Here is a 55,956-nt window from a genome sequence, read left to right on the forward strand (position 1 = left end):
ATACTCTTCAAATTTCTCATAGAAGCAGGCCTCATAGACAGGAACATCGAGTTTTTTACCATAACCCACCAATTTGATAGATTGGAAACCGCATGCAGCCAACAAAGAACAAAGTAAAATTGAAATCAGTGTTTTCATATCACCCTAGGTACATAACGCCTCGCTTAACCGGCGCAAAATAGCAGGCTAAAATTAGCGACGAAGGAGCGCAAGCCTGCTGTTTTGCGTCCTTGGTTGAAGCGTTTGTTAGGGAGCGACACCTTGTAACTCTTTACTGCATTGATAGCTTTTTAATTCAGATGCTAATGTAAGCATCTTTTTGTTAAATTTAGTACTGTAATCGAGTGCTTGTAGTTCAAGAGCTTTATGATTAGTACAAAGCTCAGAGTCTGCTCCAACCCAAAGAACCTCCCAATGAGTATCAAAAAATAGACATTTTGATATTTGAATTTTTTCAAAGCCAGGACGACTTGGGACAAAACCATTGGCAACAGCAAAAAAATAGACCTTATTTTGTTTAAACTCTTCCAATGCATGCTGCTCTGCTAATTTAGGATCGTAGTTCTTATTTTTTACCTCAAAATCACAATTTGCAGATGCGACAAAAGAAACTAAGAATAAAAGAACTGAGTTAAAAAATTTCACTGAGTCGCCCCAAGCTCCCTAACAGCTTATTCTCTCCCAAAGTGCCTGTTTAAATACCGACAAAAGGGGCTATATTACGTGTCCCAATATTCACACAAGAAAAGTCTATTGTAAACATGAGTTTATAATGTCCAATTTTATTCACCTGTGAAAATTGGACAAAACGCGCTTTAATAATGTTATTGGATAAAATTAAATAACTGTATAAATACACAGTATAATTTTTAATTCCATAAAAAAGGGCCTATTAAGGCCCTTAACTATTCATTTTATGTTTTAAAGATTTTCTTTAAACAACTTATAAATACGGCGGTACTCGTCTAACCAACCTGTTGGCTGTCTAAAGCCATGTGGTTCAACTGGGTAAATTGCTGTTTCAAAATTTTCTTTTTCAAGTTCAATGAAACGTTGAACGAGTCGGACTACATCTTGGAAGAAAACATTATCATCAACCATTGGCGCGTTAATAAGTAATGGTTTTTCTAAACCTTCAGCAAAGTAGATTGGTGAACTACGACGATACGCAATCGGGTCAACATCTGGGTGGTTAAGAATGTTAGACGTGTATGGTGTATTGTAGTAAGCCCAATCAGACACTGGTCGAAGTGCAGCACCCGCTTGGAATAAATCTGGCTTTGTAAGTAGCGCCATAAATGTCATAAAGCCACCATAAGAGCCACCATAGGTACCCACTGCGCCAGTATCAACATTCACATTGTCAGCCATCCATTTTACACCGTCTTCTAAATCCTGAATTTCAGGTGTACCCATCTGACGGTAAATAGCTGTACGCCAATCTCGACCGTAGCCCTTAGATGCTCTATAGTCCATATCCATTACTACATAGCCTTCGCTCGCCAACAGTGAATGGAACATAAATTCACGGAAGTAGCCTGACCAGCCCATGTGTGAGTTTTGTAAGTAACCTGCACCGTGGTTGAAGATAACTGCCTTACGCATTTTGCCAGTTTCACCTTCTACATAGTCAGCTGGGTAATACACTTTTGCATAAATTGGTTGATCTGTATGGCTTGAAGGTACAGCAACAACTTTTGGTGCGATTAATTTCTTATTTAAGAACTCGTCAGAAACGGTATTTGTTAAACGTGTAACTTGTGCGTTTGGCTTCGCGTCTGCAACATATAGTTCATTTGGCATCATGATTTTTGAGTGATTAAGCAATAGTTTTTGCTCATCTTGGCTCAATTCGTAATCTGTCATACCATCTAAATCAGTCAACGCAACTTTTTCAGAGGTTTGCGTGTTAACACGATAAACTTCGTAAATACCCGGATGCTTAACATTCGCTTTAAAGTAAATTTGCGAATCATCTTTACTTAACGTTAAGTTGGATACTACGAATTGGCCTTTAGTAAGTTGCTTCGCTTTACCGTTTACAGGTTTAGAGTAAATATGGCTATAACCTGTTTCTTCAGATAAGTAATACAACGTATCTGAATTATTCATCCAACCAAAATCATTATATGTGTAGTTCACCCATGCATCGTCGTGTAAACGATGTTGAGGTTTGAACTGACTGTTTTTAAAGTCAACTGTAGCGATCCAACGGTCTTTGTTGTCCCATGCTTCAAGCATTACCGCCACTTCAGATCCTGACGTGTTCCATTGAACCGCACTTTGATCCCAACCCCAGTCCATCATTAAGTTGATATGACGAGGTTCACGTTTTGATTCGTAAGTTCTACCCTCAGCTTTTGCATTCTCTGCCTTTTCAGCTGCTAAAACATCTTCATCAAAACCAGGTAGAGTCTCATAGCTTAAAGTTGTTTGTGCTTTAGTAGCGATGTCAATGAAGATAACATCTGAACTAGATGGTTTTGAATCAGCCACACGGCGACGAGCAGGTACCGCTTCTATGTCACCATTCTGTGACACATAGTTAGGCATAATATCTGTATCAGCACGCCATGGTTTTTGCTTAGTAACGACCACAATTAGCTTATCACCTTCTGGAGACAAGCTTGCTTCAACCAAACGATTACCTTTACCTAAATAAAATTGATTAGATGCAAGTGTGTCATTTTCAGCATTCAATTGTGCTTTACGTTGCTCTTTATCTAACGCGTTTTTATGCGTTAACTTTACAAAATCAATCAGCTTATGTTGTTCTTTTGCAACATAAGTTGTTGGCTCTTGAGTACCTTTTGGTTTATCTGCTAAATGTAGCTTAACAAGCTCTTTTGTAAGGCCTGTTTTGATATCAACGCTGAAGAAGCTATTTCCTGAGCGATAAGCTAATTCACCAGTATTTAGAAACTGTAAAGAACGTGCTCTATCAGAACTTTGTGTCAGCTGCTTGATTGCACCTGATTTAATGTTTTTAACAAACACATTGCCTTCAAATGTATAAGCTTGTGTTGCACCGTTTTTAGAATAAACCGCATTTTTAGCGCCAATTGTGTGAAGCTGGTTTAGAACAACTTGCGTAGGTGCTTTACCAGCTGTCACTGCAAATGTATCGCGTAATTCATTGCCAGCTTGCTTGCGGTTGAAAATCACAGTTTGACTATCAGCAGCCCAAAATGCACGTTCCGGTTGACGACCTAACCAATCTGGGTGCGCCATAGCTTGCTTTAATGAGATGTTCTCACCACCGAAATCTAAAGGTGTTGCAACAACAGGTGCAAAGTTAGAAGCTGGTTCAGCCTTTACAGCGTCAGTTGATGTGGTTGTTTGACAACCTGTTAGGAACAGGCTCGCTGCAACCGCAGCAGAAATTAGAGAGTGTTTGATCATAGTTATTCTTCAACTTGTTTAACTGATTTAATTTAAGCAAAAGTAATGTTGAAATACGAACAATTTAAGATAAAACAACAATAAATAAAGAAGTTTGTCGCTTAAAGAATTATTGCAAAATGAATACTTACGCACGTTTACAGAATAGTTAAGGTTTTAAACCTAAACTTACAGTTTATCTAGATTGAAAAGTGACTTGATTTATAGCTTTGTGCAGAAATAAAAAAGGCCAGCATAGGATGCTGGCCAAATACTCTCTGCGCTCACATAGTCGTTGATGAACAACGATTATGAAATGAGGCCTATCCGCGCCTCATTACCTAAGACTAGTCCATTTTTGAAAAGTTCCAAGGAAATTGCATTAATTAATCACTCCATCGATGATGAGTAGTAAGATCACTGAACTAACAATACCCCAAAGTAATGTTGCCATCACTAGAGGGCGCCACCCTGTTTGTTTTATCATAGTAAGAGAAACACTAGAGCCAACTAAAAATAAACAAGCATAAAGTACATGTTTAGCTCCTGCATAACCCAACTGCCAAAAAGATGAATATTCAGGAAAGTACGTGTTAATAAGTGCAGCAAATAAAAAGCCCACTATGAAAAGTGGAATACTCGCCTTTTCTTCACTTTTCCAAAATACGCCAGCTAATGCTGTATATGGAATGATCCACATTGCGCGAGTAAGCTTAATTGTTGTTGCAATACCGACTGCGATTGGGCCGTAAGTCGAGGCTGTTGCAACCACACTGCTTGTATCATGGATCGAAAGTGCTGCCCAAATCGCAAATTGTTCTTGGCTTAACTCAAAGTAATGCCCGATGGAAGGTAAAATCAGCAAAGCTAAGCCATTTAATAGAAATACTATGGCAAGTGACACGGCAATCTCGTGCTGTTTTGCTTTTATGACTGGCGCCATTGCTGCAATCGCGCTGCCCCCGCAAATGGCAGTACCAAAGGACAATAACAAACTGGTGTTTTTATTTACCTTAAAGAGCTGACCAAATATTTCACCGAGCCCTATTATGGCAGTAATACTCACAATGGTAAGAACAATTGAGCTTCGTCCTACTTCAAGTACATCATTAAAGTCGACATTAAATCCTAGTCCTATTACAGCTAACTTTAATAACCATTTGCTAGCTTGATTACTTAACGACAAATATGGGTTTGTAAAAATCAGTGTGAAAGCAAGACCGAGAAGAAGAGAGAATGCGGGACCTATAAATCCTGTCAGACAAAGTACAAATAACCCGATAAACGAAAATTGTTTAATAGACTGGCTAGTCACCTTGCAAATGCCTTATTTAGTTTTTTAATTCCAAAAAATTGAGTCAAAAAAGCCGAGTTAAACTCGGCTTTTTCATTACAGTGCTTTTAACTGCTCAGCAGTTGTCTGGACACCTGGGTAATCATGTTCCGGCAGAACTTTTGCCAAACCAGCAAGTTTATCGCCTAGTTCTGATAAGCTATCAGCAGAAACGTTAATATGACCCATCTTACGGCCTGGTTTTGCAGATTTGCCATACCAGTGGCTGGTTGTGTCAGCAATAGCCAATACGTCTGTTGGAATATTTGCTTGCCCTAGCACGTTGATCATCGCTGTTGGGCGATTCAAAACTGTTGAACCTAATGGTAGGCCAGTAACGGCGCGCATGTGGTTCTCAAATTGGCTAACATGACATCCCTGTTGAGTCCAATGACCCGAGTTATGTACACGTGGGGCAATTTCATTTACCAATAAAGTGCCATCTACATCGAAAAACTCAATAGCTAATACACCAATATAGTCTAATGCATTGGCGATAGCGTTAAACGCAGATTCAGCTTGCGCTTGAATTGCATTTTTCTCTTTACCCGCGATTGAAAGCGTTAATACCCCATTGGTATGTTGGTTTTCAGTCAGAGGGTAAATTGCAGTTTCACCATTTTTTGAACGAACACCTATGATGGATACTTCGCGATCAAATGGGATCATTTTCTCTGCGATAATTTGATGAGATACATCTTTTGCTAAAAATTCAGACATCTCAACCCAAATTTGCTCAACATCATCCAGAGATTTTACACGCCATTGACCTTTGCCGTCATAACCTGCTTGGCAAGTTTTGATTACCAAAGGCATTGCCAATTCATCAATCGAATCTAGCAAGTGCTGTTTTTCAGTGATAATTTTATAAGGCGCGCAGGCTACTTTTGCAGTATCTAGCAGCGCTTTTTCTTTCGCTCTATCACCGCCCGTTGCTATCGCTTCTGTGCCTGGATAAAACTTACCACTTTCATCACATAGTTTTAGAATATCTAAAGGAATATGCTCAAACTCAGCAGTAATAGCATCTGCTGAGTCAATGGCTTGTTGTAATGACTGATCAACTGTTAAAAAGGTAACAGGATCGATGACTTTTTCAGAGCCAACATCGTAAGCTGTAACATGAATGTCTAAGTTCTTCGATGACAAGCTCATCATTTGCGCAAGCTGCCCTGCGCCAAGGACTAAAACGTTCATATTACTCAGCAGGATTTGGGTTAGCTAAAATTGTTTCTGTTTGTTCTTTACGGAAAGCTTCAACTTTTGCAAAGATTTCTGGTTGTTGACAACCTAAAATCTGAGCAGCAAGTAAGCCCGCGTTAGCCGCACCCGCATCACCAATCGCTAATGTACCAACGGCTACGCCTTTTGGCATTTGGCAAATTGAAAGTAATGAATCAACACCGTTTAGTGTTTTTGATTTAACTGGTACACCCAGAACTGGTAAGCTTGTGAAAGCCGCAGCCATACCTGGAAGGTGTGCAGCGCCACCAGCACCAGCAATAATAATTTTGATACCACGATCAGCTGCGCTTGACGCGTAATCAGCTAGAAGTTGAGGTGTACGGTGAGCCGAAACTACTTTTGTTTCATAGTCGATGCCAAACTTGTCCAGCATGTCTGCTGCATGTTGCATAGTAGGCCAGTCTGATTTTGAGCCCATGATAATGCCAACCGTCATAATAAATCCTCAGAAGTTTTGAACGATAGAAAAACAAACTGCAGGCTCTTATTGGGGGTAAGCCTGCAGTTTCTATGTGGGTATTATACCTATCTAGTTAGGTAATACCATTGAAAAAGTACCATTGTAAAAAGCGGTTATTTCGCTGCTTCTTGTTGCGCTAAATACTCGTCATAAGTACCTTTAAAGTCGATAACTTTACCGTCTTTTATTTCCCAAATACGGGTTGCAAGTGATGATACAAACTGACGGTCATGAGAAACAAACAACAATGTACCTTCGTACTGCTCAAGTGCTAAGTTAAGCGATTCGATTGATTCCATGTCCATGTGGTTTGTAGGTTCATCCATCAACAAAATATTATGCTTGTGCATCATTAATTTGCCAAACAACATACGACCTTGCTCACCACCTGACAGGACTTTTACTGACTTTTTGATGTCATTTTGTGAGAACAGCATACGGCCTAAGAAACCACGAACCACTTGCTCGTCATCACCTTCTTGCTGCCATTGCTCCATCCACTGAAATACAGTTTGGTCTTTTTCGAACTCATCAGCATGGTCTTGTGCATAATAGCCAATATTTGAGTTTTCAGACCATTTAAACTCACCCGTCTTAGGTGCTAAACGCCCCGCTAAGGTGTGTAGTAACGTTGATTTACCCACGCCATTTTCACCAATGATAGCGATACGCTCACCTACTTCGACTAGACCTTCAAAGCCTGAGAATAAAGTGCTGTCATAACCCTGTGATACATTGGTAATTTCAAGTGCATTTCTGAAAAGCTGCTTGCTTTGTTCAAAACGAATAAACGGCGATTGACGAGATGACGCTTTAACTTCATCAAGTTGAATTTTGTCAATCTGTTTTGCACGAGATGTGGCTTGTTTTGCTTTTGAAGCATTTGCAGAGAAGCGAGATACGAATTGTTGAAGTTCTGCAATTTGCGCTTTCTTCTTGGCATTCTCATTTAAAAGTTTTTCGCGAGCTTGAGTCGCTGCAAACATATACTCGTCATAGTTACCCGGATAGACGCGTAATTCACCGTAGTCGATGTCAGCCATGTGCGTACAAACAGAGTTCAAGAAGTGACGGTCGTGCGAAATAATTAACATGGTGCAATCACGCTGGTTAAGTACTTCTTCTAACCATTTAATTGTATAAATGTCCAAGTTGTTGGTTGGTTCGTCTAGTAGCATGATGTCAGGATCAGCAAATAGTACCTGCGCCAAAAGCACTCGAAGTTTGAAACCCGGTGCAACTTCAGACATTAAACCATAGTGTTGCTCAGTACCAATGCCAACGCCTAGTAGTAACTCACCCGCTTTTGCTTCAGCTGAGTAGCCATCCATTTCTGCAAATTGTGTTTCAAGGTCAGCCACTTTCATACCATCTTCTTCACTCATTTCTGATAAAGAATAGATACGATCACGCTCTGCTTTAATTTCCCAAAGCTCTTTATGACCCATAATAACGGTATCAATTACAGTGTATTGCTCGTAAGCAAACTGATCCTGATTAAGTTTCGCTAAACGAATATTTGGAGCGACACTCACGTTACCTGCAGAAGGCTCAAGCTCAGAGCCTAAAATTTTCATGAATGTCGATTTACCACATCCATTGGCACCGATAAGACCGTAGCGATTTCCATCACCAAATTTAACAGAAATGTTTTCAAAAAGTGGTTTTGCACCAAACTGCATGGTGACATTAGATACGTTTAAAATAACGAGCTCCAAATAGCATATAAAATAAAACTAGCAGTATTTTAAACTAAAGGTTTTTTGAGAGCCACAGTTGATATTTTAGTTTAAAAGCTATTGTACAAAAACATTAAAAATGTAATTCCAGTCTTTTTCATATTTTCTAAGCTTTTCAATAATACTTGGAGTTATTTCAGTGCCAGCCGTTAAGATAACGGCTCCCTGCTTATTTAAAAGATCTTGTGTTAAATGCATGCCGCTTTCTAGACCATTCACTCCCAAACAAACATCAATATCGTGGTTTTCAAAGACCTTACCAGAAGAAAGCATATCGAAATAAGCTTTTAAAATTTCCGGATCATAAATTTCAGGAGCTAAGGGTCGCATTATTTGCATCGCCTGCTCCTGCTGCATTTTTTCACCGGTTACACGACCTACCAATAGTTTATCATAGTTATTTACAACAGCCAGAATACGACTAATAGTAGGAATATTGTCAGCTATTAAATGGTCTGGAATGCCTGTACCATTGAAGTGCTCATATTGATGCAATATACCTTTACAAATGTTCTCTAAATTAGGAAGCTTTTCTAAAATCTTTGCTCCCCTTACAGCATTTTGTTGTTTAGCAAGCAACTGCTCTTTTGATAAATCGTTCTCAGTGCATTTCACAAGCTCATCATCTAGAGATACCTTACCAACTTCATGCATTAACCCACACAAATAAGCTTGTGTAATCATTTGTTTATCTAGGTTTAAATTTTTTGCAAGTAAACGACAATGAGACGCAACGCGTTTTATATGACCATCATCACATCCAGTTGCGTTTTCAATTATCAGATTAATCATCTCAATCACGTCATTGAAGAGTTTACGTTGTTTTTGATTAACTTCCTTGAGTTTATCTGTAAGATTCGTTAACGATGAAGTTCTGGCATTCACTTTAGACTCCAGCTCTTCGTTATAATTTTGAAGTTGTTTGTTTTTATCTTCGAGCTCGCTTTGCAATCTAATAACAGATTGTTTTAGTTGATACTGCTCACAAGCATTATTAACAATATTTTTTAAGTCATCATTTCGCCAAGGCTTACTTACATAGTTTGAAATTTTACCTTCATTAATCGCAAGTGCTGTTGAGTCAATATCAGAATACCCTGTTAGCAATATTCGCGCTGTATTTGGGGAATGAATAAAAGCTTGAGAGAGTAATTCAGCACCAGTCATCAGAGGCATTTTCATATCTGAAACTATTACCGCAAACTCTCTTTCCTTAAGCAACTCAACAGCTTCAACTGGTTTGTCACTCACAGTCACCTCAAACTCTTTCCTAAATAGACGTTTCAATGCATTTAAAACTTGTTCTTCATCATCAACAACTAGAATTGGTAGCTTATCTGACATAAAAGACCTTTATTTTTTTACAATTAATTATAAAACATTGCGTTAAGTAAAAAGTGGCACTATTTTAAAAATATATCAACCTATTATAATCAATCATAGAGATTTATATGAAAGTCAGTGTTTTCAATTTGCTTCAAGCATTTTTAGAAACCCATCATGGTTCAAAAGCATGCGGCACCATGTTAAATACACTCGACTTTCCATCATCAATTATCCATTTATCTTCTACTTCATATAATAACGAAATATCCAACATCCTTACTAATTATAGGGAACCATTAAACACATCAACCATAGAGAAGCTTAGAACTTGTGGTAAATTTTTATTTTTAAAACTCAGGCCTATTACATCCAGTGGTGCAAGACGAATTAAACCATTTCATGTGTTTTTACACATTTTTAATAACTTAATTCGTTTTGAAATAAAGAAATTACACGCAGATTCGACACTACCTAAATCCGACTATAAACAACTAAATTCTCAGCTCCTAATTATGACTTATCATTTAGAATACTGGCTTTGTCATCTATCAGAAGAGCTTATATTTTGCTCGGCGAAAAATTTTGGTGAGGAGATATCTGTTTATCAACCCAAATGTTTGCACTACAGAGATAAAGCCTGTCATATTGAAGTAGGATTCTTATGAGTGAAGAAGCACAAAACAAAATAGAAGAGCTTGAACGAGCACTAAAAAGAGAGCAGGCTGCTAAAAAGCTCGCTGAAATCCAGCTCGAAAACTATACTCAGGAGCTTTTAGAGCAAGAAGTGTTAAACAATGAATCCCTAATGGAAGTTGAAATTCAGCAAACTCAGTTATCATTTCTTACCGGTTTACTTGCTGAAACTTGGAGTAAACCTACTCTTGACAAAATTGTGGAAAATTATCTTGAACGAACATGTTCATTTTTATCAAAACCTGATAACTTTTTTATTGAACTGGATAATGATGCCAGTTACACAAAGTTTCAATATTACACTCAGTCAAGAATTGAATCTGACACAGAAACACATTTAAAACAGTTAAAAACTTTTCTTACTCAACTAAACCTAGTTAAAATTTTCGAAATATTATCTCATGAGCAAGAAACACAACTCATAGATACCAATGACATAAGTAATGAGTCACAGGACTTTTATCAATTTTGCGTTATGGTGCCTTTATACACACTCGCGATCGAAGATAAAAAAACAGTGGGGGTTGAAGTTTTACTCTATCAAGACCAACAAGATATCAATATCACCAAACTACAAACCCTTGAATCATCAAGAAGTATGCTTTCAATCGCAATTGAAAGAAAAAGAGCTGAAGAAGAGCTGCAACAACAACTTATAAACCTTGAAGCAGCAAACCAAGTTTTAGAACAAACACAATTGCAACTGGTTGGACAAGAAAAGCTCGCTTCATTAGGTTACTTAGCCGCAGGTGTTGCCCATGAAATTAATAATCCAGTTAGCTTTGTATTGAGTAATCTCGAAAACATGGCTGACTATATTCAAGATATTAAGTCAGCTTTGCAGCCACTTACTGACGAACCTTCGAGTACTTCGCTGTCAACTCTAAATAAAAACTATGAAGAATATGAGTTGCCATTTTTGTTTGAAGACAGTGACGAAATTTTAAAATCATCAGTCGAAGGTCTAGAGCGAGTCAAAGCCATTGTGGCTGATCTGAGTACTTTTTCTCGTATGGACAACGATGAATTAGAACCTATCGATGTAACCAAAGTCATCAATAAATCTCTTAATATGGTAAGTAATGAATTCAAATATAAACATCATATCGAAATTGACCTGTTAGAAAGCGCCCCGATTTTAGGAATAGAAAGTAAATTACAACAAGTCTTTATAAATCTGTTTGTTAACGCAAAACAAGCCATGGATGAGGGCGGTACTTTGTATGTACGTTGCTATAGAGAGCGTTCAAAAATCATAGTGCGTGTAAAAGATGAAGGTAAAGGCATTCCTCAAGAAAACATAAAAGAAATATTCACACCGTTTTTCACAACTAAAGCACCAGGTGAAGGCACTGGTTTAGGCTTATCTATTTCATATAGTATTTTGCAGCAACATAATGCAAAGGTTGAAGTGTTAAGTGAGTCCGATAAGGGTACCGAATTTGTGCTCTCATTCTTTGAATTTTTCTAATCTAAAATCAAAAAAGAATTAATTAAATACCAACCTCGAAGTAAAAAGTGATATCTATTTAGGCATCACTTTTAAAATTTGAATTAAATACCTTTTATATACAGATATTTACAAGTTAATTGCAAAAAGTTCGGTCAGTGCTTTATATATTTTCAATTTTGCTTTGCTTTTTGCAAATGGTGCGACAGCAAGTAAAGGGGCATCAAGGCGTACTTTCAAGCTTTCCAGGTTGGCATCAAATTCTGACATGCTAGGGTCAATTTCATTTGCAACCCAACCTACACATTTCACCCCTTGAGCTTTGAGCACTTCAATTGTAAGAAGCGTGTGATTCAAACACCCTAACTTCATACCAACAACTAAAATAACAGGTATTTCTCGCGCTTTCACCCAGTCAGACAAATACTCATTATCATTAATTGGCAAGGACCAACCACCAGCGCCTTCTACAAGAGTGAACTCGGCACCGACGGATAGAATCTCTTTATAATGATGATTAAGTTCTATTTGTGTAATTACCTTGTTTGCACGTTTCGCTGCAATATGGGGCGCGATTGGCGGCTCGAAACAAATTGGATTTATCTGGTCGTATTTAGCATGTACGTTTGAAGACTCCATAATGTTTAAAGCGTCTTCATTGACCAGTTGGCCAAATGCTTCTTCTGCTCCGGCAGCAATAGGCTTAAAACCAATTGCTGAGCGCTTATGTTGGGTCAAAAACTTGAGTAATAAACATGTAACATGAGTTTTACCGACTTCAGTATCGGTACCTGTGATAAAAAAAGAATTCATTATTTTGTTAACTCCAAAATACCGACTTGGTAGCTAATAACGGCTTTACCATCTTGTAGTGGAAAAGCTGACAATAGATTTTTATAAGCCGCTTTCCCCAGTAAGCCCTGCTCTTTTTGACAGTCAGTTAAATGATTAGCGCCAATATTTTTCACCGACTTGATAGCATTGATTGGTTTGTCGTAGTGATCTTGAAGACAGTGCTGATTTGAGTACACCACTTTGAATCCCACTCTATTAGCTATATTTACTAACTGAGTTAGATTCAAAAAATCATTAATGTGTTGGTTGTCATCCACTGCTTTCCATGCCTGTGCTATTTCAGACAAAGAGCCATCTAAAACTGTCGATAATAGAACTTGAGAGCCTGCCTGACATACTGAATAAAGTGATTTAAATAAAGCTTCAGGTTCAGCGCTCCACTGAATTGCAAAATTTGAAAATACTGCATCGAATACGTTTTCTGTAAAAGGCAGTTTATCCATATCTGCACAAACACAATTCACATTATTCTCAGGATGTGTCTCAGCCAACATGCCCAAACTCAGATCCATCGCAACCAGACAGTCACTGTGATGTTTAAGTTTATGCTGATGCAGCAAAGGGCCTGCGCCAAGGTCAAGTATGACTTGACTGTGCTTATTTAATCTTGAGAATAACAACTCAGCAGCCAACTTTTGTACATGCGCGTGTTGCTTGTACTGCCCTGCGGCTTTTGAAAACTGCTTCGCCGTTGACAGTTTATCGGGTGTTGCAATCATATTGACACCTTTAAGGCTTTTACAAGCTTCTCAATATCATCATGAGTATGTGCAGCGGTAATTGTGGTCCTGAGTCGGGCAGTATTATGTGGCACTGTTGGTGGGCGAATAGCTGTTAGCCAAATCCCCTGCTCTTTAAGCTTAGCTTGCGTATTTAATGCATTTTCAGCGCTGCCTAACACAACCGGTTGTATCGCTGTCTCTGACGGCATTACGGGAATGTTTGCATCGGCACAAAGCTGCTTGAACAACGCAATATTATTAAACAAGTGCTGTCTCTGCTCACTCGCGTCAAGTACACGTAAAAACTGCTGCTCCGCAGCTTGAACCATGAGCGGTGACATAGACGTCGAGTAAATATAATCACGATTAAACTGAAGTAAAAAGTCGATGACTGACTTGCTTGCTAAAACAGCTGCGCCCTGACACGCCATTGCCTTACCAAATGTGATAACCAGAATTTCAGGCTTGCAACCTTGACCAACACTTCCTAAACCATGTTCGCCCAATACACCAAAGCTATGTGCATCATCTAACATAAGCCAAGCATTGTGTTGCTGTTTTAACTCTAGAAGCTGCTGAAGTGGCGCACTGTCTCCATCCATTGAAAACACGCCTTCGCTAATAATTAACTTATTTGTAGCTTTACTTTTTTCTAAACGCTGACGTAAATGCCCCATGTCATTATGGTTAAAACGGATATGCTTGGCATCAGACTGTAAAGCCCCATCAACTAAACTGGCGTGGTTAAGTTTGTCTTGGAAAATGGCAGAATCAAGCGCGGCTTTTGAGCTTGAGCTCTGTGAAAATAGAGCCTTAATAACACTGCTGTTTGCACTAAAACCTGTACTAAACAGTAAAGCGGACTCGTAGCCAAGGTGTTTGCACAGTAAGGTTTCAAAATCTTTATGGCACTGCTGGTATCCTGTAACTAGTGCCGATGAGCGGCTACCTGTTAGCCCACCTTGCAGCTCTAATTTAGACCCCAAACCAAGATAATCATTGCTGGCAAAGTTTAGATATTGCTTGCCATCTTTATTTGTTAAAAAGCGTGCATCGCTTGAATCAGCAATCACATGACGAGCACGCAACAAAGATTCTATTCGTCTTTGTTGCAGCGCTTCTTGTATAAATTCAAAAGCCATTCACTATGCTTCGTAAAATAGCTCTGACGTTGCTTTATCAGCAATTTTTGAACTTAAAGACGCTTCGTAAGCTTCATCAGAGTAGTCTTGACGCTTCTCTGGATTCATACCCAGTTTCTTAAGTAAGTTCATATCTGCATCGGCTTCTGGGTTTTCAGTAGTCAGTAACTTATCACCATAGAAAATTGAGTTAGCGCCTGCAAAGAAACACATTGATTGCATTTGTTCATTCATTGCTGTTCTACCAGCTGATAAACGTACGTAACTGTGTGGCATCATAATACGCGCAGTTGCGATGGTGCGAATAAATTCAAAATGGTCTAGATCTTCAACGTCTTCAAGTGGTGTGCCTTTTACTTTTACAAGCATATTAATTGGTACACTTTCAGGTTGTTTTGGTAAGTTTGCGAGTTGCATTAATAAACCATAACGGTCGCCCGCTTGTTCACCCATACCAACAATACCACCAGAGCACACTTTCATACCTGCATCTCGCACATTGTCTAACGTATCAAGTCTGTCTTGATAAGTACGTGTTGTGATAATTTGCTCATAATATTCAGGGGAGGTATCTAGGTTATGATTGTAATAATCAAGGCCTGCATTTCTAAGCTCATGTGCTTTTTCATTATCAAGCATGCCGAGTGTCATGCAGGTTTCTAAACCTAGCTCTTTTACTTCACGAACCATTTTTGCAATGTAAGGCATGTCTCTGTCTTTTGGATCAGACCATGCTGCGCCCATACAGAAACGTGTTGCGCCTTTTTCGCGCGCTAATTTCGCTTGTTCAACAACCTTTTCTACTTCCATTAAGCGTTCACGGTCTAAGTCTGTTTTATAATGCGCTGACTGTGGGCAATATTTACAGTCTTCAGGACAAGCACCCGTTTTAATTGAAAGTAAGGTCGAAATCTGGACTTCGTTTGGATTAAAGTTCTCACGGTGAATACTTGCCGCTTGAAATAGCAAGTCGTTAAACGGCATGTTAAATAGTGCTTTTACTTCTTCGTAAGTCCAATCGTGACGAACTGTAGCCATAATCTGATACTCTTTTTTATTCTTAGCCTGTCTATTAATTAGGCGTTTGATTTGACGGTGATTGGCTTAGTCTACTGAGTGTCGTAGTATTGTCAACGTCACAGCAAAGCTAAAGGTTTACAAGTGAGCAAAAATCACCCTATAGATATCAAATTCGATAAACAGCATATTTGGCACCCCTATACGTCTATAGGTGATCCGTTACCTGTGTATGGTGTTACACATACTGATAAGAACAAACTTTATCTTGATGATGGCACTGAACTCATCGATGGCATGGCCTCTTGGTGGAGTGCCATACATGGATACAATCACCCTAAAATAGTCGCATCAATACAACAACAAGCACAAACAATGTGCCATGTTATGTTTGGTGGGATCACACATGCTCCAGCGGTTGACCTATGTAAAAAGCTGGTTGCACTAAGCCCAGGGCCTTTACAAAAAGTGTTTTTAGCCGACAGCGGTTCTGTAAGCGTTGAAGTTGCAATAAAAATGGCATTGCAATACTGGATAAGTAAAGGTGAAACCAATAAAACAAAGCTCATGACCGCTAAAAAAGGCTATCATGGTGATACCTTCGCTGCGATGAGTGTTTGCGACCCAGTTAATTCAATGCACAGCATGTATCAGGGTTTCTTACCTGAACATATCTTTGTCGAACCACCAAAAGCTGGTTTTTACGATAACAAAAATGAAGCTGAACTTGCGTCGTTAGAACACGCGTTTGAACAATATAGTGATGAAGTTGCTGCTTTTATTATTGAACCCATAGTACAAAACGCTGGTGGCATGAACTTTTATCATCCGTCTTATCTCAAAAAGCTCAGAGCACTGTGTGATAAATATCATGTACTCCTCATTTTAGATGAAATTGCTACTGGCTTTGGCAGAACAGGAAAAATGTTTGCTTGTGAACACGCAAATATCAGCCCCGATATTATGTGTATTGGTAAAGGGTTGACTGGTGGTGCGATGACTCTTTCTGCGACATTGGCGACGGAAGAAATCGCTGTCGGGATCAGTCAAGGTGAAGCAGGCGTGTTAATGCACGGACCAACATTTATGGGGAATCCCCTTGCCTGCTCTGCGGCTAATGCAAGTTTAGAGCTGTTACATGAAAACGATTGGCTTTCACAAATTAATCGTATTGAGCAGACAATGAATACTCACTTATCTCAATGTTCAAAATTAGATGCTGTTGAAGATGTCAGAGTATTAGGTGGTATTGGTGTCGTTCAAGTCAATCGTTCTGTAGATGTCGCAAAAATTCAAAAGTACTTTATTAGAGAACATAAGGTTTGGATCAGACCATTTGGCAAGCTGATTTATATAATGCCACCTTATATCAGCTCAAATATCGACATAATGGTTTTATGCACTGCAATTTACCAAGCTATCACCACAGAAGAATACTAAAGCTTATATTCATAAACTTAGCGTTATTTGTTCGAACTGATACAAATAACGCTGAAACATAACTATTAATTTGTTAGACTACTGCGCTTTATGTAATTAGAAGTAGAGTAAACTAACATATGCAGCAAACCGTCCAATTGCAGCCAGCAGAAGCTTATGTACCACCTAAATTCAATGTTTATCAACATCGTCAGATAGATAAGATTGAACAACTGCATCAACTTCCTGAGCATTTACGCTTTGAGATGCGTGTTGTCGCCAATGTTTTTCCTTTTCGAGTTAATAATTATGTAATCGAAGAGCTAATTGATTGGGATAAAGTACCTAATGATCCGGTATTCCAATTAACTTTCCCACAGCGTGGCATGCTTGATGATGAGTCATATGAACAGATGGCTGCACTATTAAAGCGTGAGCATACGCCAGAAGAAGTTTTTGAATTAGCAACACAACTTCGTCAAAAGTTGAACCCGCACCCTGCCGGACAGATGGATAAGAATGTACCAACTTTTGAAGGCGAGCAAGTTGAAGGTATTCAACACAAATACAAAGAAACTGTGTTGTTCTTCCCTGCTCAAGGTCAATATTGTCACTCTTATTGTACTTTCTGTTTCCGTTGGGCGCAGTTTGTAGGTAAAGCAACGCGTTTTAACAATAACGATGAAGAGTTACTGCACAATTATCTTGCATCACACACTGAAGTAACCGATCTATTGATGACTGGTGGCGACCCTATGGTTATGCGAACTGTGAAGTTACGTAAGTACCTAGAAGCACTAAAAGAGCCGCGCTTTGATCACATCAAGACTATTCGTATTGGAACTAAGTCTTTAACATTCTGGCCATTCCGTTACGTTACTGATCCAGATGCGCAAGACCTATTAGCTTTATTAAAAGAGCTTGTAGATGCAGGCAAACATGTTTCAATTATGGCGCACGTTAACCATAAGCAAGAATTACGTACAGACATTAGCCGTGAAGCTATAAAACTTATCCGTAAAACTGGCGCGCAGATCCGTACTCAGGCTCCACTGTTAAACAACTTAAACGTTGATTCAGATATGTGGGCTGAGATGTGGAAAGAACAAACGCAAATGGGCATGATCCCTTACTATATGTTCATTGAACGTGATACTGGTGCTAAGCGCTACTTCGAATTACCACTGTACAAAACTTGGGAAATTTTCCGTGATGCTTACAAACAAGTTTCAGGTGTAAGTAGAACAGTACGTGGCCCTTCAATGAGTGCAGGCCCTGGTAAAGTTGAAGTGTCAGGTGTTACTGAAATTGCTGGTGAAAAAGTATTTGTACTTCGCTTTATTCAAGCGCGTAACCCTGAGTGGGTTCAACGCCCTTTCTTTGCAAAATACGATGAAGAAGCAACTTGGCTTGATGGACTTGTTCCAGCATTCGGTGAAGAAAAGTTCTTCTGGCAAGAAGAATACGAAGCAATGTAATTCAAATTAATATGAATTGCGTAGTCAACTACGCAATTCTTTTTCAACTGTCTACCCATCAATTCTTTACCACTTTTCTGAACAATAAACTATGATTTGAATAGTTAATTAGATTGGAGTTGTGATGTGTCAATATCATTAACCGATAAAGAAAAGGCGATTCTAAGAAGTGTTTCAATACCTCCCAGACCTGAAGCACTGATAAAATTCTCTGAAGAAACGAAAAAGTCTGAGCCGAATATTTCTCGTGTATCTGAAATTCTACAAAATGATGTTGGGATCTGCGCCGCGATACTTCAAGTTGTCAATTCAAGTGCTTTTCGACGAGCTAAAGAAATAGAATCAATCGATCAAGCTATTATGATCTTAGGCTTGAAACGATTAATACCTTTAGTTAAGGCAGTTGCTGTTAAAGCTGCGGTTGGTAAAGATCCAACTATGGCTAAATTTTGGGATCTGCAAAGCAACATAGCGCACATTGCCAGTATAGCAGCGATGAAAATCGATAAACCTAGTTTGTCTAATCATGCTTACATGCTTGCGCTTTTTCATGGCGTTGGTGTTGCAATCCTAAACCAACATTTTGGCGATTTTGTTGAAGTAATGTCTTATGCAGATAATAACAATTGGGATGACGCTGCTAAATTGCAATTTGAAAAATACCATACAAATCACGCGACTATCGGTGCCTTATTAGCGCAGCAATGGCGATTACCAAAGGTCATGATTAACATTATTTACTACCAACATGATACTGATGGCTTATTCCAATCCGAAGAGTTGGACAAGATTGGTTTAGATTTATTGTGTCTTCTTAAACTCTCAAGACATTGCGCTTTTTTAAAAGACAAACCAAGCGAAATAAATGATGAATGGCGGAACATCATGGATGACGTTTTAGATCACCTAGGTATGGAAGAAGAACATTTATTTAGAATTATTGAAGAAATTACAGATGAGATATGAGGGCTTCGTAGCCCTCAGTACATAAACACTATTTAAAGCCTTTGAGTATATTATCACACACAACTGGCGTGGGTCTGTGATTGTCATCAACAGCAACAAAGGTGAAACTACCCGAAATTGCTAAGTGTTTGTCATCTTTGTGCATACGCTCTAAGAAAATATTAACGTCCACTTTTAAACTAGTGTTACCAACATGAGAAACCGTTGCTACTAATTCAGCAAAAGTCCCGGCTGGAATTGCTTCTTTAAAATCCACTCTATCAGAAGAAATAGTAACCAAAGGCTTTCGACAAAAACGTGTTGCGGCAATAAAAGCAACTTCATCCATCCAAGCAAGTGCATCACCACCAAATAAAGTATTGTGGTGATTTGTGCGTCCAGGAAAGACAGTCTTAGTCACAGACGTGACTGACTCTTTAATACGTTGCTCAATCAAGGCTTGTTTTTCAATATCATTCATTTAAGTTACTACTTCGTATTTGCTAGTTTATCTGTCATTAATAAAGCTGGGTCTAAACGCTCATTGAACCAATTGAAACGCCAGTCTAAATGCGGGCCAGTTACACGGCCTGTGGCGCCTATATCAGCGAAATGATCACCGACATTTACTTTATCGCCCACATTTACGTGTATTTTATTTAGGTGAATATAAGTTGATGTGATCCCATGACCATGGTCGATGATCACAGTACCGCCACTATAATATAGTTCAGGATCTGCCATCACGACTTTACCCGCAAGTGGTGCCCAAACTGGCGTGCCCGTTTTATTGGCAATGTCTAAACCAAAGTGTGGGTTTCTAGGTTTGCCATTAAAGAAGCGCTGACTGCCATACACACCCGAAATACGACCTTTGGCTGGACGTAAAACTGTGTCTTTAAAATAAGTAAAGTTAGACTCACCAGCTCGCGCAGCTCGCACACGTTTTGCATCATCTTTTATACGAGCAAGTACAGAGTCAGGTGGTGAAACGTACTTCTTTTCGACACCCGTAATGCGATCGATTTTATATTCGCGCTTCGTGATCACAATATCTTGGGTATGCTGTTTACCTGCTTGGTCAACCCAAGTTAAAGTATGCTTTGTATCAGCATCTCGACCGAAGCCGAACACAAACTCTCCCTCTTTGGTTATTTTTAATGCTTTGCCATTAAAATATACCGAGTTAGGCTTGTCTAGCTTACCAATGATCATACCGCCTTGCGTTAAACTGCCTTTCAGTTCTAATGCCATTGAACTGACACTCGCGGTCAAACTAACTAAAGCGAACAACGCGGCTTTAATCATATGCAATGGCTCCTTTCCCTACGCCCTCAAAAGCTTTTACTTTTACAGCATTGTCAGGGTGCGTTTTTTTAATTTCTGTTGCTAAGTAATCAGCAATACACTCTACTGTTGTATCACAAGGTAAAAGATCACAACGTGCTTTACTGATTGCTAATTCGAAATAGCCCTGTGTAGAGGTGTATGCAAAGGCATAATCATTGTCAAAGGCTTTAATATGTTTTAGTTCTGAGTTGGCGATTAAGTCTTCTTCAGATCCAAGGTAAATATCTTCCCATTTACGTGACCATTCTTTTTGGAGACGAGGCATAGGAATATTATCGAGGCTAATACCAATCAATGAACGGTGACCATGAACGATTCGCTGACAATTTCCATCATGCTTCTTCAAGCCATGGCTGTAGTGGTAATAAAAGCTAGAAGTTTGTTCTGGACGAAGTTCAATATCGATGTCTTTTACGTTTTCAGGCATCTTAGGCATAATTTGCTGCTTCAAGAACTCAATCACAGATTCTTCATTCACTGTTTCAGCATCAATTAGGCATACAGCTTGTTCAGGTGCATACATCGCAATGTGATGTTCGTCACCGAATTGTGCATCAAGCTTTACTTGTTCGTTTTCAATACTGTATGTGCCATTTAAACGCTTAGGTATTGCAAGCTTATGATCGATTGTGTCATCGATAATGCGTTTAATCTGTTTTTTTACCAGTGCAAAATCTAAAACCATAGACTCATCATTCAAGTCTCCATGAAGGGTTAAGTCAGCAATCCAACTTTCACCTACCGGCCCTCTTTTATTACAAAAGTAAGAAAAATCAATAACAGTTAAAGCGTCTACGAATAAAATCATGTCGATCCAAAATGAACTAAGTTAACAAGAATCATTATAAAGAAATGTATTCTAAAAATCGCCCAAGTTAATGCATGTTGTCATATAAAAATGCTTAAATGATTAAAATATTAACAATAATCAACTGTTCAGAGTTGTTTGGCGTACATCTGTAAGCTAAAGTAGCCTGAATTTTTATTTTGAAGAAAAAGTATTAATACTATGGAACCAAAGAACAGCTACACAAAAGAAGAATTGATCCTATGTGGTCGTGGTGAAATGTTTGGTGAAGGCAACTGCCGTTTACCAAGTGACAACATGCTAATGATGGATCGTATTATTGAGATCAACGATAACGGTGGTGAATTTGGCAAAGGTCAAATTATTGCAGAGTTAGACATTGACCCTAGCCTTTGGTTCTTCGATTGTCATTTTAAAGGCGACCCTGTAATGCCTGGTTGCCTTGGTCTAGACGCAATGTGGCAGATCGTTGGCTTTTTCTTAGGTTGGTCAGGTGGCCCTGGTCTTGGTCGTGCACTAGGTGTTGGCGAAGTTAAATTCACGGGTCAAATCTTACCAACAGCTAAAAAAGTGACTTACCGTGTAGATATGAAGCGTGTAATTAAGCGTAAATTATTCATGGGTATGGCCGACGGTACAGTTGAAGTAGATGGTCGCGTTATCTACGAAGCAAAAGATCTTAAAGTAGGTCTTTTCCAAGATACGAGCGCGTTCTGATTAAATTTATAAGTACTTTGCTCTAACAACAAAGCCCTCAAAATTGAGGGCTTTGTTGTATTAAATTCTCTATATTAAGTTTTAAACATATTGCGGTCATCTACGGCTTCTCGCCACCCGCCTAACCACTCTGATCTAGATTCTAATTGTTGATATGGACAAAGTTCTTTTGAGCGTCCTGCTAAACCTGCTTTATATCCTTGGGAATGTGCTCTTTCTAATCGATCACGCTTTTGTCTCTTCATAGGTAAATCCTCACCTTTTGTTTATTAACACTGCAAAACATTGCAACATTTAATGAATAGTTAATAAAAAACGTAAAATTCAAATGTTACTAGCCCTTACGCTCAAATTAAAATGATGCATGTTTTTTAAAGCCTAATTTTGTAAATACTAGAACACGAAGACGGTTAAAGAAATGACTTTAACGCTTCATAAAAGCAGGATTGGCCAACCCTTGAACCTAATAAAACATATTCTTCATATAGCTGCAATATAATTTACATAATTAAAATTAGCCCAAGAGAAAATAGAATAATTTAAGCAAATAATAATTTTTTTTTAAAATTTAAATTTAATAAACCTAAATTTATGGATTGAACATTTAAAATTAATGAAAATTCACATTGTCATTTCACTGTAATTCTTCGACTAAATAAAGTGTCTATTTTTTAAGATCTTACAGGCACAAAAAAGGCCGCAATTAAGCGACCTTGATCGTATAAACAGTTATTGAAAGAAGTCTTAGTTAATAACTTCTAAACCGCCCATGTATTGACGTAATACATCTGGTACCACGATTGAACCGTCAGCTTGTTGGTAGTTTTCTAAAATTGCGACTAACGTACGGCCAACAGCTAAACCAGAACCATTTAATGTGTGAAGTAGCTCAGGCTTCTTCTCACCTTGACGGCGGAAGCGTGCTTGCATACGTCGAGCTTGGAAATCCCACATATTAGAGCAAGATGAAATTTCACGGTACGTGTCTTGCGCTGGTAACCATACTTCTAGATCGTATGTTTTTGTTGCACCAAAGCCCATATCACCAGTACATAAAACGACTTTTCTGTACGGCAGCTCTAATGCTTGTAAAATATATTCAGCGTGGCCAGTTAGCTCTTCAAGCGCTGCCATTGAATCTTCTGGTTTTACAAGTTGTACAAGTTCAACTTTATCAAACTGGTGTTGACGAATTAAACCACGAGTATCACGGCCGTAACTACCCGCTTCACTTCTGAAACAAGGCGTGTGCGCTGTCATTTTGATTGGTAGTTCTTTTTCATCAAAGATTTCATCACGTGCACAGTTTGTAAGCGGAACTTCAGCCGTTGGAATTAAGCTAAAACCTTCTTGCTCTTCACCATCGTCGCTGATTAAACCTTTAGTGTGGAATAAATCACCTGCAAACTTAGGTAACTGGCCTGTACCTAGTAAGCTGTCTTTGTTTACAAGGTAAGGCACGTACATTTCTGTATAGCCATGCTTATCAGCGTGTGTATCAAGCATGAATTGAACTAGTGCACGGTGCATACGCGCAACACCACCACGCATTACAGTGAAGCGAGAGCCAGTTAGTTTAACACCGGTTTCAAAGTCTAAACCCTTATGAAGCGCTTCACCTAGATCTACGTGATCTTTAACTTCGAAATCGTATTGCTTAGGTTCACCCCATTTGATGATTTCAACATTTTCACTTTCATCACTGCCAGCAGGCACATCTTCTGCTGGTAAATTAGGTAAAGTTAAAGCGATATTATTTAACTTAGCTAAAATTTCGTCTTGTTCGTTCTTAGCCGCTGTAAGTTGGTCGCCTAAATTAGCAACAGCGTCTAGTAGTGGCTGAATATCTTCGCCTTTTGCTTTAGCTTGACCAATTGCTTTGGAGCGGCTATTTCTTTCGCTTTGTAATTCTTGTGTTTTTGTTTGAAGCGCTTTGCGTTGCTCTTCTAAAGCATTAATCGCATCAACATCAAGCTCAAAGCCACGTTTAGCTAGTCGAGCTGCTGCTTCAGCAATATCCTGACGTAAATATTTTGAATCTAACATTTTGCTTTTAACCTTTTTGCATGACTAAGTTAAGGCCTAACCAAGCCATAAAAATACATAACACCACATTTAAGGTGATATTGAGAATCATCTTCACAATTTGCCCTTGTTGAAGTAGCAACAAAGAGTCCATTGAGAATGTAGAGAAAGTTGTTAATGCACCTAAGAAACCAATCACAATAAGTGACTTATAAGGGCTTACCGCGAGTACTTGTTTTTCAAGTAAGCCAAATACAACTCCCAATAATAATGAACCGATTATATTAACGGTCAAAGTGCCAAATGGGAATCCCCTACCCAGCAGTTTAAGCATTGTATCACTAATAAAAAACCTTAAACACGCGCCAAGTGCGCCGCCTAGTGCAATTGAGAGGTACATTTTAATCATTTGAATATCTTTTATTCACACTCATTTGATTTAATGACTTTAAATATTGAAGCTTATCTTTGATCTGCTTTTCTAAACCGCGTTCAGAGGGCACATAATATTGCCTGTCTTTGATTTCTTCAGGAAAGTAATTTTCGCCTGCTGCAAATGCCCCTTCTTCATTATGGGCATATCGATATTCATCACCATAACCTAGCTCTTTCATGAGCTTTGTCGGTGCATTGCGTAAGTGAACAGGCACTTGGTGGTCTGGGTCGGTTGCTGCATCTTGTTTGGCTTGATTAAATGCCATATAAACTGCGTTACTTTTTGCTGCACTGGCAAGATAAATTGTTGCCTGTGCAATAGCCCTTTCGCCTTCACTGGGCCCGACGCGTTGAAATATATCCCACGCATTTAATGCCACTTGCATTGCTCTTGGATCAGCATTCCCAATATCTTCGGTGGCGATGGCTAAAAGGCGCCTTGCAACATAGAGTGGGTCGCCACCACCGGCAAGAATTCTACAATACCAATAAAGCGCAGCATCCGGATCGCTACCCCTAACTGATTTATGAAACGCTGAGATCAGGTCGTAGAATAAGTCTCCCCCTTTGTCATATTTTGCAAAATGAGAAGGTAATAGCTGACTAAGTACATCAGAAGTAATAACCACTTTGCCATGTTGTTCGGATAGCTCAATAGCTTGCTCAAGTAAATTCAAGGCTTTTCTAGCATCACCACTACTGACCTGCGAGATTTGCATAAGTTGCGCATCGGATACCGTGATTTGCAGCTTTGAAAGTGTCTCATCTTTGGTAATAGCGCGTTTTAATACCTGAACAAGTTCTTCATCGGTTAAAGCCTTTAAGGTGTATACACGTGCCCGCGATAGAATCGCGTTATTTAAAGCGAAACTAGGGTTTTCAGTAGTGGCACCAATGAAAATAAAAGTACCATCTTCAATGTGAGGTAAAAAAGCATCTTGCTGAGACTTATTAAATCGATGGACTTCGTCAACAAACAATAAAGTCCTTTGTCCCATACTGAGGTTTTGTTTTGCTTCTAACACGGCTTCACGGATTTCTTTTACACCTGAAGTCACTGCAGATAAGTGCTGAATGCGCGCATTAGCGTGGTTAGCAATTATTTCAGCAATGGTGGTTTTACCGACGCCAGGCGGCCCCCAAACAATTAGACTATGTGCTCTGCCAGACAGTATGGCTTTATATAAGGGTTTATCAGCGGCTAATATATGAAATTGACCGATGTAGTCTTCTAACCGTGTTGGCCGCATTCTTGCGGCTAGTGGCTTTACATCGTTGCCAAAATCAAATCCTAAATTACTCACAAAAACTATTCACTTTGTGTTTGATCGTCAATTACAACATGTTCAGGAATGGTAAAATTAAATAGGCTACTGTCTAAAGTACCGTTCAATTTGATATCTGAAAATTTAAACTCTGTTAATTGACCTGATAAATCCACCACCAATATTTTTGAAAGTTGTTTGTCAGTATTAAACTGTAATTCTAACGACTCTACTTGCGAGTCTGTTGTCGACTTGGGGATGATTTTGTAATTATCTTTAGTCTTAGAAACCTGATACTTTTCCCATTGTGTTTTAGCATTTGTAGTTAATAAAACAAAAGGCGTTGTTTCGATCAGATTCAGGCTGGCCATAATGGTCACTTGCTCTGCAAATTCATCGTAATAATAAGCACGATGACCATCAGAAACCAACATAGTTGAGTCAGGCTCTTGTTGTTGCCAATGAATTTTTAAAGGCTGAGCTAACGCTAAGTTACCCGAGCCTGTTTGTAATACCTCACCTTGTTCATCAGTGACTTTTTGATTAAAGTTCGCTTTAAACGTCGTCATTTCAGATAGCTTAGCTTTAAGTTCAATTGCAGCATCTGCAAATGCGGCTTGTGACAAAAACAGCGAAGACAAACCGACTAAACTTGATAATAGTGTTTTTTTCATAATTTAATTTACTCCCCCTTTAGGGACTAATACTTCTCGAGCACCATTATGCCCTGGTGAACTTACGACACCTGACGCTTCCATTTGTTCAACCAAACGAGCTGCTCGGTTATAGCCAACGCGAAGCTTACGCTGCACACTCGAAACAGATACTTTGCCTGATTCAATAACAAAGCTAACGGCTTCGTCATAAAGTGGATCTGATTCATCGTCACCACCTTCTGATGTTTCACCCGGTAATAAAATATCTTCAGTGGCATCACCACATAAGATTTCTTCAATGTAATTCGGTTTACCGCGGGCTTTCCAGTCGTTTACAACAGCATGCACTTCGTGGTCATCAACAAACGCGCCGTGAACACGAATTGGTACGCTGGTACCTGGCGGTAAATACAACATGTCACCCATACCAAGTAAGTTTTCTGCACCTTGCTGATCTAAAATGGTACGAGAGTCAATTTTACTTGATACTTGGAAAGCCATTCGAGTTGGAATATTTGCTTTGATAAGACCTGTAATAACATCTACAGACGGTCTTTGTGTTGCAAGCACTAAGTGAATACCAGCAGCTCGTGCTTTTTGTGCTATTCGTGCAATCAACTCTTCAACTTTTTTGCCTACTATCATCATCATGTCGGCAAACTCGTCAATAACAACAACGATACTTGGCAGTTTATCGAGCTCTTCAGGCTCACTCGCCATACCATCTGTGTCTTTGAACAGCGGATCTAAAATAGGTTGGCCTGCCTCTTTGGCCGCAAGTACTTTTTGGTTGTAACCTTTTAAGTTACGAACACCAAGCGCTGACATGAGTTTATAACGGCGTTCCATCTCGCCAACACACCATCGCAGTGCATTTGACGCTTCTTTCATGTCTGTGACAACTTCACATAGTAGGTGCGGAATACCTTCATAAACAGACAGCTCAAGCATTTTCGGGTCTATCATGATCATACGCACATCTGCAGGTGGTGACTTGTAAAGTAAACTCAAAATCATCACGTTCACACCTACCGACTTACCTGAGCCTGTTGTACCAGCAACTAATAAATGCGGCATTTTGCCTAAATCAGCAACCACAGGCTGACCTGAAATATCTTTACCTAAAACCATGGTTAATGGTGATGGGTTTTCTTCAAATTTAGGTGCGTTAATCACTTCAGATAGGCGAACAATTTCTCTATGTTTATTTGGTAGTTCAAGACCAACATAGGTTTTACCTGGGATCACTTCCACAACACGAACACTGACTGCTGATAGTGAGCGAGCTAAGTCTTTTGCAAGGCCGGTGATTTTCGCAACTTTAATACCCGGTGCTAAATCGAGCTCAAATCGTGTTACCACAGGACCTGGGTACACCCCGACTACACTCGCTTGAATATTAAAATCCAGTAGCTTCACTTCTACAAGACGAGAAACAGCATCCAATTCTTCTTTTGATATAGGGTTTTTCTGTTTATCTGGTCTGTCTAATAAATCGAGTGAAGGAAGTGGATCCTTTGGTGGCTCAGCATTCAGTAATTCTTCAAACTTTTCTTTCGCTGTTGGCTCTGGCACGAAAACTGGTTTTTCTGAGTCAGTTTTAGGCTTAAGCGGTCTTGCTGGAGACTGAACTCTGGTTTCTGGCTCTTGAGCTAAAACAGGTGCATCGTCCAGCCCTTGTAAAGCGCTAGATGCATCAAAGTCGTCATCGTCGATCGCTGAGAAGTTGATTTCTTGCTCTAGAATGTCATCTAATTCATCAAATACATCCGCTCGAGAGTTATCGGTATTTGATTTATCAAAAGTAGGTTCACTTTTTATTGCTGTACTTTCTATTGCTGTACTTTCAGTGTGTTGATTTGTTTCTGAATCAATTTTCTTTGTAAATAGCCTGTCTTTTAATTTCGCAATTGGTTTTTGCTCTAGCGATTGTTGAGAAGTAATGTCAGATTGAGTATGTGTGACTTCAGTTTTGTCTGACATATCTTCAAGAGTTGTCATTTCATCTAATTGAACTGCAGTTTCTTGTCTAACGACAGGCTGTACTTGCTTGCTTGATTGGAAGTCTTGGAACTTGTTAAATAATAAACGGCAAGCTTGAATAAACTTTTCACCGATATAGTCAACAAACTCAACCCAAGATACCCCCGTCATTAAGGTTAAACCTGCAAAGAAAAAGCATAATAAAATAATTGAAGTGCCCGTGAATTTAAATGCCGGGATCATCGCATCACGAACGACGTCGCCAATAAATCCACCTGAAGACACATGATAGATATCATCAAAGTTGATGCTACTTATGGCACTTGCTGAAGATACAAACAAAACTAGACCAATTAGTCTTAGGGCTAGAGTGACATAATCAAGGTGAAATAACTTGTGTGGTTTCTTAAACAATAAATACCCAGCTAGTTGGATAGCTGCAGGCACTAAAAACGCCATCCAACCGAAACTGACTAGTAAAATATCAGCAACCCACGCACCTGCTGTGCCTGTGATATTTTTTACTTCAAGATATTCACCTGTTTGAGACCAAGCTGGATCTGATGGGTCAAAGCTTATCAAGGCACATAAAGTAAATAATGCCGTGAATGTGCTGACGATCAGGCCAGTTTCAAGTAGCCTCTGAATTCCATTAAGACGCATAAAGTGCGTTTACCCCTAGTTTGCCTTGGTTTAGATTTTTTATTGAGTGCAATTGATGCTTTTTTGGTAAATCTAAACTTTTGGATATTAAAATCTTTTTTATCTGAATAAGCGCTTAAGCACGCTTTTGTAATAACTATAACAATACCAAGAAATAACTAAGCTTCACAGGGTTTTATTACTTCTCCGAGCTCACCTTTTACCTCTTCCATAACAACATAAGTACGACTTTCACTTATATTTGGTAATTGCAGCAGTATGTCGCCCAAAACCCCCCGATACTCAGACATATCTGTTACACGAGTTTTAAGTAAAAAATCAAAATTACCAGACACTAAGTGACATTCAATTATTTCATCATGCTGCCTAACAGCCTGATTGAACTTATCGAATACGTCAGGGCTATTCTTATTTACTGTTACTTCTACATACACTAAGAGGCCTTGCCCTAACTTTGTTGGATCAACAACCGCTTTATATCCTTTTATATAGCCTTCTCGCTCCAACTTTTTCACACGCTCTAAACAAGGCGTTGCACTAAGTCCAATTCTCCTTGCTAACTCTACATTTGAAAGTCTGCCATCTTTCTGAAGTTCTACTAAAATGTTTCTGTCTATTCGATCTAACTGTTGGTACATGTGCTTTTCAGAGTTTTAATCTGCCATACGATGATTTTTAGAATTTACGTCTAGAAGATACACCAAAAAAGGTAGGACATACTAGCTAATGACCAATATAATAGTCGAAAATTTTATCCCGTTCTTATATGTGAGGCGATTATTATGCTTATCGGTGTACCTAAAGAAATAAAAAACCATGAATACCGTGTTGGTATGGTTCCAGCAAGTGTTCGTGAATTAATTAACCACGGCCACCAAGTTGTTGTTGAAACAAATGCTGGTATTGGCATTGGTTTTACTGACGAAGATTACATTGCAGTTGGTGCAGAAATCTTACCAACAGCTGCTGATGTTTTTGCAAAAGCAGACATGATTGTTAAAGTAAAAGAGCCTCAAGCAGTTGAGCGCGCTATGTTACGTGAAGGTCAAATCCTATTCACTTACCTTCACCTTGCACCAGATCTTCCACAAACTGAAGACCTTGTTAAGAGCAAGTCTATCTGTATCGCATACGAAACTGTTACTGACGCTCGTGGTGGCTTACCACTTCTAGCGCCTATGTCAGAAGTTGCTGGCCGTATGTCAATTCAAGCTGGCGCTCAGGCACTTGAAAAATCAAATGCAGGTCGTGGTATGCTTTTAGGTGGTGTACCTGGTGTTGAGCCTGCTAAAGTAGTTGTTATTGGTGCTGGTATGGTTGGTAACAATGCAGCGCAAATGGCTGTTGGCATGGGTGCTGATGTTGTTGTTCTTGACCGTAACGTTGACGTTCTTCGTCGTGTAGACGCACAATTCGGCAACCGTGTTAAAGCTGTATACTCTACTGCTGACGCACTTGAAAAGCACGTACTTGAAGCTGATCTTGTAATCGGTGGTGTACTTATCCCAGGCGCTGCAGCGCCAAAACTAGTAACTGCTGAACACATCAAGAACATGAAACCTGGTTCTGCAATCGTTGACGTTGCAATCGACCAAGGTGGTTGTATTGAAACTTCTAAAGCAACTACACACGCTGAACCAACATACATCGTTGATGACGTTGTTCACTATTGTGTTGCTAACATGCCTGGTGCTGTTCCACGAACTTCAACGTTTGCACTAAACAATGCAACGTTACCGTATATCATCAAGCTTGCAAACAAAGGCTATAAAGCTGCACTTCTTGAAGACGATCACTTCATGAATGGCTTAAACGTGATCAACGGTCAAATTACATGTAAAGAAGTTGCTGAAGGCTTCAACATGGAATTCGTAGATGCTCGTACTGCACTAGAAAATGCTTAATCTGTAAGTAGAATGAAAAAACCCGCTTTAAGCGGGTTTTTTTATTTTATTTAATTACAGAAGTTAAATCTAAATATTTAACCAAGTATTACCACTCAAACATATAGGCCATTTTACTGATTGTTCTTAAAGCGACGTTATGTGTATTTCGTTTAGCATACAAATGTTGCAAAGATTTATCTTTGATCTCACCCACCACCACTTCTTTAACTTGATAACCTAAGGCATGGGCTGCTTGTGCATAGGCGACAAATTCCCATTTCTTAATATTAGTGTTATCAACGATCACAAGTGGAATCCCCTCAGCCAGCGCATTGATATAACGAGCAAGATTCAAATTATGAAATTCTGATAGCTTGAATTTATCGAAATGATACTCACCTTGTTCATTGTAAAAATAGTCGTCTGTCGCACAAATCGCGTATCGTGTCTCGTCACCTGCGACGAGTTCGTCGACTAAGTTTTGTGCATAATGGCTTTTGCCTGAACCTGGGAGCCCTCTTAGAATAAAAACTTGCTTCATTGCCTCTCAACTAATTACTTATTTTTATCACTGAATATACGCCAATGATGCCATATTTATGCAAATTAGTCATGGTACTTATATGTAGAGTGTTATTTAGTGCAATTGACCTGAAAAGAGTTGTCATAAATGGTTTTTTTATTTGCTCATCACAGGTAAGATAATGCCCTCGTACCAAAGGGTACGACAGTTTAAATAATTATTAGAGTAACTAAATCATTGGAGTGAAGATGAGCCACATAGCGATAACGGAGCTACTTAAAGGCACCGTTGCGGTAGACAGCCAAGTAACAGTAAAAGGTTGGATCCGTACACGCCGCGATTCTAAAGCAGGTATTTCTTTCTTAGCCGTACACGACGGTTCTTGTTTTAACCCTATTCAAGCGGTTGTTCCGAATTCGCTCAATAATTATGATGAAGTTACCAATTTAACTGCTGGTTGTTCAGTTAGCGTAACGGGTAAACTGGTTGAGTCTCAGGGCCAAGGCCAAGCTTTCGAAATCCAAGCTGATACAGTTGAAGTTATCGGTTTAGTTGAAAACCCAGATACTTACCCTATGGCTGCAAAGCGCCATAGTATCGAATTCTTACGTGAACACGCGCACTTACGCCCTCGTACGAATGTAATTGGTGCTGTGACACGTGTTCGCAACTGTTTATCACAAGCCATTCACCGTTTCTTCCACGAACGTGGTTACATGTGGATCAGTACGCCAATCATCACAGCAAGTGACTGTGAAGGTGCGGGTGAAATGTTCCGTGTATCAACATTAGATATGCAGAATCTTCCGCTTACAGATAAAGGTGACATTGACTACTCGGAAGACTTCTTCGGTAAAGAAGCTTTCTTAACAGTATCTGGTCAGTTAAATGGTGAAACATACGCAAGTGCGATGTCAAAAATCTACACATTTGGTCCAACTTTCCGTGCTGAGAACTCAAATACGTCTCGACACCTTGCTGAGTTCTGGATGGTAGAGCCAGAAGTTGCATTTGCTGACTTAGAAGACATCGCGAGCCTTGCTGAAGATATGCTTAAGTATGTATTTAAAGCAGTACTTAATGAGCGTCGTGACGATATGGAATTTTTCGCACAACGTATCGAGAAAACAGCGATCTCTCGTTTAGAAGAGTTTGTTGAAAAAGATTTCGCACAAGTTGATTATACTGATGCAATCACAATCCTTGAGAGCTGTGGTAAGAAATTTGAGTTCCCAGTTGAATGGGGTGTAGATTTACAATCTGAGCACGAACGTTATCTTGCAGAAGAGCACTTTAAAGCACCTGTAGTAATTAAAAACTACCCTCGTGACATTAAAGCATTCTATATGCGCCAGAATGAAGATGGCAAAACAGTAGCTGCTATGGACGTAGTAGCACCTGGTATTGGTGAGATCATCGGTGGCTCTCAACGTGAAGAACGTTTAGATGTACTAGACGCACGTTTAGAAGAGATGGGTCTACACAAAGAAGACTACAGTTGGTACCGCGATTTACGTAAGTATGGCACAGTGCCTCACTCAGGCTTTGGTTTAGGCTTTGAGCGCTTGGTTGCTTATGTGACTGGTATGGGCAATGTGCGTGATGTTATCGCCTTCCCTCGTACTAAAGGTAATGCAAACTACTAATCTGCATTTGCTTGTAAAAAGCGCCAAATTGGCGCTTTTTTTGTTTGTTGCATAAAGATGAACCAAAATCTTATGCAAAAAAAATCCCCGTACAAAACGGGGATTTTTATAGCTGATTCAATTCACTGTTGTGACATTGAAATCAAGCAGTAAATTCTTAATTAAAGAACTTCTAATAGCTCAACATCAAAGATTAAAGTTGAGAAAGGTGCGATTGATGCACCAGCACCACGCTCACCGTATGCTAGGTCATGTGGGATATATAGACGGAATTTAGCACCTGGCGCCATTAGTTGAAGTGCTTCAGTCCAACCTTTGATAACACCATTTACTGGGAATTCAGCAGGTTGACCACGCTCAACAGAGCTGTCGAAAACAGTACCATTGATTAATGTACCGTGGTAATGAACACGTACAGTTGAATCTGCAGCTGGCTTATCACCTTCACCTGTTGCTAGAACTTCATATTGTAAGCCTGACTCAGTAACAGTTACTTCTGCACGCTTAGCGTTGTCTTCTAAGAAAGCCGTACCTTCAGCAGCTAAAACTTTAGCTTCTTCTTCGCGACGCTTTTGAATTTCTGCATTGATAGCTTCAAATGCTGCTTGAATTTCAGGGATTTCAACACGAAGTGCTTCACCAGCATACGCATCTTTCATACCTTCAAACACTGAGTGAAGGTTAAGACCATCGAAAGGGTTCGCTTTAAGCTGTTCGCCCATTTGAAGACCGATACCGTAGCTTGCTTTTTCTGCACCTGTATTAAATAAATCAGACATGTAAATTTTCGCTTTTTTAATTTAAAGAATGTTGCAGTGTAACACACTGCAGATTGAGATAAAGGTTACTCTGCTTGCTGCTTATCCATTAATTTCTTAAGCTCTATCACAACAAATGTTGCAAACGGTAAACTTAATACCAAGGCAAGTTTTAACTCTTTGCTGTAGTCGATAAGTTGCTCTGTGAAAAAATACCCAAAGCCAATAATACCAAAAGCACCAACTATCATTGCGCAGAATATTGGCCATACTTTTTCGTACTTAACAATTAAATGACCAACTAATAGATTAAACAGAAATGTGTAGAGAACGGTGTTAAGAAGATTCGGGTCTTGTTGTGCATCGATTGATAATTGCAATGCCATTTCCAAGCCACTGACATAGAAAAAACTAAAAATGATCCAAAGTGAAAAACGCTTTACCAAATCAAGTTTCATACTTCCTCCAAACGAAAAAAACCGCCTAAAGGCGGTTTTGGGAATGAGGTGGCGGAGAGATAGGGATTTGAACCCTAGATACGCTATTAACGTATGCCGGTTTTCAAGACCGGTGCTTTCAACCACTCAGCCATCTCTCCGTTGTTGGCGCGAATGATAGAGATTTTTACAAACCTTGTAAAGTACTATTTTAAAAAAAGAACCAATATTGAATTGTTTGATTACTAATAATACTGTTTTGGTCGTTTCGCTATGAATGCGCCCATTAAACTCACGCAAGTTAAGCTTATTAGTACAAATGCTGAATCAACAAATAATTTTGTGATCTCATCTAATGTATAATTTTGTGTGTATAAAAGTGGTGCAAATGAAATGCTTCCGACAAAAAGCAACACTTTAAAAGCTCTAGAGAATTCATAGCGTTTACTATAGTTCATCCACCAAGTAAGTACTAAAAGTAAAAATGATGCTGGAAGAAATAAATATTGAACATGTTCCGTGACATAAGATGAATAGTAAGAAAGAGCAGCCCCTATTGCGGACCACAATAACCAAACCCACCAATTCTCTTTTTCTTTTAAAAATAGATTGCCCATAAAGTGTCACATGATTTTATTATTATTAATATCTTTATAAGACTAACAAATATATTGGCTATAAAACAACCGTCTCGGGCAACAAAAAAGCGCTCAATTGAGCGCTTTCTTAATTATGATTTTAAAGCTTTTCGTTGCGCTTCTTTTTGCTGCTGTTTTGCTTGCTTGCGCTGTAGTAAAGCTTCTTGAGCTTCATGCCCTATATGGCCTTCTCCACGCTCTTGCGCCAATTTCATTTGTTTTTGACGCTCAGCGAAGCGTGCACGCTGCTCTTCGGTTACATTATCAATACAGTGATGACAAGAAACACCCTCTTCATATTCAGGCTTTTGTTTTTCTTCTTCGGTGATTGGCATACGACAAGCATGGCACTGATCGTATTGACCTTTTTGTAAGTCATGATCGACGGCTACACGGTTATCGAATACAAAACACTCACCTTCCCATAAAGACTCTTCTTTCGGTACTTCTTCAAGGTACTTAAGAATGCCGCCTTCTAAGTGGTAAACTTCATCAAATCCCTGCTCTTTCATATAAGCTGTCGATTTTTCACAACGAATGCCGCCTGTACAGAACATCGCTACTTTTTTATTTTTAGCAGGGTCTAAGTTTTTCTCTGCCCACTCAGGGAATTCACGGAAAGTCTTAGTGTTTGGGTCAATAGCATGTTTGAACGTACCGATTTCAATTTCGTAATCATTACGTGTATCAACAACCACAACTTCTGGGTCCGAAATAAGCGCGTTCCAATCTTGTGGCTTAACGTAAGAACCAACCACTTTTAACGGGTCGATACCTTCCACACCCATAGTCACGATTTCTTTTTTAAGTTTTACTTTTGTTCTATAGAACGGACACGTTTCGTCGTAAGACTCTTTAGAAACAATATTATCTAAACCTGGTTGCGTATCTAACCAAGCAAGTAATGTATCAATACCTTCACGTTTTGCAGCAACAGTACCGTTAATACCTTCAGCAGCAAGAAGCAAAGTACCACGTACTTCATTTGCTTCCATAACCTCTAAAAGAGGCTGACGAATTTCTTTGAAGTTTGGCAATGAAACGAATTTATAAAGTGCACATACAACATATTGAGCAGACATAATATTCCTAATTAGCTTTGAATAAGGCTATTAGTTCTTAAGCATGACTAATAGCTAACTACCGGATCGTAAATCCGGCGCCGGAGGCGGTATTGTACGGATTTAACAAAAAAATGCACTAATAAAGCTAAAATATCCCTGTGTTGCACAACTCTGTTTGATATAATTGCTGCTTAAACTTTATTTGGAGTAGTAACTTTGCAATTTACCGAATTAGGTATTGATAGCCGCTTGGCTCAACAACTTTCGCACCAAGGGATAGTTTCACCTACTGATATTCAGGCTCAGGCCGTTCCGACTGCAATCGCAGGTCACGATGTATTTGCACAATCTAAAACTGGCTCTGGTAAGACATTGGCTTTCTTACTGCCTGCAGTGCACCGAATAATGAAACAAAAAGCATTAAGTAAGCGCGATCCAAGAGCGCTTATCATTGCACCTACACGTGAGCTCGCGACACAAGTTTTTAATCAATGCCGACTGTTAATTGCAAGCACCAATATTTCTTTAGTGAAAATTCTTGGTGGTGAGAACTTTAACGACCAAGTGAAAGCACTTCGAAAAAACCCACACATTGTTGTGGCTACCCCAGGACGCTTGGCTGATCACCTTTCTCAAAACACCGTTCAACTAAACGGTTTAGAACTGCTTATTTTCGATGAAGCTGATCGCATGTTAGATTTAGGTTTCGAAGAACAATTAAACTTAATCAACCAATCAGCTGATCATCGTCTAAGGCAAACATTGCTATTTTCAGCAACTTTAGATCATGCTCAAGTTGAAGTCACTTCTCGTCAGCTCTTAAAAGCACCAAAACGCATCATTTTGAGTGATGCTCAGCAGAAACACGACGACATTGAGCAAGCGTTATATTTTGCTGATCACCTTGATCACAAAGAAGCACTTCTCAAACATTTAGTGACTGATGACTCTGTTGGTCAATGCATCATTTTTACAGCCACAAGAAACGACACTCAGCGCATTAGTGAACTACTTAAAGAATTGGATATCTCTGCAGTAGGTCTTGCGGGTGATTTAACGCAAGCTAAACGCTTAGATATTATGGACTCTTTTAGTCGCGGTTTATTTAAAGTATTAGTGACCACAGACGTTGCTTCGCGCGGTCTTGACTTGTTAAGCGTCACGCACGTTATTAACTTCGATCTTCCTAAACAAGCCGAAGAATATGTGCACCGAATTGGTCGTACTGGACGTGCTGGCTTTAAAGGTGTTGCAGTATCATTTGTTGGTCCTAAAGATTGGAAGAGTTATCTATCTATTAAGTCATATTTACACGAAATCCCTGATTTTAAAGTCATTGAAGGGTTAAAAGGTAAATTTAAAGGCCTTAGACCACCAAAACCGGCCAAAACAGCTAACCCTAAATCCAAAGAGACGGTAAAAAAGGTTAAGAAAAAACCATATAAAAAACCGATTAAGAAAAATAAAAAGCCTATCCCTGCGCCATTTGACGTAGATGGTGCAGCACCATTAAGACGTAAGCCAAAGCCAACTGAGGAATAATTATGTTAGGCGCAAAACAACATTTACAAATTACTGAGCTTTGTGCTGAAGGTGCTTATTTAGACGGCGGTCAACTAGGCGAAGTTTTTCTGAAAAAATCTGAAGTACCTGAGTATTTAGAAGAAGGTGATAGCGTTCAGGTTTTCATCTACCAAGATAATTTAGGTCACCCTACTGCTACGACTAAAGATGTGATTGCACAAGTGGGCGATTTCGCTTTATTACGTGTTAAAGAAATAAATAAGATTGGTGCTTTCTTAGATATTGGTATAGATAAAGATATTTTGTCTCCATACAATGAGCAAAAACCAAAAATGCGTGAAGGCTATAGTTATCTTGTCAAATTATATTTAGATAATGCAAGCAAACGTATTTGCGCTTCGAGTAACTTAAAGAAATTTTTAGATAAAGAAACACCGTCATATAAACCAAACGAAGAAGTCGATTTAATCGTCGCTTCTAAAACGGATATTGGCTTTAAAGTTATCATTAATGACAGCCACACAGGTGTAGTGTTTTTTAATACCGTTTTCAAAAGACTGTTTATTGGTCAGAAATTGAAAGGTTTTATCAAACAAGTTAGAGAAGATGGCAAAATAGATGTCGTACTTGAAAAGCAAGGCGTTCAAAAATTTATAGACCTAGGTGAGCAGATTTTGTCAGAACTTAAAAACTCAGAGGGCTTTATTCCTCTTGGCGATAAATCTGATCCTGAAGAAATTAAGAAACGTTTTGGTTCAAGTAAAGCAAACTTTAAAAAAGCCATCGGCGGTTTGTTTAAGCAAGGCTTGATTGATATCGAAGCTAAGTCTATTTCTTTGAAAGAAAAGTAAACTAAACTATTTAAGATAAAGGCAGCTTGCGCCGCCTTTTGTATTTCCGTCATTCAATTTAAGCATTAATTTCCAAATTAATGGCTTCTAACGCTTTAACAGGATCTTCAGCTTTTGTAATTGGTCTACCTATTACTAAATAATCACTACCCGCTTCGACCGCTTTCTTTGGCGTCATAATGCGCTTTTGGTCACCAACATCTGTGCCAATAGGACGAATACCTGGAGTCACTAATTTAAAATCAACCCCCAATTCAATTTTTAAGCTTTCAGCTTCTTGAGCTGAGCATACGACACCATCAAGGCCAGCTTCGTGTGCAAGCTTGGCAAGATATAAAACTTGTTCTTGGGGCGTTTTATCAACACCTAAACGTGATAACTGTGCCTGATCCATGCTTGTTAGAACAGTTACAGCAATCAGTAATGGACCATTTTCATATTTAACTAAGGCTTCTTTTGCCTTTTGCATCATTTCTAGGCCACCACTTGCATGTACATTAACCATCCACACACCTAGCTCAGCAGCGGCTGTTACAGCTTTAGCAACTGTATTAGGAATATCATGGAATTTTAGGTCTAAGAATACATCAAAACCTAAATCAACTAACTGTTTAACAAACTGAGGGCCGAAATAGGTGAACATTTCTTTACCGACTTTAAGGCGACACGTTTGAGGAGAAAGTTGCTTAACAAAGTCTAATGCTGCTTGTTCATTGTCGTAATCAAGCGCAATTAAGACCTTTTTAGAATCGTGTTGAGACATAATAATCCTAATCGAATAAAGTTAAATAAGCCTTAAAAACCATCTACGCCGTTATTTGGACGTATGGTCTCCCAGTGCTTACAAGAAGGACAAAGCCAATATAACTTATGGCTTGTAAAACCACAGTGTCGACACTGATACTCTGGTTTGGTATTGATGTATGACGTAACCAAATAATCTATTTCATGTAATACATCTTGTAGTTTGTGGTTCTTATTACTCAGTAATTTTAATAAGTAACTAAAACCTCTAATTGATGGCTCACGTTTTAAACTATCAGTTAGAAATTCTATCGCTTCATTTGCCTTATTTAATTCCAATAAAGATTGGCAATGTTTTATTTTTATCAGCATACCTCCTTTAGGCAGTAACTCACTGATTAATTGATAAAACTGAGACTGCAAGTTGAGTGCATTATAACTATGCTCAAGTTGTTCCATATAAATTGGCGCTGTATCAGTAAAGCTGCAAATGAGTTTTCGCCAATAATATATGCTCTTTACATAATCTTCATTGTTATAAGCATCTAAACCCAGTTCATACATAGCGCGAATTGTTTTATGATTTAGTGCAAACGTCTTTTCCATTAATTTTGGTGTTTGATTAGATAATGCGGTTTCGCAATAGAAGTTGGCGATTGCGGCGCAATGACTCTTTTTACTAAATAAGTCACTGTGGGCTTCAAACATATTCACGCCTTTTTGCCATTCGCTCATTTGTGAATATAAATTAATAATTGGCTCTAGCGCTTGCGTGTTATTCGACTTAACAAGGATAATTAAGTGCTCTTCAGCACTGTCTAATAAGCCAGCCATAATGTAATCTTGTGCAAGTTCAAGTCTGCAATCAGACATGATATGTTCATCTAAATTAGGCTGATTAAGAAGAAGTTCGTGAATTTTGATTGCTCTATCTATTTCGCCTCGTTTACGAAATAAACTAGCCAGAGTTAGGTAATGCTCGACAGAGTCGGCAGAGACTTCAAGTAGTTGAATGAGGTGTTCAAGACCCTGATCTTCTTCACGGTCTAGTAAGAATTTTAGCCCTTTGCTATATTCGGATGTTATTTTTCTGCTGTATTCATGGGCTTGATTTTTGGCACTATTCTTACCCATTACATAACCGTAAGCAGCAGCAACAGGAAGAAGTAAAAACAGCAGTTCTATCATTATTGAGTATTTATCTGATCAGCGTTTACTTTATCTTTTCTATTTAAATGGTAATTTTGCCATTTTAGTTTAGAAACTGAAGCAGTGCCGATTAAACAACCAATCAACAACCCAATAATAAAGGTGATTGCGAGAATAGTGGCAAGAGGTAAAGTGCTACTCGCTAATATATAGTTTACTTGCACTTCTGAAGGGTTTTGTGAACCTATTACAAAAGCTAAAACTATTAGAACTAACAACAATCCTTTTTTGGCGATCTTTACCAACTGCTACCCTACCCTTAACCTTCAATACTTGCGTTTACTCTGTCTCTAAGCTCTTTACCAGGCTTAAAGTGAGGTACGTGTTTACCATCTAATTCTACTGTTTCACCAGTTTTTGGGTTACGACCTGTACGAGGGGCACGGTAATGTAGCGAAAAACTACCAAATCCACGGATCTCAATTCGATCTGAATCTGCTAATGACCCTGCCATTTGTTCAAGAATCTCTTTAACGGCATTTTCAACGTCCTTCACAGGAATATGAATATGTTCTTCAGCTAACTGTTCTATCAATTCTGACTTTGTCATAATTTTTCCTCAAAATAAAAAGAAAGGGCAAAAGTGCCCTTTCTATCTGTACTCGAAATTAGTCTTTCTGAGCGTTTTTGAAAGCTGCAGCCATTGCATTTTCGAATGCTGGTTCTTCTTTCTTAAGCTTCTCAAGAACTTCTTTCTCTTCAGCTTCGAACATAGCTTTAACTGATAGGCTGATAGTACGGTTCTTACGATCAACACCTACGAATTTAGCTTCGATTTCGTCGCCTGCAGAAACAACAGTTGTTGCATCTTCAACACGCTCTTGAGCGATGTCAGCTACACGGATGTAACCTTCAACACCTTCGATAAGCTCAACAGTTGCACCTTTCGCGTCAACTTCAGTCACTTTACCTTTAACAATAGCACCTTTTTTGTTTGCGTCTAGGTAGTTATTGAAAGGATCTGCTTCAATTTGCTTAACGCCTAGTGAGATACGCTCACGCTCTGGGTCAACTTGAAGTACGATTGCAGTGATTTCATCGCCTTTCTTGTACTCACGTACTGCTTCTTCACCTGGAGTGTTCCAAGAGATATCAGATAGGTGTACAAGACCGTCGATGCCACCTTCAAGACCGATGAAGATACCGAAGTCAGTGATTGACTTGATCTTACCAGTAACTTGGTCGCCTTTGTTTTGAAGACGAGCAAATTCTTGCCATGGGTTAGCAATACACTGCTTAAGACCAAGAGAAATACGACGACGCTCTTCGTCGATTTCAAGAACCATAACTTCAACAGTGTCACCTAGTGAAACAACTTTTGAAGGGTGGATGTTTTTATTAGTCCAATCCATTTCTGAAACGTGAACTAGACCTTCAACACCTTCTTCGATTTCAACGAAACAACCGTAGTCAGTTAGGTTTGTTACACGGCCTGAAAGCTTAGCACCTTCAGGGTAACGACCAGCGATAGCTGCCCATGGATCTTCGCCAAGCTGCTTAAGACCTAGAGAAACACGTGTCTTCTCTTTGTCGAACTTAAGTACTTTAACTGCGATTTCGTCACCAACGTTAACGATTTCACTTGGGTGCTTAACGCGCTTCCAAGCCATGTCAGTGATGTGTAGAAGACCATCAACACCACCTAGGTCTACGAATGCACCGTAGTCAGTAAGGTTCTTAACGATACCTTTAACTTCTTGACCTTCAACAAGGTTAGCAAGCAGTTCATCACGCTCTTGTGAGTTTTCAGACTCGATAACTGCACGACGAGAAACAACAACGTTGTTACGCTTCTGGTCAAGCTTGATTACTTTAAACTCTAACTCTTTACCTTCAAGGTGAGTTGTGTCACGTACTGGACGAACATCAACAAGTGAACCAGGTAGGAACGCACGGATTGAATCAACTTCAACAGTGAAACCGCCTTTAACTTTACCATTGATGATGCCAGTAACAGTCTCTTGCTCTTCACATGCTTTTTCAAGACGGATCCAAGCTTCGTGACGCTTAGCTTTCTCACGAGAAAGGATAGTTTCACCGAAACCATCTTCGATAGCATCTAGTGCTACGTCTACTTCATCACCAACAGCAACTTCTAGTTCACCAGCAGCATTTTTGAATTGCTCAGCAGGGATTGCACTTTCAGATTTAAGGCCAGCGTCAACAAGAACGATGTTGTTCTCGATTGAGATAACAGTACCTTTTACGATTGAACCTTGTTCTGCTTCAAAACCCTTTAGGCTTTCTTCAAATAACTGCGCAAAATTTTCTGACATTATACGTCTCTAAATATTTAATAATCCAATTGGCAACCATGCCGCATGGGGTAGTTTAACAAGTACCGACATCCTATCAGTACATTAAAAAAATTAGGCGATTAGAGATTGACTTAATTTACCATCAAGTACGGCTTGCTCAAGTAGCTTCTGTACTTCGTTAAACACTTGCTCTGCGTTTAACGTGGTCGTATCGATGACAATAGCATCTTCGGCCGGTATTAACGGCGCTACTTTGCGATTCATATCTCTGTCGTCTCTTGCTTGAATATCAGCAAGAAGACCACTTAGTGTAACATTTAACCCACGACCATTCAACTCGTCGAAACGACGTTGTGCTCGTTCCTCAGCACTGGCTGTAAGGTAAACTTTAACTTCCGCATCAGGGAAAACAACGGTGCCCATGTCTCGACCATCCGCAATTAAACCCGCTTCGGTTCTAAATGCGCGCTGACGGCGTAGTAATGCTTCACGAACGCGTGGTAACGCAGCTACTTTTGATGCTGCAGCGCCCACTTCTTCATTACGAATAGTTAAGCTTACGTCTTCGCCTTCTAAAATCACTTTACATGATTTAGTTTCATGGTCGATTGGAAATTGCACATCTAGATTAGCAGCAAGAGGCACTAATGCTTCTTCATTTTCTAATTCTATGTGGTGATGAATTGCAGCGAGTGCTAAAACGCGATAAATCGCGCCACTATCTAGTACTTCCCAATTCAATTTTTCAGCTAATAAACGACAAACAGTTCCTTTACCTGAACCACTTGGACCGTCAACGGTGATAACTGGCATTGCAGCCTGCATTTAAACCTCCTGAAATGCTCACCAAAAAATTCCGCAGTATTATACATCAAGTTTTATGAATAGATCCTGTTTTAGCTGTAACTTTTTGTTAAATAATATAATTGAGGTACAGGGCTATAATGTTATAACCCTGCTTTTTCAAGATCTTGGGAGATTAATGAGTACTCAAAGATGCAAGTACATCGAAATAAGTTGGGAAGGTTTTAGCCGTACATTTGGGGTCATTAATGATCACTTCTTGGCCGCCTACTGCGACCATTGAAAAACACATGGCAATTCTGTGATCATCATAAGTATCAATATCAACTAAATTCAATATTTCTGGTGGTGTAACTTCAATAAAGTCATTACCTTCAACAACTTCAGCACCTAATTTTTTTAATTCAGTTGCCATTGCATGTAGTCGATCTGTTTCTTTTACACGCCAATTGTATATATCTCTAATAGCCGTTTTGCCTTTAGCGAACAGTGCCACTGTCGCTAATGTCATAGCAGCATCAGGAATTGCATTGGCATTGATATCAACGCCATTTAACTCGCCTTTACGTACAACAAGCTTTTCATCATACCAATCAATTTGTGCACCCACTTGCTCCATGACTTTTGCAAAACCAATATCGCCCTGCACACTTGCCTTGCCGACGCCATTGATTTCAATTTCACCACCATTGATGGCTGCAGCAGCAATAAAGTAAGACGCAGATGAGGCATCCCCTTCTACCATAATGCTCTTTGGTGACTGATAGCCTTGACCTGCTTTAACAACAAAATGCTGGTAATTGTCATTTTCTACATGCACACCAAATTTTGCCATCACACCAATTGTAATATCGATATAAGGCTTTGAAACTAGTTCACCTATAATCGAAATATTTAAATCACCATCGAATAAAGGTGCAGCCATTAAAATCGCGGTCAAAAATTGACTTGAAATACTGCCATCAATTTCTACATGTCCGCCTACTAGCTTTTTACCAATGATTTTTAATGGTGGATAATCTTTATTTTTAAGGTAAATAATATCTGCATCAATAGAATCTAATGCATCAACTAAGTGGCCTATCGGGCGCTCTTCCATTCTAGGCTCGCCAATAAGCTCATAACTGCCTTCAATAGCTGCTAAAACAGCTGTCAAAGGACGATATGCAGTACCAGCATTGCCTAAAAATAGCGGTTCATTTGGCGTTTTAAATTTGCCTGAAACACCATGAACAGTTGCGATAGTCTTGTCTTCGTTAAGCTCCACCTTAACACCTAACTGACCTAGCGCTTTTAGCATGTGTCTTATGTCATCACTATCAAGCAAGTTAGTGACTTGCGTCACACCATCAGCAAGTGCTGCGAGCAGCAAGATTCGGTTCGATAGGCTTTTAGAGCCAGGTAAGGTAACTGAACCACTTACCTTTTTAATTGGCTTTAAGGTAAGTTGTTCCATTAACTATTTTCCTGTGCAAATTTATCCATAAACTCGACTAAAGCTTCAATACCTTCTAGTGGCATTGCGTTATAAATACTTGCACGCATACCGCCAACGAATCTATGTCCTTCAAGCGCTAGCAATCCTGCGTTTTCAGCTTCAGCTAAGAACTTATCGTTTAAAGCATCATCTTTTAACCAGAATGGGACATTCATGAGTGAGCGGCAGTGTGTAGCAACTTTATTAGAATAGAAGTCTGAGCTATCAATATAGTCATATAGAATCGCTGCTTTTTTCTTATTATGCGCCTCCATTGCTTTAACCCCACCGATTGACTCTAGGTATTGAAATACTTCATTTGCTAAATACCAAGCAAAAGTAGGCGGCGTGTTATACATACTGCCTTGTTTTGCTTCAATCGCATAATCAAGGATAGCTGGACGAGGTAACCCTTCTCGCTCTAACAAGGTTTTACGCACGATAACAATACATAAGCCTGAAGGTCCGATATTTTTCTGAGCACCAGCATAAATTAAATCAAAATCATCTACATTGATTTCACGTGACAAGATCATTGAAGACATATCTGCCACGATAGGTGCATCATGCTCTGGTACATCGTATATCTCAATACCATCTATTGTTTCGTTAGGACAATAATGAATAAAGGACGCTTTTTCAGGTAATTTCCACTGTGCAACTGGCTGAATATCGAATTGGCCATCTACATCAGTGCGAATGTTAATACCTTCTGCTTGAGTAAATTTAGCACCTTCTTTAGTTGCACCGCTTGACCAAATACCATTCTCAACATAAACCCCAGGAGTATCATCTAAGTGAAGATTTAAAGGCACAGCAGCGAATTGGCCACGACCACCACCATGCATAAATAAAACTTCAAATTCATCTGAAATATTCATTAAACGACGAAGGCTTGCTTCGCACTCTTTCACCATTTCTAGATAAGGCTGAGCTCTGTGGCTCACTTCCATGACAGAAACACCTAGGTTCTGCCAATTTAAAAATTCTTGTTGTGCTTTTTTCATTACTTCTGGTGGCAACATTGCCGGACCAGCACAAAAGTTATATACCGTCATTTCCTCATTCCTAAACTGTATATTTGTGAACGCATTGAGTTATCGTTATAAATAACTTCACGCTTTTTAGAGTTAAAAAAAGCGGCCGAAGCCGCTTTTTAAGATTTATTCACTTGGAGTATCTTCACTACTCTCTTGTGTACCTTCTGGGTTATCTTGCACTACTGCTTCTGAACCGTCTTCAGGTAATTCATCAACTTCGATTTCCTCGATACGTTGTAAACCAACTACTTGTTCTTCGTCAATAGTTCTTATCAAAATAACACCTTGAGTGTTACGGCCGACAGTAGAGACTTCGTTAACACGGGTACGTACAAGCGTGCCGCGATTTGAGATAATCATGATTTCATGGTTATCTTCAACTTGCACCGCACCGACTACGTTACCGTTACGCTCCGATACCTTAATTGATACAACACCTTGTGTTGCACGGCTCTTCGCTGGGTAATCTTCTAGTGGTGTACGTTTGCCATAACCATTTTCAGTAACGGTCAAGATTGCACCGTCATTCTTAGGCACTATCAATGATACAACTTTAACACCGTCAGGCATCTTAATACCGCGAACACCGGTTGCTGTTCGGCCCATAGGACGTAAAGCAAGCATTTCTTCGCCAGTCTCAGGATCGATCTTAACTTCACCTGTTTCTGAATCACGAAGCTTTTCGTTGAATCGAACTACCTTACCGTGATCTGTGAATAGCATGATATCGTTGCTACCATCTGTGATGTCTGCACCGATTAGGCTATCACCTTCATTAAGGTTGATTGCAATAATACCGCTTGCACGTTGACGACTATAAGCTGTTAAAGGTGTCTTCTTAACAGTACCGTTTGCTGTTGCCATCAATACATACTTGTCATCTTCATATTCACGAACCGGTAAAATGGTTGTGATGCGCTCATCAGCTTCAAGTGGTAATAAATTAACGATTGGCTTACCGCGTGCCTGACGTGACGCAAGTGGTAATTGGTACACTTTCAACCAGTACATTCGGCCTGCTGTTGAGAAACACAAAATGGTGTCATGTGTATTTGCAACTAAAAGACGTTCTATAAAGTCTTCATCTTTCATCTTAGTTGCAGCTTTACCTTTACCACCACGACGCTGCGCTTCGTAATCAGATAGTGGCTGATACTTTACGTAGCCTTCGTGAGAAAGTGTCACAACAACATCTTCTTCGTTGATCAGATCTTCAAGGCTAATATCGTGAGCTGCTGCACTGATCTCAGTACGACGCTCATCACCATATTGCTCTTTTATTTCAACTAATTCATCACGGATAACTTCCATTAATCTTTCTGGTGAAGAAAGGATGTAAAGAAGTTCAGCAATCAGATCTAGTAGCTCTTGATATTCACTAAGGATCTTCTCGTGCTCAAGGCCTGTTAGCTTGTGTAAGCGTAAATCAAGAATAGCTTGTGCTTGTTGCTCAGATAAATAGTACTGACCGTCACGAATACCTAGCTCAGCAGCTAACCAATCCGGACGTGCAACATTGTCTTCACCTGCTTTTTCAAGCATAGCTTTTACTGTGCCTAATTCCCAAGGGCGAGAAACAAGCGCTTGTTTCGCTTCTGATGGCGTTGGAGACTTACGAATTAACTCAATAATTGGGTCGATATTCGCAAGTGCAATTGCGAGACCTTCAAGTGTATGCGCTCGATCACGCGCTTTACGTAAATCGAATACCGTACGACGAGTAACAACTTCACGACGGTGAATAATAAATGCATCAAGCATTTCTTTTAAGTTGAAACACTTAGGTTGGTTATTATCCAGCGCAACCATATTCATACCGAATACAGTTTGCATTTGTGTTTGCGCGTAAAGGTTATTTAATAGAACTTCACCCACTTCACCACGCTTAACTTCAATAACGATACGCATACCGTCTTTATCAGACTCGTCACGAAGTGCACTAATGCCTTCGATTTTCTTATCTTTTACGAGCTCAGCAATTTTTTCGATTAAACGCGCTTTGTTAACTTGATAAGGAATTTCATGGACGATGATAGTTTCACGACCAGTTTTCTCATCTACTTCAATTTCAGCACGCGCACGAATGTATATCTTACCACGGCCCGTTTTGTATGCTTGTTCTATGCCCTTCTTGCCATTAATAATCGCAGCAGTTGGGAAATCAGGGCCCGGGATATATTCGATTAACTCTTCAATCGTTAAATCAGGGTTTTGAATAAGCGCTAAACAGCCGTTGATCACCTCAGTTAAGTTGTGAGGTGGAATGTTTGTTGCCATACCTACAGCAATACCTGAAGAACCATTCACTAGTAAGTTAGGTACTTTAGTTGGTAATACATCAGGAATTTGCTCCGTACCATCATAGTTTGGTACATAGTCAACGGTTTCTTTTTCAAGATCGGCAAGTAGTTCATGCGACATTTTCGCCATACGTACTTCGGTATAACGCATCGCAGCTGCTGAGTCACCGTCAACAGAACCGAAGTTACCTTGACCGTCAACCAGCATATAACGTAGAGAGAAAGGCTGAGCCATACGAACAATCGTGTCGTATACAGCACTGTCACCATGCGGGTGGTATTTACCGATAACATCACCGACAACACGAGCCGACTTCTTATAAGGCTTATTCCAGTCGTTACGAAGCTCATTCATGGCAAATAATACACGACGGTGAACAGGCTTTAGACCGTCACGAACGTCTGGTAATGCACGACCTACGATTACACTCATGGCGTAATCTAGGTATGAATTTTTTAACTCGTCTTCGATATTGACCGGGAGGATTTCATTGGCGAGATCAGTCATTGATTGCACTTTCCTTCAGAGTCTATCCCTATTAGCACTATCAAGTGCCCTAGAGATTAAGTTATTATTAATATCAACGACCATGCTAACACAGATTTAATATTATTACAGGCGCAAAATCCGTGTGATTTTGAAATAATCCAATTTAAATGCGCTCAGATTCACGAGGAAGTTTTTTATGACCGAGCATCAGAATGTAGATCCACAAGAAATTGCGAAATTTGAGAACATCGCAGAAAGATGGTGGGATACAGAAGGTGAATTCAAACCCCTTCACGATATTAATCCGTTACGTCTCGATTTTATTAATGACAAATCTAATGGTTTATTTGATAAACAAGTTGTAGATATTGGCTGTGGTGGCGGTATTTTAACTGAAAGCATGGCGAAATTGGGGGCCAAAGCAACCGGTATAGACTTAGGCCAAGAGCCGCTCAATGTAGCAAAGCTGCACGCTTTAGAAGTGGGTGTGACAGTTGACTATATAAAAGTACCCGCAGAGGAATTTGCCGCAAACAATGCTGAGCAATTTGATGTAGTAACGTGCATGGAAATGCTTGAGCACGTCCCAGACCCTGAATCTATTATCCAAGCTGCTGCACAAATGGCAAAGCCTGGCGCAAGTGTATTCTTTTCAACTTTAAACAAAACGATTAAAGCGTATTTACTTGCAATCGTCGGTGCAGAAAAAATTCTAAAAATGGTACCTGAGGGTACACATGAACACGATAAGTTTATCCGCCCATCTGTTTTAATCGGCTGGGCAGAAAAGGCAGGCCTTAAAGTTCGTGCCAGTGCGGGGATCAATTACAACCCAATCAATAAAACATTTACCTTAACTGATGATGTCAGTGTAAATTACTTACTTCATTTCGAGAGGCTTGATTAATGAAGGCTGTCATATTCGATTTAGACGGCACCCTACTCGACACCACTGACGACTTGGGTGCAGCTTTAAATCATGTTCTAGAAATAAATGGACTTGCTGCTGTTGCACGAGAAGTATATAGCCCTGCTATTTCTGATGGCGTAAAAGCACTTTTAGAAGTTGGCTTTGGTAGTCGGATTGCTGAATTTGATTTAGCTCGATTAAGACAAGATGTACTTGATTATTATGAAGCCAACATTGCAGTGCATACAGATTGCTTTGATGGTGTGCCGGAATTAATTCAATCTCTAATTAATGATGATATAAAAGTCGCAATCATGACAAATAAGCCTACTTTCCTGACCTTACCACTTGTCGGGCAAATATCAGCGCTTAAAGAAATTGAAGTTATTGTTTGTGGAGACACATTAGATGAAGCCAAGCCTTCACCTAAGCCATTATTATATGCAGCTAAACAACTAGGCATTACTTCATCTGAGTGCCTTTATGTCGGTGATGCACAACGAGATATTCAAGCAGCAAAAGCGGCTGGTATGACTTCTGCTTGTGCTTTATGGGGATACATCCCAAGTCTTGAAGACGCGTACAGTTGGCAAGCAGATCTAAATTTAACTAACCCAATTTTAGTGTTAGACCATATATAGTGCTCACATTTACGCCAAAACACTACATCTAGTGCTTTGGCTCTTTCATCACCACAAGCTGCTCATTAAGAAAACACTCTAAAATTTTTTTATTTTCTTTAAAAATCGCATCATTTTTATTGATTTCCTGCTGAGGTTACTTGCGTCAAACCTCAAAAGGTTAATAGTTACTAACACTTTTTATTTATCCCAAACTTATCCACATTTGTGCATTTACCTTGCTATTGCAAATTAAATTGAACCCCACTATCTTGTGATCTGAATCAGAAGAACCACCATATATAGTGGTCAAAACCTGAGCTTTTTTTTCGCCAATTATTTTTTAAATATTCAATCCGAAGGATTACAGGCACAGCTATGAACCAACAGTTATCTGTCAGTAAAAGAAACGGCCGTAAAGAGCCGCTAGATCTAGATAAAATTCACCGCGTAATTACCTGGGCCGCTGAGGGCTTAGATAATGTTTCAGTTTCGCAAGTTGAATTAAAATCACATATACAATTTTATGATGGGATCCGTACTGAAGATATTCATGAAACTATCATCAAAGCTGCTGCAGATTTAATTGATAAAGACTCTCCGGATTACCAATACCTTGCTGCGCGTTTAGCTGTTTTCCATTTACGTAAAAAAGCGTATGGTCAATTTGAACCTCCTCGTCTTTACGACCACATTACTAAATTGGTTGAAGATAAACGTTATGATCAACATTTACTTGTAGATTATACAGAACAAGAAATTAATGAACTTGATAATTATTTAGACCATAGTCGCGACATGAACTTCAGCTATGCTGCGGTTAAACAGTTAGAAGGTAAATACTTAGTTCAAAATCGTGTAACCGGTGAAATCTACGAGAGTGCTCAGTTCTTGTATATCTTGGTAGCTGCAAGTTTATTCTCTGATTACCCTAAAGAAACACGTCTTGATTACATCAAACGTTTCTATGATGCCGTTTCTTTATTCAAGATTTCATTACCTACACCTATCATGGCAGGTGTACGCACACCTACGCGTCAATTCAGCTCTTGTGTATTAATTGAAACGGGTGATAGCTTAGACTCAATCAATGCGACTTCATCTGCAATCGTTAAATATGTCAGCCAACGTGCTGGTATTGGTATTAACGCAGGTCGTATTCGTGCTCTAGGCAGTCCAATTCGCAACGGTGAAGCTTACCACACAGGTTGCATTCCATTTTATAAGCACTTCCAGACGGCTGTTAAAAGTTGTTCTCAAGGTGGTGTGCGCGGCGGTGCAGCTACCCTATTCTACCCGCTTTGGCACTTAGAAGTAGAAAACCTGCTGGTACTGAAAAACAACCGTGGTGTTGAAGAAAACCGTGTTCGTCACCTAGATTACGGTGTGCAATTTAACAAAACAATGTACACTCGCCTTATCAAAGACGACTACATTACGCTGTTCAGCCCGTCAGATGTGCCTGGCCTTTACGATGCATTTTTTGAAGATCAAGAAGAGTTCGAGCGTTTATATACTAAGTACGAGCAAGATGAGTCTATTCGTAAAAAGCGCATTAAAGCGATTGAGTTATTCTCAATGTTTGCGCAAGAGCGTGCGAGTACAGGCCGAGTTTACTTACAAAACGTTGACCACTGTAATACACATAGCCCGTTTGATTCAAAAGTTGCACCTATTCGTCAGTCTAACTTATGTCTTGAAATCGCGTTGCCGACAAAGCCGCTTTCACACATTAATGACCCTGAAGGTGAAATCGCGCTGTGTACACTATCAGCATTTAACCTTGGCGCAATCGAATCACTTGATGAACTTGAAGAATTAGCTGAGCTCGCCGTTCGTGCACTTGATAATCTATTAGATTTCCAAGACTACCCAGTTCCTGCTGCTCATACTGCAACCATGGGTCGTCGTACGTTAGGTATTGGTGTAATTAACTATGCTTATTACCTTGCAAAAAATGGCGTTAAATACTCTGATGGTAGTGCAAATAACTTAACACACCGTACATTTGAAGCGATTCAATATTATCTAATGAAAGCTTCAAATGAACTTGCCAAAGAGCGAGGTGCATGTCCTAAGTTCAATGAGACAACGTATTCAAAAGGTATTATGCCGATTGATACATACAAGCGTGACTTAGATAAAATTTGTAGCGAAGAGCTTCGTCTGGATTGGGATGCACTGCGCGCAAACATTCAAGAACATGGTATGCGTAACTCGACTGTATCTGCACTGATGCCATCAGAAACTTCATCACAGATCTCAAATGCAACAAATGGTATTGAGCCACCCCGCGGTCATATCAGTGTTAAAGCAAGTAAAGATGGTATCTTGAAGCAAGTAGTGCCTGAGTATGAAAAGTTAAAAGATCAATATGAGCTACTTTGGGACATTCCTTCGAACGACGGTTATCTTGGTCTTGTAGGTATCATGCAGAAGTTTATTGACCAAACTATCTCTGCTAACACGAATTATGATCCAACACGCTTTGAAGGTGGTAAAGTACCAATGAAGTTGCTTCTTAAAGACCTGCTTACTGCTTATAAGTTGGGTGTTAAGACACTTTATTATCACAATACACGTGATGGTGCGTCAGACTCTCAAGACGAATTAAAACCAGAAATTGAAGATGATGGCTGCGAAGGCGGCGCGTGTAAAATTTAATTAAGACGTGAGTAAGCATTGTGCTTGCTCACTTTTTTGCGTTATCGAGTATTAAAAAATATGTCTTATTCTACATTTAGCAGAAATCATAACGACCAGTTAAAAGAACCAATGTTTTTTGGTCAAACTGTAAACGTGTCACGTTATGACCAGCAGAAATACCCTATTTTTGAAAAGTTAATTGAAAAGCAGCTTTCGTTTTTCTGGCGTCCAGAAGAAGTTGATGTGTCAAAAGATCGCTTAGATTTCCAAGCGTTGCCTGAGCATGAAAAACACATTTTCTTAAGTAACTTGAAATATCAAACTCTACTAGATAGTGTTCAAGGCCGTTCACCTAATGTTGCATTACTACCTATCGTATCAATCCCAGAACTTGAAACTTGGATTGAAACTTGGGCGTTTAGTGAAACAATTCACAGCCGTTCATATACACATATTATTCGAAACGTCACGCAGTCACCTGAAGTTATCTTTGACGACATCGTAAGCAACGACAAAATCAATGAGCGTGCTGATGCGGTTACTAAATATTACGACGAACTAATTGAAAAGGTATCGATTTATAACCTTTACGGTGAAGGTAGGCATGTAATTAATGGTGAAGAAGTTCGTATTAACTTATTTGAGCTTAAGAAACTACTTTATCTTTGCATCATGTCTGTAAACATTTTAGAAGCTATTCGCTTCTATGTAAGCTTCGCTTGCTCATTTGCTTTTGCAGAGCGTGAACTAATGGAAGGTAACGCAAAGATCATCAAGCTTATTGCCCGTGACGAAGCCCTTCACCTTTCTGGTACCCAGCATATTCTTAATATTATGCAAGAAGGTAAAGACGATCCTGAGATGTCTATTGTTGCTGCGCAATGTGAAGCTGAAGCAATTCGTATGTTCGAAGAAGCTGCACAGCAAGAGAAAGAGTGGGCTGAATACCTGTTTAAAGACGGTTCTATGATCGGTCTAAACAAAGACATTCTTTGTCAATATGTTGAATACATTACGAACACTCGTATGTCAGCTGTTGGGTTAAAGCCAATCTTCGAAACTAAGAGCAACCCAATTCCGTGGATCAACGCTTGGTTAGTATCCGACAACGTACAAGTTGCACCACAAGAAGCTGAAATCAGCTCTTACCTAGTCGGCCAAATAGACTCTGAAGTAGATGCATCTGATTTTGGTGATTTCGATTTATAATGAATTCGAAACCCAGTTCTAAAATATCTATTGAAGAACATTCTGAGCCGCTTTCATTTGCGGCTCAGTGCCCTTCTATACTAGATGCACTCGAAAAAGCTAAGATCGATGTTACTTATCAATGTAGAGAAGGTTTTTGTGGTGCCTGCCGAGCAAAACTCAATTCTGGTGAAGTTATCTACAATCAAGAACCACTTGCATTTGTAAGAGATGGGGAGGTTTTATTGTGTTGCTCGAAACCCCTTACTGATATTTCTATCACGCTTTTATGACACAAGACTAATAAAGCTGTTTTACTTCTGTTTGATAATAACCCTCTTTATTGCTAATACTCATTGAATTGCGCTCAATTAAAATATCCCAATGTAAGCTGTTCGTTAGATTCGTTTCTAATTGATCAATGAATTCTCGGCTCACACTAAAAATACTCAAATTAGTAAATTGAACTAATTGGTGTGCTATTTCATTAAACCAATTTTCACCATCAGTCAGTAATATCACCAATTTATCAAACAGCTTTGTCAGTCTGCTTATCTCATCTAATTCTATTTCAGAAACATAAAGCGCAAGTGTAATGTGAGAATTTTCATCTTCACACCACACATCGGGTAGCTGTTTTTCATTCTTTTGATTTAAAAATGTGCGTTTATTAAATGATAGCGCACAGTATCCAATCATTCTCAACAAGAAATGCTCTACACTCTCGCGTTTATTAATTGCCGTCGTAAACACTTCTAAATGATTTGCATGATGAAAGAGATCTGCAACTCTTAATCTTGCTTTAAACACAAATGGCTTACTCATTGAAATACTCCTTTGCTAATAAAATATTAGGAGTATTTTGCGATAATTCAACGAAGTTACAGTATAACATTCGTTGATCCACAGCCTGGTGGTGTTATACCATAACGCCAACTGAGATCCTTTTATGAAGTACACACCATTATGAAAAAATATTCGATTGTCGCGACTGCAATTTTAACTGCATTGGCTTCTACTCACTCTTATGCTGCACAAATATCAGGTAAAGTAGTTGATACAAATAACCAGCCTATATCAGGTGCAAAAGTGCACTTGCATGGTAAAAATCATTCTGTAATCACGGACAAGTTTGGTAAGTTCATTCTCAGTACTGATTCTGATAGCCAGTTACACATTTCTAAAAATCATTACATTGATAAACGCACTGATATCAAAGTAGATCAAGGCAATATAATCGTTAAATTAGAGCCAAGTTCAATCGAAAGCGTTGTTATTTACGCTTCTGGTCTTCATAAGAACAGCTTAGAGATGACTTCCCCCGTCACTGTCTTAAGTGGTGATGAACTACAAAAAGGTGCGAAGGCAACTTTGGGTGAAACGTTAAAAGGACAACCAGGCATTAACGCTAGCTATTTCGGCCCTGTTTCATCAAGCCCAATCATTAGAGGACTAGATGGCCCTAGAGTAAAAGTTACACAAAATGGTCTTGATAGCAGTGACGCTTCTCGAATTGGCCCTGATCACGCTACAACAAATGAAAGCTTAGCAGCAGAACAAATTGAAGTTTTACGTGGACCTGCAACACTTCTTTATGGCTCAGGTGCAATTGGTGGTGTAGTAAATGTATTTGATAATCGTATACCCACTGACAAAATAGAAACCACCACTGGCGCTGCAAGTTACAGTTTCGATACAGTATCTAATACGAACACTTATGCGGCTTTGTTTGAAACAGGCTCTGATGGCTTTAATTTCCATTTTGATGGTGTAGTTCGTAATGGTAAAGATTATGAAACACCAGAATATTCAGAACATGAAGAGCATGAAGAGCAT

Annotated in this window: 52 protein-coding genes and 1 tRNA gene; 16 read left to right on the top strand and 37 right to left on the bottom strand. The window is 39.3% G+C overall.

Going from position 1 to position 55,956, the window contains the following annotated elements; all coding sequences use genetic code 11:
* Window positions 1-246: 246 nt before the first annotated feature.
* The 7 genes from CWB72_RS18210 to CWB72_RS18240 all read right to left on the bottom strand — a co-directional run bounded on the left by CWB72_RS18210 (window position 247) and on the right by CWB72_RS18240 (window position 9,502).
* On the bottom strand, window positions 247-645 hold the full coding sequence (locus CWB72_RS18210) for a hypothetical protein (RefSeq protein WP_138634403.1): 399 nt from the start codon (window positions 643-645) through the stop codon (window positions 247-249).
* A gap of 276 nt (window positions 646-921) precedes the next feature.
* Window positions 922-3,402 (bottom strand): S9 family peptidase, encoded by a 2,481-nt coding sequence (locus CWB72_RS18215; protein ID WP_138634406.1) that lies wholly within the window; start codon window positions 3,400-3,402, stop codon window positions 922-924.
* A 361-nt stretch (window positions 3,403-3,763) separates the two neighbouring features.
* Entirely contained in the window at window positions 3,764-4,696 is a 933-nt protein-coding gene (locus CWB72_RS18220) for a YeiH family protein (RefSeq protein WP_138634409.1), read from the bottom strand.
* Between the two features lie 75 nt (window positions 4,697-4,771).
* Window positions 4,772-5,911, bottom strand: coding sequence for a 5-(carboxyamino)imidazole ribonucleotide synthase (locus CWB72_RS18225; RefSeq protein ID WP_138634412.1), 1,140 nt, complete (start codon window positions 5,909-5,911; stop codon window positions 4,772-4,774).
* Between the two features lies 1 nt (window position 5,912).
* Window positions 5,913-6,395 (bottom strand): 5-(carboxyamino)imidazole ribonucleotide mutase, encoded by a 483-nt coding sequence (gene purE / locus CWB72_RS18230; protein WP_130254288.1) that lies wholly within the window; start codon window positions 6,393-6,395, stop codon window positions 5,913-5,915.
* Between the two features lie 137 nt (window positions 6,396-6,532).
* Window positions 6,533-8,125: an ABC-F family ATPase gene (locus CWB72_RS18235; protein WP_138634482.1), complete on the bottom strand. Its 1,593-nt coding sequence runs from the start codon at window positions 8,123-8,125 to the stop codon at window positions 6,533-6,535.
* A gap of 90 nt (window positions 8,126-8,215) precedes the next feature.
* Window positions 8,216-9,502 (bottom strand): HD domain-containing phosphohydrolase, encoded by a 1,287-nt coding sequence (locus CWB72_RS18240; RefSeq protein ID WP_138568582.1) that lies wholly within the window; start codon window positions 9,500-9,502, stop codon window positions 8,216-8,218.
* A gap of 107 nt (window positions 9,503-9,609) precedes the next feature.
* Here CWB72_RS18240 and CWB72_RS18245 point away from each other — a divergent pair, with 107 nt between their 5' ends.
* Window positions 9,610-10,149 carry a heme NO-binding domain-containing protein gene (locus CWB72_RS18245; RefSeq protein ID WP_138568581.1) on the top strand — a complete coding sequence of 180 codons (540 nt, stop codon included), beginning with the start codon at window positions 9,610-9,612 and terminating at the stop codon, window positions 10,147-10,149.
* On the top strand, window positions 10,146-11,648 hold the full coding sequence (locus tag CWB72_RS18250; protein ID WP_138568580.1) for a sensor histidine kinase: 1,503 nt from the start codon (window positions 10,146-10,148) through the stop codon (window positions 11,646-11,648). Before CWB72_RS18245 ends, CWB72_RS18250 begins: the two co-directional genes overlap by 4 nt.
* A gap of 108 nt (window positions 11,649-11,756) precedes the next feature.
* On the opposite strand, the gene bioD is transcribed toward CWB72_RS18250, so the two are convergent.
* The 4 genes from bioD to bioB are packed head-to-tail and all read right to left on the bottom strand — an operon-like array spanning window position 11,757 to window position 15,384.
* Window positions 11,757-12,440: a dethiobiotin synthase gene (bioD, locus tag CWB72_RS18255; RefSeq protein ID WP_138568579.1), complete on the bottom strand. Its 684-nt coding sequence runs from the start codon at window positions 12,438-12,440 to the stop codon at window positions 11,757-11,759.
* Window positions 12,440-13,201, bottom strand: a complete 762-nt coding sequence (locus tag CWB72_RS18260; RefSeq protein WP_138634415.1) for a methyltransferase domain-containing protein — start codon at window positions 13,199-13,201, stop codon at window positions 12,440-12,442. Before CWB72_RS18260 ends, bioD begins: the two co-directional genes overlap by 1 nt.
* Window positions 13,198-14,346, bottom strand: a complete 1,149-nt coding sequence (locus tag CWB72_RS18265) for an aminotransferase class I/II-fold pyridoxal phosphate-dependent enzyme (protein ID WP_138634418.1) — start codon at window positions 14,344-14,346, stop codon at window positions 13,198-13,200. The genes CWB72_RS18260 and CWB72_RS18265 overlap by 4 nt, the downstream gene beginning before the upstream one ends.
* Before the next feature lie 3 nt (window positions 14,347-14,349).
* Window positions 14,350-15,384 carry a biotin synthase BioB gene (gene bioB, locus CWB72_RS18270; protein ID WP_138634421.1) on the bottom strand — a complete coding sequence of 345 codons (1,035 nt, stop codon included), beginning with the start codon at window positions 15,382-15,384 and terminating at the stop codon, window positions 14,350-14,352.
* 123 nt (window positions 15,385-15,507) lie between these two features.
* On the opposite strand from bioB, the gene bioA reads away from it, so the two are divergent.
* From bioA to CWB72_RS18285, 3 genes are all read left to right on the top strand, one after another.
* Window positions 15,508-16,803: an adenosylmethionine--8-amino-7-oxononanoate transaminase gene (gene bioA / locus CWB72_RS18275; RefSeq protein ID WP_138634424.1), complete on the top strand. Its 1,296-nt coding sequence runs from the start codon at window positions 15,508-15,510 to the stop codon at window positions 16,801-16,803.
* Window positions 16,804-16,922: 119 nt separating this feature from the next.
* Entirely contained in the window at window positions 16,923-18,260 is a 1,338-nt protein-coding gene (locus CWB72_RS18280) for a KamA family radical SAM protein (RefSeq protein ID WP_138634427.1), read from the top strand.
* 126 nt (window positions 18,261-18,386) lie between these two features.
* Window positions 18,387-19,226, top strand: a complete 840-nt coding sequence (locus CWB72_RS18285) for an HDOD domain-containing protein (RefSeq protein WP_138568573.1) — start codon at window positions 18,387-18,389, stop codon at window positions 19,224-19,226.
* A gap of 28 nt (window positions 19,227-19,254) precedes the next feature.
* On the opposite strand, the gene CWB72_RS18290 is transcribed toward CWB72_RS18285, so the two are convergent.
* The 3 genes from CWB72_RS18290 to CWB72_RS18300 are packed head-to-tail and all read right to left on the bottom strand — an operon-like array spanning window position 19,255 to window position 21,363.
* Window positions 19,255-19,686 (bottom strand): acyl-CoA thioesterase, encoded by a 432-nt coding sequence (locus CWB72_RS18290; RefSeq protein WP_130254299.1) that lies wholly within the window; start codon window positions 19,684-19,686, stop codon window positions 19,255-19,257.
* An 8-nt stretch (window positions 19,687-19,694) separates the two neighbouring features.
* Complete coding sequence (locus CWB72_RS18295; protein ID WP_138568572.1) at window positions 19,695-20,513, bottom strand: M23 family metallopeptidase; 819 nt, start codon at window positions 20,511-20,513, stop codon at window positions 19,695-19,697.
* On the bottom strand, window positions 20,506-21,363 hold the full coding sequence (locus tag CWB72_RS18300; RefSeq protein ID WP_138568571.1) for a 6-carboxytetrahydropterin synthase: 858 nt from the start codon (window positions 21,361-21,363) through the stop codon (window positions 20,506-20,508). Before CWB72_RS18300 ends, CWB72_RS18295 begins: the two co-directional genes overlap by 8 nt.
* A 201-nt stretch (window positions 21,364-21,564) precedes the next feature.
* Here CWB72_RS18300 and fabA point away from each other — a divergent pair, with 201 nt between their 5' ends.
* Window positions 21,565-22,080, top strand: coding sequence for a 3-hydroxyacyl-[acyl-carrier-protein] dehydratase FabA (fabA, locus tag CWB72_RS18305; RefSeq protein ID WP_138559954.1), 516 nt, complete (start codon window positions 21,565-21,567; stop codon window positions 22,078-22,080).
* A gap of 74 nt (window positions 22,081-22,154) precedes the next feature.
* Here fabA and rmf read toward each other — a convergent pair whose 3' ends face one another.
* The 7 genes from rmf to lrp form a co-directional block, all read right to left on the bottom strand.
* Window positions 22,155-22,325 carry a ribosome modulation factor gene (rmf, locus tag CWB72_RS18310; protein WP_130254303.1) on the bottom strand — a complete coding sequence of 57 codons (171 nt, stop codon included), beginning with the start codon at window positions 22,323-22,325 and terminating at the stop codon, window positions 22,155-22,157.
* Window positions 22,326-22,824: 499 nt separating this feature from the next.
* Window positions 22,825-24,126, bottom strand: coding sequence for a serine--tRNA ligase (serS, locus tag CWB72_RS18315; RefSeq protein ID WP_138634430.1), 1,302 nt, complete (start codon window positions 24,124-24,126; stop codon window positions 22,825-22,827).
* Between the two features lie 7 nt (window positions 24,127-24,133).
* Window positions 24,134-24,514, bottom strand: a complete 381-nt coding sequence (gene crcB, locus CWB72_RS18320; RefSeq protein ID WP_058029743.1) for a fluoride efflux transporter CrcB — start codon at window positions 24,512-24,514, stop codon at window positions 24,134-24,136.
* Entirely contained in the window at window positions 24,507-25,844 is a 1,338-nt protein-coding gene (locus CWB72_RS18325) for a replication-associated recombination protein A (protein WP_138634433.1), read from the bottom strand. The genes crcB and CWB72_RS18325 overlap by 8 nt, the downstream gene beginning before the upstream one ends.
* A gap of 5 nt (window positions 25,845-25,849) precedes the next feature.
* Window positions 25,850-26,479, bottom strand: coding sequence for an outer membrane lipoprotein chaperone LolA (lolA, locus tag CWB72_RS18330; protein WP_138568591.1), 630 nt, complete (start codon window positions 26,477-26,479; stop codon window positions 25,850-25,852).
* Window positions 26,480-26,482: 3 nt separating this feature from the next.
* Complete coding sequence (locus CWB72_RS18335) at window positions 26,483-29,107, bottom strand: DNA translocase FtsK (RefSeq protein ID WP_138634437.1); 2,625 nt, start codon at window positions 29,105-29,107, stop codon at window positions 26,483-26,485.
* A 158-nt stretch (window positions 29,108-29,265) separates the two neighbouring features.
* Window positions 29,266-29,745 (bottom strand): leucine-responsive transcriptional regulator Lrp, encoded by a 480-nt coding sequence (gene lrp, locus CWB72_RS18340; RefSeq protein ID WP_058029739.1) that lies wholly within the window; start codon window positions 29,743-29,745, stop codon window positions 29,266-29,268.
* 144 nt (window positions 29,746-29,889) lie between these two features.
* Between lrp and ald the strand changes: the two genes are divergently transcribed.
* Complete coding sequence (ald, locus tag CWB72_RS18345; RefSeq protein WP_058029738.1) at window positions 29,890-31,011, top strand: alanine dehydrogenase; 1,122 nt, start codon at window positions 29,890-29,892, stop codon at window positions 31,009-31,011.
* 88 nt (window positions 31,012-31,099) lie between these two features.
* Here ald and CWB72_RS18350 read toward each other — a convergent pair whose 3' ends face one another.
* Window positions 31,100-31,534 (bottom strand): ATP-binding protein, encoded by a 435-nt coding sequence (locus tag CWB72_RS18350; protein WP_138634440.1) that lies wholly within the window; start codon window positions 31,532-31,534, stop codon window positions 31,100-31,102.
* A 230-nt stretch (window positions 31,535-31,764) separates the two neighbouring features.
* On the opposite strand from CWB72_RS18350, the gene asnS reads away from it, so the two are divergent.
* The gene (asnS, locus tag CWB72_RS18355; protein ID WP_138634443.1) at window positions 31,765-33,162 is read left to right on the top strand and encodes an asparagine--tRNA ligase; all 1,398 of its coding nucleotides are present in this window, start codon (window positions 31,765-31,767) and stop codon (window positions 33,160-33,162) included.
* A 161-nt stretch (window positions 33,163-33,323) separates the two neighbouring features.
* On the opposite strand, the gene CWB72_RS18360 is transcribed toward asnS, so the two are convergent.
* From CWB72_RS18360 to trhO, 5 genes are all read right to left on the bottom strand, one after another.
* A complete protein-coding gene (locus CWB72_RS18360) occupies window positions 33,324-33,941 on the bottom strand; it encodes an FKBP-type peptidyl-prolyl cis-trans isomerase (RefSeq protein ID WP_058029735.1) in 618 nt (205 codons plus the stop codon).
* A 65-nt stretch (window positions 33,942-34,006) separates the two neighbouring features.
* Window positions 34,007-34,378, bottom strand: a complete 372-nt coding sequence (locus tag CWB72_RS18365; protein WP_138482270.1) for a hypothetical protein — start codon at window positions 34,376-34,378, stop codon at window positions 34,007-34,009.
* 49 nt (window positions 34,379-34,427) lie between these two features.
* A tRNA-Ser gene (locus CWB72_RS18370) sits at window positions 34,428-34,518 on the bottom strand.
* Between the two features lie 84 nt (window positions 34,519-34,602).
* Window positions 34,603-34,974, bottom strand: coding sequence for a hypothetical protein (locus tag CWB72_RS18375; RefSeq protein WP_138634447.1), 372 nt, complete (start codon window positions 34,972-34,974; stop codon window positions 34,603-34,605).
* Between the two features lie 113 nt (window positions 34,975-35,087).
* Complete coding sequence (trhO, locus tag CWB72_RS18380; RefSeq protein WP_138634450.1) at window positions 35,088-36,077, bottom strand: oxygen-dependent tRNA uridine(34) hydroxylase TrhO; 990 nt, start codon at window positions 36,075-36,077, stop codon at window positions 35,088-35,090.
* 198 nt (window positions 36,078-36,275) lie between these two features.
* Here trhO and CWB72_RS18385 point away from each other — a divergent pair, with 198 nt between their 5' ends.
* Both CWB72_RS18385 and CWB72_RS18390 read left to right on the top strand, forming a co-directional pair.
* Window positions 36,276-37,601: a DEAD/DEAH box helicase gene (locus tag CWB72_RS18385; RefSeq protein ID WP_138634453.1), complete on the top strand. Its 1,326-nt coding sequence runs from the start codon at window positions 36,276-36,278 to the stop codon at window positions 37,599-37,601.
* A complete protein-coding gene (locus CWB72_RS18390; RefSeq protein ID WP_171037358.1) occupies window positions 37,598-38,434 on the top strand; it encodes a CvfB family protein in 837 nt (278 codons plus the stop codon). The genes CWB72_RS18385 and CWB72_RS18390 overlap by 4 nt, the downstream gene beginning before the upstream one ends.
* A 58-nt stretch (window positions 38,435-38,492) precedes the next feature.
* Here CWB72_RS18390 and pyrF read toward each other — a convergent pair whose 3' ends face one another.
* The 9 genes from pyrF to gyrA all read right to left on the bottom strand — a co-directional run bounded on the left by pyrF (window position 38,493) and on the right by gyrA (window position 48,774).
* Window positions 38,493-39,197, bottom strand: a complete 705-nt coding sequence (gene pyrF / locus CWB72_RS18395; protein ID WP_138634459.1) for an orotidine-5'-phosphate decarboxylase — start codon at window positions 39,195-39,197, stop codon at window positions 38,493-38,495.
* A gap of 32 nt (window positions 39,198-39,229) precedes the next feature.
* Window positions 39,230-40,366, bottom strand: a complete 1,137-nt coding sequence (locus CWB72_RS18400; RefSeq protein ID WP_130254319.1) for a lipopolysaccharide assembly protein LapB — start codon at window positions 40,364-40,366, stop codon at window positions 39,230-39,232.
* Window positions 40,366-40,632, bottom strand: coding sequence for a lipopolysaccharide assembly protein LapA domain-containing protein (locus CWB72_RS18405; protein WP_138634462.1), 267 nt, complete (start codon window positions 40,630-40,632; stop codon window positions 40,366-40,368). The genes CWB72_RS18400 and CWB72_RS18405 overlap by 1 nt, the downstream gene beginning before the upstream one ends.
* Window positions 40,633-40,646: 14 nt before the next feature.
* Window positions 40,647-40,937, bottom strand: coding sequence for an integration host factor subunit beta (gene ihfB / locus CWB72_RS18410; protein WP_130254321.1), 291 nt, complete (start codon window positions 40,935-40,937; stop codon window positions 40,647-40,649).
* 58 nt (window positions 40,938-40,995) lie between these two features.
* Window positions 40,996-42,663: a 30S ribosomal protein S1 gene (rpsA, locus tag CWB72_RS18415; RefSeq protein WP_058029725.1), complete on the bottom strand. Its 1,668-nt coding sequence runs from the start codon at window positions 42,661-42,663 to the stop codon at window positions 40,996-40,998.
* A 93-nt stretch (window positions 42,664-42,756) separates the two neighbouring features.
* Window positions 42,757-43,470: a (d)CMP kinase gene (gene cmk, locus CWB72_RS18420; protein WP_138634465.1), complete on the bottom strand. Its 714-nt coding sequence runs from the start codon at window positions 43,468-43,470 to the stop codon at window positions 42,757-42,759.
* Between the two features lie 154 nt (window positions 43,471-43,624).
* A complete protein-coding gene (gene aroA / locus CWB72_RS18425; RefSeq protein WP_130254323.1) occupies window positions 43,625-44,905 on the bottom strand; it encodes a 3-phosphoshikimate 1-carboxyvinyltransferase in 1,281 nt (426 codons plus the stop codon).
* Window positions 44,905-45,984, bottom strand: coding sequence for a 3-phosphoserine/phosphohydroxythreonine transaminase (serC, locus tag CWB72_RS18430; protein ID WP_138634467.1), 1,080 nt, complete (start codon window positions 45,982-45,984; stop codon window positions 44,905-44,907). The genes aroA and serC overlap by 1 nt, the downstream gene beginning before the upstream one ends.
* Before the next feature lie 105 nt (window positions 45,985-46,089).
* On the bottom strand, window positions 46,090-48,774 hold the full coding sequence (gyrA, locus tag CWB72_RS18435) for a DNA gyrase subunit A (RefSeq protein ID WP_138634470.1): 2,685 nt from the start codon (window positions 48,772-48,774) through the stop codon (window positions 46,090-46,092).
* A 178-nt stretch (window positions 48,775-48,952) separates the two neighbouring features.
* Here gyrA and ubiG point away from each other — a divergent pair, with 178 nt between their 5' ends.
* The 5 genes from ubiG to yfaE all read left to right on the top strand — a co-directional run bounded on the left by ubiG (window position 48,953) and on the right by yfaE (window position 54,413).
* Entirely contained in the window at window positions 48,953-49,663 is a 711-nt protein-coding gene (gene ubiG, locus CWB72_RS18440; protein WP_138634473.1) for a bifunctional 2-polyprenyl-6-hydroxyphenol methylase/3-demethylubiquinol 3-O-methyltransferase UbiG, read from the top strand.
* Window positions 49,663-50,307 carry an HAD family hydrolase gene (locus tag CWB72_RS18445; RefSeq protein ID WP_138634476.1) on the top strand — a complete coding sequence of 215 codons (645 nt, stop codon included), beginning with the start codon at window positions 49,663-49,665 and terminating at the stop codon, window positions 50,305-50,307. The genes ubiG and CWB72_RS18445 overlap by 1 nt, the downstream gene beginning before the upstream one ends.
* A 357-nt stretch (window positions 50,308-50,664) precedes the next feature.
* Window positions 50,665-52,950, top strand: coding sequence for a class 1a ribonucleoside-diphosphate reductase subunit alpha (nrdA, locus tag CWB72_RS18450; protein ID WP_138634479.1), 2,286 nt, complete (start codon window positions 50,665-50,667; stop codon window positions 52,948-52,950).
* A 60-nt stretch (window positions 52,951-53,010) separates the two neighbouring features.
* Window positions 53,011-54,141: a class Ia ribonucleoside-diphosphate reductase subunit beta gene (nrdB, locus tag CWB72_RS18455; protein ID WP_130254329.1), complete on the top strand. Its 1,131-nt coding sequence runs from the start codon at window positions 53,011-53,013 to the stop codon at window positions 54,139-54,141.
* Complete coding sequence (yfaE, locus tag CWB72_RS18460; RefSeq protein WP_138568551.1) at window positions 54,141-54,413, top strand: class I ribonucleotide reductase maintenance protein YfaE; 273 nt, start codon at window positions 54,141-54,143, stop codon at window positions 54,411-54,413. Before nrdB ends, yfaE begins: the two co-directional genes overlap by 1 nt.
* A 7-nt stretch (window positions 54,414-54,420) precedes the next feature.
* Here yfaE and CWB72_RS18465 read toward each other — a convergent pair whose 3' ends face one another.
* Window positions 54,421-54,945 (bottom strand): YaeQ family protein, encoded by a 525-nt coding sequence (locus tag CWB72_RS18465; RefSeq protein WP_138568550.1) that lies wholly within the window; start codon window positions 54,943-54,945, stop codon window positions 54,421-54,423.
* A 141-nt stretch (window positions 54,946-55,086) separates the two neighbouring features.
* On the opposite strand from CWB72_RS18465, the gene CWB72_RS18470 reads away from it, so the two are divergent.
* Window positions 55,087-55,956 (top strand): TonB-dependent receptor plug domain-containing protein (locus CWB72_RS18470; protein WP_171037357.1); only part of this gene is annotated, 870 nt, incomplete at its 3' end.

Origin of the sequence: Pseudoalteromonas phenolica (assembly GCF_005886345.1) — a bacterium.
In the GTDB taxonomy this organism is placed as follows: Bacteria; Pseudomonadota; Gammaproteobacteria; order Enterobacterales; family Alteromonadaceae; genus Pseudoalteromonas; species Pseudoalteromonas phenolica_A.

Bases quoted from the DNA above. Each gene is read 5' to 3' on its own strand.
- nrdA (WP_138634479.1), top strand. From the start codon at position 50,665: ATGAACCAACAGTTATCTGTCAGTAAAAGAAACGGCCGTAAAGAGCCG.
- CWB72_RS18280 (WP_138634427.1), top strand. From the start codon at position 16,923: ATGCAGCAAACCGTCCAATTGCAGCCAGCAGAAGCTTATGTACCACCT.
- lolA (WP_138568591.1), bottom strand. From the start codon at position 26,479: ATGAAAAAAACACTATTATCAAGTTTAGTCGGTTTGTCTTCGCTGTTT.
- purE (WP_130254288.1), bottom strand. From the start codon at position 6,395: ATGACGGTTGGCATTATCATGGGCTCAAAATCAGACTGGCCTACTATG.
- CWB72_RS18350 (WP_138634440.1), bottom strand. From the start codon at position 31,534: ATGAAGCAAGTTTTTATTCTAAGAGGGCTCCCAGGTTCAGGCAAAAGC.
- CWB72_RS18300 (WP_138568571.1), bottom strand. From the start codon at position 21,363: ATGATTTTATTCGTAGACGCTTTAACTGTTATTGATTTTTCTTACTTT.
- CWB72_RS18225 (WP_138634412.1), bottom strand. From the start codon at position 5,911: ATGAACGTTTTAGTCCTTGGCGCAGGGCAGCTTGCGCAAATGATGAGC.
- CWB72_RS18335 (WP_138634437.1), bottom strand. From the start codon at position 29,107: ATGCGTCTTAATGGAATTCAGAGGCTACTTGAAACTGGCCTGATCGTC.
- bioD (WP_138568579.1), bottom strand. From the start codon at position 12,440: ATGAATTCTTTTTTTATCACAGGTACCGATACTGAAGTCGGTAAAACT.
- CWB72_RS18375 (WP_138634447.1), bottom strand. From the start codon at position 34,974: ATGGGCAATCTATTTTTAAAAGAAAAAGAGAATTGGTGGGTTTGGTTA.
- serS (WP_138634430.1), bottom strand. From the start codon at position 24,126: ATGTTAGATTCAAAATATTTACGTCAGGATATTGCTGAAGCAGCAGCT.
- CWB72_RS18265 (WP_138634418.1), bottom strand. From the start codon at position 14,346: ATGGCTTTTGAATTTATACAAGAAGCGCTGCAACAAAGACGAATAGAA.
- CWB72_RS18260 (WP_138634415.1), bottom strand. From the start codon at position 13,201: ATGATTGCAACACCCGATAAACTGTCAACGGCGAAGCAGTTTTCAAAA.
- fabA (WP_138559954.1), top strand. From the start codon at position 21,565: ATGGAACCAAAGAACAGCTACACAAAAGAAGAATTGATCCTATGTGGT.
- ubiG (WP_138634473.1), top strand. From the start codon at position 48,953: ATGACCGAGCATCAGAATGTAGATCCACAAGAAATTGCGAAATTTGAG.
- CWB72_RS18250 (WP_138568580.1), top strand. From the start codon at position 10,146: ATGAGTGAAGAAGCACAAAACAAAATAGAAGAGCTTGAACGAGCACTA.
- CWB72_RS18360 (WP_058029735.1), bottom strand. From the start codon at position 33,941: ATGTCTGATTTATTTAATACAGGTGCAGAAAAAGCAAGCTACGGTATC.
- gyrA (WP_138634470.1), bottom strand. From the start codon at position 48,774: ATGACTGATCTCGCCAATGAAATCCTCCCGGTCAATATCGAAGACGAG.
- CWB72_RS18290 (WP_130254299.1), bottom strand. From the start codon at position 19,686: ATGAATGATATTGAAAAACAAGCCTTGATTGAGCAACGTATTAAAGAG.
- CWB72_RS18400 (WP_130254319.1), bottom strand. From the start codon at position 40,366: ATGATAGAACTGCTGTTTTTACTTCTTCCTGTTGCTGCTGCTTACGGT.
- lrp (WP_058029739.1), bottom strand. From the start codon at position 29,745: ATGTACCAACAGTTAGATCGAATAGACAGAAACATTTTAGTAGAACTT.
- rmf (WP_130254303.1), bottom strand. From the start codon at position 22,325: ATGAAGAGACAAAAGCGTGATCGATTAGAAAGAGCACATTCCCAAGGA.
- CWB72_RS18240 (WP_138568582.1), bottom strand. From the start codon at position 9,502: ATGTCAGATAAGCTACCAATTCTAGTTGTTGATGATGAAGAACAAGTT.
- CWB72_RS18445 (WP_138634476.1), top strand. From the start codon at position 49,663: ATGAAGGCTGTCATATTCGATTTAGACGGCACCCTACTCGACACCACT.
- trhO (WP_138634450.1), bottom strand. From the start codon at position 36,077: ATGTCTGCTCAATATGTTGTATGTGCACTTTATAAATTCGTTTCATTG.
- CWB72_RS18295 (WP_138568572.1), bottom strand. From the start codon at position 20,513: ATGATTAAAGCCGCGTTGTTCGCTTTAGTTAGTTTGACCGCGAGTGTC.
- rpsA (WP_058029725.1), bottom strand. From the start codon at position 42,663: ATGTCAGAAAATTTTGCGCAGTTATTTGAAGAAAGCCTAAAGGGTTTT.
- bioB (WP_138634421.1), bottom strand. From the start codon at position 15,384: ATGGCTACAGTTCGTCACGATTGGACTTACGAAGAAGTAAAAGCACTA.
- serC (WP_138634467.1), bottom strand. From the start codon at position 45,984: ATGACGGTATATAACTTTTGTGCTGGTCCGGCAATGTTGCCACCAGAA.
- CWB72_RS18215 (WP_138634406.1), bottom strand. From the start codon at position 3,402: ATGATCAAACACTCTCTAATTTCTGCTGCGGTTGCAGCGAGCCTGTTC.
- aroA (WP_130254323.1), bottom strand. From the start codon at position 44,905: ATGGAACAACTTACCTTAAAGCCAATTAAAAAGGTAAGTGGTTCAGTT.
- yfaE (WP_138568551.1), top strand. From the start codon at position 54,141: ATGAATTCGAAACCCAGTTCTAAAATATCTATTGAAGAACATTCTGAG.
- asnS (WP_138634443.1), top strand. From the start codon at position 31,765: ATGAGCCACATAGCGATAACGGAGCTACTTAAAGGCACCGTTGCGGTA.
- nrdB (WP_130254329.1), top strand. From the start codon at position 53,011: ATGTCTTATTCTACATTTAGCAGAAATCATAACGACCAGTTAAAAGAA.
- CWB72_RS18245 (WP_138568581.1), top strand. From the start codon at position 9,610: ATGAAAGTCAGTGTTTTCAATTTGCTTCAAGCATTTTTAGAAACCCAT.
- CWB72_RS18365 (WP_138482270.1), bottom strand. From the start codon at position 34,378: ATGAAACTTGATTTGGTAAAGCGTTTTTCACTTTGGATCATTTTTAGT.
- ihfB (WP_130254321.1), bottom strand. From the start codon at position 40,937: ATGACAAAGTCAGAATTGATAGAACAGTTAGCTGAAGAACATATTCAT.
- CWB72_RS18465 (WP_138568550.1), bottom strand. From the start codon at position 54,945: ATGAGTAAGCCATTTGTGTTTAAAGCAAGATTAAGAGTTGCAGATCTC.
- cmk (WP_138634465.1), bottom strand. From the start codon at position 43,470: ATGCAGGCTGCAATGCCAGTTATCACCGTTGACGGTCCAAGTGGTTCA.
- ald (WP_058029738.1), top strand. From the start codon at position 29,890: ATGCTTATCGGTGTACCTAAAGAAATAAAAAACCATGAATACCGTGTT.
- crcB (WP_058029743.1), bottom strand. From the start codon at position 24,514: ATGATTAAAATGTACCTCTCAATTGCACTAGGCGGCGCACTTGGCGCG.
- pyrF (WP_138634459.1), bottom strand. From the start codon at position 39,197: ATGTCTCAACACGATTCTAAAAAGGTCTTAATTGCGCTTGATTACGAC.